The organism is Enterococcus sp. 5B3_DIV0040, from assembly GCF_002140755.1.
GTDB lineage: Bacteria > Bacillota > Bacilli > Lactobacillales > Enterococcaceae > Enterococcus_D > Enterococcus_D casseliflavus.
In genome coordinates this window covers 1,234,971-1,292,641 of the sequence record NZ_NGLC01000001.1, presented here as the reverse complement: position 1 = coordinate 1,292,641, position 57,671 = coordinate 1,234,971, and the positions used below count along the sequence as shown (strand labels likewise).

Sequence of the window (57,671 nt, the reverse complement as noted above, 5' to 3'; positions counted from 1 at the left end):
TTCGAGAAAGTTTAACAAGTCTTTTATAACTATTGACATAAGTTCCTTTTTCCCACGTTTAGCTCCTCTGGATATCTCATTTATAGAACTTTTAATAATGTCTTTTGTTTGAATATCCAGTTCCAAAACATCTAAAATATAAACCGCTTGATGTTCTCTTTGGCTCAATTTATTATTAAATATTTCAATCAGTCCTCACATCTTCAAATAACTACTTATATAATTGTACCATTTAATTGTGAAAATGTTTCAATATAATACTAAATCATTAAAAAATATTCTGGTTAAAAAGTTTGCAACATATTATTTTTGAAGCTCTAGTATATAAATTTTATAAGAACTTAACTACCTATTCTTACAAAAAAAATGACTTTTTCAGAAGTCATCTTATTTTTTCTTTGTCTATATCTTGTTTATCTCTGTTGTCTATTTCAACATCATGACCAACAGAATCAGTTAATGAATGCAACATATGATAATAAATTTGCACGTCCCGCATCTTGTAAAGTTTAAGTAAATTTTCCAATACGTTTTTGAGAACTTTCTTTAATAGTGGTTTCCAATTGGACTATAGAAAAGGAATACAAGAATAATTATTCTCGTATCTCTTAAGTTTCAGAGTAAATAAACCAAAATGTTCTATATATAAATTCTAATAATAAAAGAAATATAAATAGATTAACCCATCCATGATACATTATATAGTTTGTTACAAAAAACATAAGTATCATAATGTTAAATTTGTAAATATGAAAAATACTACTTAGTAATTACTAAGCAGTATTTATTTAATAGACTCTCTCTATTACTTATTATTAAATCTCTAAATCACCTAAACCTAGTAAATCCTCAGCAGGGATTGCTGATTCATCAGCTACTGCAGTGTTTTCTTTAACAGGTTTTTCATCTGGAACTACTACTGTTTCAGTAGCTTCAGCTCCCTCAACATCTTCTTTCTTAGCGAATTGGTTATTACCTTTCGCAGTTTCTAACACTTTATGAGCAAATTCAACATCGTTTTGAGTTAGATATTGTTCTTTCAATGAAGTAAAGTAAGCTCCTTTATCTTCCATATAAGATTGGTATTCATCATTTGTAAACTCTTGTAAGTTTGCATGTGATTTTTCCCAAGCCAAGTCTGCTTTCTCGATTAAATCTTTAGATTTTCCTAAGATTTCATCTACAAATGCTTGTGTAATACAAGATTTTTCAGTAGACATCGCACGAATTTCTAAATCTGCTGCTGAATTCATTTTTTCATTACGGACAGGGAAGTCTAATTCAAAGTCAATAAACGCTGTTTTAACTTCTTGACCAGTAGCATCAGTAAATGAATGAATCATTTCAGGTGCTAATTGACGATTACGACCTGCATCTTGTAGTGCTTTGGTGAATTTTTCAATACGTTTTTGAGATACTTTCATTAATAGTGGTTTCCAAATTGGTAAACCGCTTGTTCCTAATTTTACAGTAGAAACTTTTTCTACACCGAAATCTCCTGCAACTTCTTTTGTTTCAGATTCAAAACGCAACACTAACATGTATGTTTCATAGTTTGTTTCTTTACGTTGGTTATTGTAAGAAGCACGAACTCGGTCACCTTCATTTAAAGAATCAATGAATGCTTTTTTCTCAGCATTATCTTTAGGAATTGCTTTAAACTCTTCCACAGAACCATATTTTTCTTCAATTTTAGCGAAACGAGCAGTTGTTTGCAAACTTGCTAGAGTACATAATGCACAATATTGACCACGTTCAGCAATTTCTTTACCTTTTTCAAAGTCAACTTGAGATAGTGGGTTCATACAACGGATAGAGTATGGAGAATAAGTTCCACCTTTAGGTCCTTGTAATTTAATAAATCCACGTTTTTCAATGTAATGAATTGGTGCTGAGTAAATCAACATTTTGGGTTGACCGTTTTCATCTAACACATAAGGAATTGTTAAACGTTGTAAATCTCCCATTTCATAATCTAAATCTCCACGAACAAAAAATCCTCCACCAGTTCCACCTGAACCAGTTCCTTTAGCACGTTTGTTTCCTTTTGCAACTTCTCCCCAAGACCATGTTTTAGCCATGTTGTGTGTCCTCTAAAAAAATGAATTTTAAGTTCTTAAATAATCTAAATCTACATTTCTTTTGATTTCTATTAATTGATATTAAAACTACCAGCAACACTTTTAAATCGTTTGAAGTGGTGAAAAATTGACCGCTTTACTAATTTCATCTTCAATATTTAAACTTCTCAGATACACCTCAGTCGTTTTTATTGAAGCATGCCCTAGTAGTTTTTGAATTCTATAAATATCAGTCCCATTCCGAACCAATTTTTGGGCAAAATAATGCCGAAAACTGTGTGGACTTACTCGAATAGATTTTCTAATCTTGCATTGATTCCCAATTTTTATGATTGCTCGTTCAGCTAAAATATAATTGTATTGTTTGCCTTCTCTTGTCAAAAATACATAATTGTCTATATTCTCTATTTCATTATATTCAAAAAAGGAATTTGCTACTCGTTTGTATTTTATATATTCTTTGTAAATCAACGGTGAGCAATGAACAATCCTATCTTTCTTCCCTTTCCCATTTTCAACAAATAACTCTTTATTAGTGACGTGAACATCTTTTAAGTTCATTACCTCACTGATTCTTAATCCTGTATCTATAAGAATAAGTAAGAGCAAATAATCCCTTTGATTCGTGAATTTTGTTTGATAGCCAGTGTGTTGCTTATCCATTTTCTGAGGTTTAAAGAAAGTTAACTTCTTTGCTACTTTCAACATTTCTTTGATTTCCATATCATTAAATGTCTGAATAATTACCTTACGCTCTCTAACCCATTTAACACGCATACAGGGGTTTCTATCGTATCGGACATAATCTTCATCTACACAATACTTAAAATACGCTCTGATGCTTCTTAGATGGCTATTCACATATGTTTCAGCACATCCCTCTTCTAATTTCATCAACATGAATTGCCGAATGCTTTTTGGTGTCACGTCTTCAACAAAGTATATCTGCTCTTTTTTCAAAAATTCAAAGAACAGATTCAAAAACTTCTGATGCTTCTTTATCGTTTTTTGTGAGATTCCTCTGGCTTTTTCGTTGAATAACATTTCTTCTAATAGTTCCTCTAACCTGAAATTTTGCAAAACAAAAACTCCCTTATCAACTTTTTCTAAAAGTTAATAAAAGAGTTCAGAAATTATCGTCTCATTAAGTATGGTATCCGTATCGAAAATACCCTCATTTCATCTGGTATCCGAAGTCCGAAAAAATGGTTCAGACTACATACTAAATGAGTGAGAAACGCTGTTAAATCAACACAAATCCTTAACGAATCCCCAAAGCAATCCGTGCATAACGACTCATTTTATCGGTCGTCCATGCGGGATACCAGACTAGTTTTACTTCTGGATTTTTGACTTCTGGAATATCGCTTAATGCTTCGTGTATCGATTCAGTCAATACGTCGGCTAAGGGACAGCCCATTGTTGTTAAGGTCATTTTGATTACGGTATTGCCTGTTTCTGCATCAAATTCGACTTCATAAACTAAGCCTAGATTCACTATATCAATCCCCAACTCAGGGTCAATCACGGTTTCCAAGGCAGCCAAGACACGCTCTTTGATTGCTTCTGCTTCTACTTCAGTATATGCCACGGTTGAAGACCTCCTTTAATTCTTGTTTCAAATAATACCTTCTTTTGCAAGATTTGTAAATGGACGATCCTGGATTATGGACGGCTTTTCTTGTGTATTTTCAGTTCTGGGAAGACCCCTGTCGTTTTAAAGGTCCGTTGTTCATCATCTGTCGCAAAACGACCTGTGATCGATTGGGTCGGCACAAAGTTAATAAACGCATTGCCGTCTGCTTCTAAAACGGCTTGTTCTAAATCGTAGATCTCGTAGCGGGTCACGACCATCATGATCATATTGCCTGGTACGCCTGAATACCCTCCGACTGAGGGGAACAAAGTCATGCCACGAAACACATGCTTAGAAATATTTTTCCCAACAGCTTCCGCATTGGTCGTAATAATCATCGCCGTTACCTTTTGATGACTTGTGTGCAGCATGTCCACCACGTAGCTCATTGCGAAAATCGAAATGATCGTGTACAAGGCACTTTCCCAAGAAAAGACGAAACCTGAGACCATGACAATGATGCCGTTTAAAATAAACATATATTTACCGACCGTTTTTCCAGTCGTTTTTGATAATATCAACGAAAGGATATCCATTCCGCCGGTGGTAAAACCCATTTTCAGTGAAAACGCAACGCCGACGCCTAACAGTACGCCACCGAGCAAAGCGTTAACCAAAATATTGTCAGTGATTGCTCCTTGTGGAAGGATTATCGTTAAGACAGAAACGACAACGACATTGATAAAGCTCAATAGTGTCGATGATTTCCCGAGTTTGATGAACCCGAGAACAAAGATAGGCAAGTTTAAGAGGAAAATAAACAGCCCTGTACTAAGGTGAACGCCAAAATGTTCCAAGGCAAGTGCCACGATCAATTGGGCGACCCCGTTCATCCCAGCAGAAAGAACGTTTGCGGGAATCAAAAAGAAATTTAAAGCAATGGCTGCGGTGATACCTGACAGCAAAATAACCCCTATTTTTTTCAATCGTTCTGATTGTTCGTGCTTCGTTAATAACTTACTCACAATGATCTAGCTCCTTCACTAAAAATCTCCTTCCAAAGAATAGCAGTTTGTGTGAAAAAATGAAACAATTATTTGCAAAAATTTACTTTTGATTCCCGAATCGTTCGCCTCCATGTTAAAATCATAGGTAAGAGATGAGAGGAGTGATTGATTTTGGCAAAAGAAGCAAGTTTTGATGTCGTATCTGAGATCAACACGGAAGAAGTGAAAAACGCCATTCAACAGGCGGAAAAAGAATTGAAAAACCGATTTGATTTTAAAGGCTCCACGGTAGAAATCAAGATGACTGAGGGCAAACTGACGATCGTTGGAGATGACGAATTTAAGTTGGAGCAAATCAAAGATGTGCTCTTTGCGAAGCTGATCAAACGGAATGTACCAACGAAAAATATTCAATTTGGCGAAACGGAGCATGCCTTGGGGGCAAAAGCTCGTCAAACGGCAGAATTGATCAATGGGATCGATAAAGAAAACGCCAAAAAAATAACGACAGCGATCAAAAACGCCAAGCTAAAAGTTAAAACTCAAATTCAAGACAATCAAATTCGGGTAACCGGCAAAAGTCGTGACGATCTGCAAGAAGTGATCCAATTGTTGCGTAAACTGCCCCTGACGATCGATTTACAGTTTACAAATTATCGCTAATCAAAAAAAACTAGAACAGAGTCTAACGTGATGGTTAGGCAAAATCGGCCTTACCCGCTGATTTTGCACAACCTCTCCTGAAAGCTCTGCTTCTAGTTTTTTTCTTGCCAAAAATGAGTCAATGCCTTTGATAACTCTTGCGGCCGACGAATGTTTAAGGCATGCTGCCAGTGCAGTGGGAAAAGTTCTTGGTAACGCGGTGTCCGAAAACGTTGATCCAGCAATAACACCACGCCGCGATCGCTGACATCCCGGATCACTCGACCGGCTGCTTGCAGGACTTTATTCATCCCGGGCAGCTGATAGGCATACGCAAAGCCAGCTGCCTTTTTCTCATCGTAATATTCCCGAATCAATTCTTGCTCGTGATTGATTTGCGGCAGTCCGACTCCTACCACTGCCGCACCGATCAAGCGATCGCCTTTCAAGTCGATCCCTTCAGAAAAAATTCCACCAAGGACACAAAATGCCACTAATGTTTTTGGCTGGCTCTCTTGTCCGTCTTGACTTGTTTCTAGCAAGGATGATCGTTGCCGCTCAAGAGATTGAAACTGTGCAAGAAACGCCTCGCGCTCTACTTCGTTCATGGCTGTCCCCTGAATCAAGACCTCCACCTCTGGCGCCTGTTGGGAAAATGCTGCCGCCACATCATCCAAGTAACGATAAGAAGGGAAAAAGACCATATAGTTTCCCGCTTTCGCTGCAGTCATTTGCTGGATTGCATCAACGATTGCAGGAATGCTGGCTTCACGTTGGCGATACGTTGTTTGGATATAGTCTGCAATAAAAATCCCCTGATTTTTCGGATCAAAAGGACTTGGCAGGCGATAGCGCAAAGCTTCATTGCCGCCTCCTAACACCTCTTGATAATAGGACAAAGGAGTAAAGCTCGCAGAAAACAACAGGCTGGCCTTGCCCTTATCTAACACAGATTCCAAAAACGGCGCTGGTTCGATGCAAAATTGCCGTAGTTTGATATCATAGCGGTCGATCTCCACCGTCGTTTCGTAGTGATCATCATAAAATTCACTGATCTTCAAATAATGATTAGCTTCAAAATACACTTGCAGCACTTCTTCTTGCAATTCATGCTCAGGATTTGCCGGCAACCATTCCTTCATCAATTCAGCTACTTTGTAGAGCTGATTGACCATCGTTTCATGGGGAGCTGCTTGATGGTGGTATTCCCACTCTTCCTCTTTTGCTATTTGAGCAATAGCCGCAAATTCTTTGTCAACTTTGTTTAGGGCGCGTTTTAATTTTTGCTGGTCATTGGATAGTTTCTTCTTTAATTCCTTAAATGGCTGCCGGGTAATGGTTGCCGAATACATTTCTTTGGAACGGTTGACTAAGTTATGGGCCTCATCCACTAGAAAGAAATATTCTTCATCCGGCTCCTCAAAAAATCTTCGCAAATAAACGGTGGGATCAAACAAATAATTATAATCACCAATAATGACATCGCAAAAGACACTGACATCCAGTGAAAGCTCGAAGGGACAGACCGTATGTTTCTTTCCGTAGGTCTCGATCACTTCTCGGGTTATTTGGTTCTCGTGATGCAACAGATCCCATAATGCTTCATTGATTCGATTGTAATAGCCTTGCGCATACGCACAGTGTTCTGGCGTACAGTTTCGTTCATCTAAAAAACAGATTTTGTCTTTGGCGGTAATCGTGACACTTTTGGTTTCACTACCGTTGTCTGCTAACTTGCTCAATGCATCTTCGGCCACTTGTCTGGTGATCGTCTTCGCCGTCAGATAAAAGACCCGATCAGCCCCTTCTTCCCCTAGCACTTTTAATGCGGGAAACAGCGTTGACATGGTTTTTCCAGTTCCAGTTGGCGCTTCCGCAAAAAGTCGCTTGCCATTTTTTAGTGTTTTATACGCCGCTGCTGCTAACTCTCGCTGCCCTTTGCGAAAGGTTTCAAAGGGAAAAGACAGCAGCTGCAAAGACGTATTGCGGACACGGCGCCAATTCTCTTGAAAAACTAACCATTTATGATATTCCTGAAGTAATTCTTCATAAAAAACAGCTAATTCTGAAAACTGAAATGTTCTTCTCGTACGGGTGGTCAGCTTTTCAGTGGTTTGATAATAAGTCAATTGTACGGCGATTCGATCGATGGGTCTCTTCGGATCATTACCTTCAGCAGTAGGTTCTGCTTCTGGTTTCTCTTGATTTTCACTGTCACTAAGCGCTGCTTGTTCATTTTCTTGTAGTAAAAACAAATAAGCATAAACCATTCCCTGGGCAAAAAACAAATCGATTTGATCTTCAGGGATATCTTCGAACGCTGGTTCTGAAGTTTTGATCTCATCGATCACCCAAGAATTAACAGTTGCATCAAAAAAGAGACCATCGGCACGTCCTTCGACAGTGATCGAATCTTTCTCAATTTGGCTTTCTCGTTTGAAAAAGACTTCTTTTTGATACGCATCCCCAGCCTCTTTTTGTAGTTGGCGATGGATACGGGCGCCTTCTTGCGCGGTATGATTACTGACTTTACGGCTATCAATATCGCCTCGGCGCAAAATAAATTCTACGATTTTTCTAACCGCAACTTTTCCTTTATACACGTGTTCACCTTCTCGTTTGCCATTATAGCGGATAGATTACTTTTGGAAAAGCGAACAGAAACAGCTTTTCATCCTCTGCGGAGAGTATCCTATCCAAACAGGTTTTATCACCATGAAAAAACCACTTGCAACAAAACACCTACTCATCAGATAATTGACTTCATTTTTTCTTCCAGAAAATGGGTTTGGCGAAGGATTTACAAAAAAGCCTACTCTACTCACCTAAGCAAGTAAAGCAGGGCTATTTTTTGAAAGATATTTATTGATCGACTTGAATATCATAACTGACACCATTTTGGTCAAAAGCTTGTTGATTGTCTAGATCTAAGGTGAACTCAAAGGTCCGTCCATCTGCTTTGATCGTCAAATGCTTCCCTTCAACCGTGTATGATGCATCTTGATAGGTGATCTCATAAATTTGATAAGGGTCGTTGGACAACTGTACCTCTGAATGGGAAAAATGACGCTGAAAATCACTTTCGATTTGTCCTTCATACAAGGCAACATCACTAAAGCTGGCTGAACTATCTTCTAAATCTGCCATCGGCAAATACTGCTTAACGATCGTCAACTCATTCTCATGAAAATCATAAACCCCTTGGCTTTGCGGAAAGATGACACTCTCATCTTGGATCAGCATCAAATCAAGGTCGCCATTTTCAACCGTTTTTGAGGCGGAAGTAACAGTTTCAGAAACTTCTTTCGAATCGTTGATGGTTAGCTCCTCTTGGCCACAGCTCACTAAAGCGAGCGCGGCGAAGCATAGAGTGAAAAAAAATTGCAGGGATTTTTTCATAAAAACACCTTCTTACAAAGAGTTGAGGTATACCAATCAAAACTAACGCAAGATACAGATCACACACTTTCCTCGAAGTTGGTCACGAAGAATGTTCATGCTTTCGTCAAAAACTAGACCCGTTTCAAACGAATCAACGCTTTCTTATTTTAATTAGTATAACAGCAGTTTTTTGCTAATGCAGTTTCTTAGAAAAATTTTCGAATTCCCACAATAATTCTAAGCTTTTCTCTCATCAAACTATTGGTTATCCTTATCACCTGCCTGCCAAAGGTTGATCACAGCATCTTCACGAAGTAAAGCCTATCCGTGCCAAGCACAGGTGTATCCGTAAGCACAGCAAACGGTTCGAAGCCGACTGCTTGGTAGAATTGCGGCGCTTGGTAGTCTTGGGTGGTAACCGTCACGGAACGACACCCCGCTTTTTTACCGTGATCAAAAAGTGCTTTTATCAATTGTTTCCCGATCCCCTGATTCTGATGGCTTGGATCAACTGCTAACAATTGAATATGGATCGTATTGCCTGTCCGTTTTCCAATCACCCCACCAAGTTGATCCTGATTGTCAAAAAAAGCAAATGAAAGCTGCTCTTGATCGGAAAAGGCACTCACTGCCTCTGTTTTTTTCGTTGAATGATTTAGCCATTGACAGACTGCCTGACGATTGTCTTCTGCGTTTATCGTTTTTATCATTAATTTTTCACTCCTAAAAACCTTTCTTTGTTTCCTCTTATACTTTAAGCTATACTTATAGTCAGACACAAGTATTTGTGATCCTAGGAGGTTTTAGCATGAAAATCATTGGTTTAGTGACAGGACCCGTTCAAGAAAATTGTTACCTAATTTGGAAAGAAGATGTTTTGTTGATTATTGATCCTGGAGCAGAAGCAGCGAGATTGATCGCTGAGATCGAAAAAACAGGCGCAAAACCAGCAGCGATTTTATTGACCCACACTCATTATGACCATATCGGCGCAGTTGACCATTTGCGGGATTATTATCAGATCCCCGTTTACGTGAGTCCGCTTGAGCAAGGATGGCTAAGTGATCCTATGAAAAACCTTTCTGGCCGTCATCCTGAATTAGGAACCATCACCGCACGTCCAGCTGAATTCGAGCTAGAGTTGAAAGAGCACGAGATAGCTGGCATGTCCTTTAAGGTTGTTGCAACCCCGGGTCATTCCATTGGCAGCGTCAGTTTTATTTTTGACAATTTTGTCGTTTCCGGAGACGCCTTATTTAAAGGTAGCATTGGTCGGACAGACCTGCCAACCGGAAATTTGGAACAATTGTTGACCAGCATCCAAACGCAACTCTTTGTTTTACCGAATCAAATGGCGGTCTATCCTGGCCACGGAGAACCAACAACGATCGAAATTGAGAAACGGACCAATCCGTTTTTTAACGCATAAACGTATGACGAATCAAAAGGAGGAATAACTAGTTATGGCAAAGACGGAATTGTATGTCGTGCGTCACGGAAAAACAATGTTTAACACATTGCAGCGGGTGCAAGGCTGGTGTGACACACCATTGACTCGAACCGGTGAACAAGGCATCCACTATTTAGGCCTTGGGTTACGCGATGTGGATTTTGTAGAAGCAGTATCCAGTGACAGCGGTCGAGCGATTGAAACCATGCGTCTGATACTGGGTGAACATGTCAGAGGACCGGAGATCCCTTATCACATCGACAAACGGATTCGTGAATGGTGCTTTGGCTCCCTTGAAGGGGCCTATGATGCAGAAATGTGGGGCGTTCTGCCGCGGATTCTTGATTTTCCTGATTATGATGAGATGATTGCTAATCATGTCACGTTTGAGGCGATCGCCAATGCGATCTACCACGCCGATACAGCCAATTGGGCGGAAACCTTTGATGTTTTGACCGAACGTGTCAAAACAGGGTTTGAAGATATCGCCTATCGCGTTGAGAAAAAAGGCGGCGGCAATGCGTTAGTTGTGTCTCACGGCTTAACGATCGCTTTTCTTTTGCATCTGATCAATGATGAGAACAATGTTCGTATGGATATTGAAAATGGTTCGGTCACTCGACTGATCTACGAAGACGGCAGCTTTACCATCGCCGAAGTTGGTAACACAGAATACATCAAAAAAGGCTTAGCGCTCTCTCAAGAGCTTTTGTCCTAAGAGAAACCTCTGACGGCTAATCAATTTCTTCAAGAAAGGAGCAGTTTTTGTTTTAAAAACTGCCCTCTTTTTTTAGGAAAAAGATTGGTATTCGAATCAGGAAACGGTATACTAAGAGTTGTATTTTGTCATAGAAAGGACTGGACCAATGTTTTTTACAAATTTTATAAAAGCGATTTTATTTGGGATCATTGAAGGGATCACGGAATGGCTGCCAATTAGCAGCACTGGTCACTTGATTCTTGCCGACGAATTTATCGGTTTGAATGTTACCCCCGAATTTATGACGATGTTCAATGTTGTCATTCAATTGGGCGCGATACTAGCAGTCGTCTACTTATATTTCCATAAACTGAACCCTTTTTCCCCACAAAAAAATGAAATAGAGAAAAAAGATACGTGGACGTTATGGTTTAAAGTTATTGTTGCGGTCTTGCCATCGGTTATTATCGGATTGCCGTTAGATGATTGGTTAGATGCGCACTTCTACAACTTTTTCTCCGTTTCGATCGTCTTGATCGTTTATGGGATCGGCTTTATCGTAGTTGAAAAACGAAACAAGAATAAAGCACCGAAATGTACCGATTTGAACAAATTCACCTACAAAGCGGCCTTGATTGTCGGCATGTTCCAGGTATTGGCATTGATCCCAGGAACTTCTCGTTCTGGTGCTACTATCTTAGGTGCTATCATGATCGGCGCTTCTCGTTATGTTGCTGCTGAATTTTCATTTTTCTTAGGTATTCCCACCATGTTTGGTGCCAGTGCCTTGAAAATCTTCAAGTTTTTGAAAGATGGCAATGCCTTTGATTTCCAAGGAACCGTCATCTTATTAACAGGAACCATCGTCTCATTCATCGTTTCGATCATCGCGATCCGTTTCTTGATGAACTACATCAAGCGTAACGATTTTACCGTATTTGGATGGTATCGTATCGTTTTAGGAATCATTTTGATCGGCTATTGGCTGATCCAATTATAAGCAAAAAGAGCAACTCTTGTGGCACTTACCTGCCCAAGAGTTGCTCTTTTTTTGTTTGAAAGGTCTCTAGTTCCTCACGTGTTTTTGATTACCATACCGTCAATAATATCCACCGCACTTTCGGTGTCGTTGATAATTGATTCAAAACGATCATAAACATCTTTCCATTTAATGATTTCAAGAACGTCCGTTTCGTCTGTGAATAACGCTTTTTTCATTTTTGAATACAAACGGTCTGCTTCTGATTCAATCGTATTCACATCATTAATCATTTGACGCAATGTTTTTGAATTTTTGAACTTAGGAAATTCTTTTAAGGCCGTTTCAACGCCTTGTGTCGCTTGAACGATCATTCCAGCAAATAAGTTGGTTTCAGGGCGGATCTTCGTAATGACCAAATTCTCAAATAAATAAGTCAGTCCCATAATGCCATCCAAAATATCATCTAGACGCTCTGAAATGACTAGGATGTCCTCGCGATCGATAGGGGTGATAAATGAATCATATAACTCATTGGTTAGCTCAGCGATCACTTTATCCCCTTCTTTTTCCAAAGCATGAATCTCAGCTGCTGCTTCGGTCAATGCTCGTTCAGAATAATCGTTGATCAAAAGCGAAAAACGTTTGGCAGCTAAATGGCCGTTCGTCGCCAACTGCTCCATTGCTGCAAAATAATCGAATCCTTTTTTTCGTGCCATTACTTTCTCTCCTCACAAAATTAGCAATAAAAATTTGACCATTAGAAACGCAATCAATCCACAGCCAGGAAAGGTTAAAATCCAAGCATAGATCATTTCTTTTACAATGCGCCAATCAACGCTAGAAAAACGCCGAGACGCTCCAACGCCCATGATAGCGGTCGTTTTCGTGTGCGTTGTTGAAACTGGGATACCAAATACGGAAGACAAGAACAAACAGATTGCTGCAGTAACATCTGCAGAAAAGCCTTGGTATTTTTCCAGTTTTACCATATCCATCCCCACTGATTTAATGATCTTCATCCCACCGACCGATGTACCGATCCCCATGGTCAAGGAACAAAGAACCATCACCCACAGTGGGATGGCAAAGCCATTGCCGGTCTTTTCAGCAAGATTGTTGTAAAAAAGGCCTAACATGAACACACCCATGAATTTTTGTCCATCTTGGGCACCATGCAAGAAGGCATTGGCACCAGCCGCGATGGCTTGACCAACCGTAAAAATTTTGTTGGCTTTTCGCCGTTGGGTATCGCGAAAGAGCCATACGATCAGTTTCGTGATCAAAAATCCACCAATAAACCCCATTAACGTAGACACAACGAGACCGATTAAGACTTTCATCCATTCTTCACCGTTGACTGCATGTAAACCACCCAGAGCCATGGCAGCCCCTGTCAATCCCGCAATCAATGCGTGAGATTCACTGGTTGGGATCCCAAAATACCAAGCTGCGACCGTCCAAACAACAATTGAAAACAAGGCAGCGGCTAATGCGATCTGTGAGACCCGAAAACTCCCGCCTGAGTCAAAAGTCACAATATTACTGATGGTTTCTGCAACTTGCGCATTAAAATACGTCATCACCAGCACACCTAAGAAATTCATGACGACTGCCATGCCAATGGCGATATTCGGGCGTAAGACTCTCGTGGAGACAGCGGTTGCAATAGCATTCGGCGCATCCGTCCACCCGTTGACGAAAATCACCCCTAATGACAAGACAATCGTTAGAAATAAAGCGATATTCACATAGATTCCCCCATTTAAAAATTCCGAAGTAATCATAGCATAGAAAGCTCTTTCTGTGTAAACTTTTTATAACTATTCAGTAAAAAATGTGCAAAGAAGCATTTTTTAAAACCATAAAGCAAAAAATAGCACGGTCAAAAAACAAATTTTTGTGTTAAGTAAAATTTCTTTACAACTTTTATTGCAATCACTCTTGGCATTAGGTATAATGACTAGTGTTGATTTATACGTTTTCTAAACGTAATTGAACTTTTTTTTCGGAGGTGAAATACATGCCAAACATTGAATCTGCAATCAAACGTGTTCGCACAAGCGAAGCGGCTAATGCTAAGAATTCATCTCAAGTAAGCACAATGCGTACAGCAATCAAAAAATTTGATCAAGCTGTTGAAGCTGGTGCTGATAACGTAGATGCGTTATATAAAGATGCTGTTAAAGCAATCGATATGGCTGAGACTAAAGGATTGATCCACAAGAACAAAGCTAGTCGCGACAAATCTCGTTTAAGTAAAAAAATTGCAAAATAAGCAAATTAAGAAAGGCGCAGCAATCATCGATTGCTGCGCCTTTCTTTTTGACTTACTGTTTGCCATGTTTTAAAACAAATAGCTGGAACAAATACTCTTTGTCCATCTGGCCACTTTTTACTAAGTAATCATTTTCGATCAATTCGTTATAGAGTTCCGCTAATTGCTTTTCTCCAAAGCCTCGCGCTTGCTGCATCGCTAACTTCACTCGGTACGGATGAATCCCCAACGTTTCTGCGATATTGGCTTGCTGGTAGCCAATTTTCATCAAAATCGCTGCCTGTAACAGTAGACGGACTTGGCTGATCAAAATAGCATTGATCTTGATCGTCTCTTCCCCTTGCAATAATAGATCGTCATACAAGCGCAACGCATCCGATACGTTCCCCTTTAAGACATCACTGGTTAATTCAAAGACATTATGTTCCAACGTCTTAGGGATCAACTGCAAGACGATCTCTTTCGTGATTTTATTGCCGTTTCCTGCATACAATCGTAGTTTCTGTAACTCCTGCATCGCTTTTGATAGTTGCAGATCCGTTAACCGTAAAAACAAATCAAACGCCTCTCGGCTCATCTCGATGCCATCATTGGCCAACGACTGTTGGAGATACTGACGCACGTCGGCTTCTTTCATAGGTGCGACATCAATCACAACTGCGGCTTTCTTCAGCTGCTTAGTAATTTTTTTCCGTTCATCTAATTTATCGACATCTGCAAAAATCACCATTACCGATGATTCCAATGGGTCTTTGATGTAATTCAAAAAATCATCTAGGTCATGCTCAGGTGCATTGCTCTTTTTTTCAGCCGTTAAGAAAAATGGCCGCTCAACGAAAAGTAATCGCTGATCGCCAAAAAAAGGCAACGATTGAGCTTCTTGGATCACCATATCAAGGGGATCTTTCTCCATGTCAAAGGAAGCAAAATTCAGATCATCTTTCCCAACGGAAAAACGCTCCAAAAAGGCCGTGCGAACTTGCTCTTGTAAAAACATTTCACTGCCGATGACTAGATAAATCGATTGCAACTCCTTGGTTCGAATTGCTTGCAACGCTTTTTGTAATTCCATCGTCCCCCCCGCTTTCATTCTTATCCTACCATTAGTCTATCGGATAGTCTAGCAGCGTTTTTATCAAAAATGTTTGTTGTTTTTCAGACCAAATAAATTGGATCATGCCCTGCTGATCCGTTCGCAAAACGGTCTGATTTGCCAATGTTTGAAGCACCTCTTCGTGAGGATGCCCGTACCGATTGTTCCGTCCACTTGAAACGATCCCGAATTGGGGATCTATTGCCGCAACAAACTCAGGTGCCGTCGAGGTTCGACTGCCATGATGCCCTAGTTTCAATACATCAACTTTAAGATTCGGATAATCATGAATCAACTTTTTTTCACCTGCTTGTTCGAGATCGCCAGTAAACAAAAATGTTTTATCCCCTACCTTGGTTTTAATCACCAGCGAATCTTCGTTTTGTCCTGCACCTGATTCTGGTGCCAATACTTGCAACTGAAGGGAATCCCCCACCACTTGGTCAATCGTCGTCCAAACAACGTTTGTCTGCTTAGGCAGTTCGTTTAATAGCTTGGCGATGCGGTGATCTTGTTCACTTCCTGGTACGAGATATAACGTTTCAACGGGGATCACCTTCATCAAGGCTAGTGCGTCCCCCATATGGTCCGTGTCCCCATGAGTTAGAAACAAACCAGTAATCTTCCTGACTCCCTCCCCTTTCAAAAAAGGAATCAGTGTAGATTCCGCGGCAGCTTGTCGTTTGCGCTCTTGCCAGTTTTCTTTCGGAAAAGACAGAGAACCTCCAGTATCGATCACATAAACTTCGCGATTTTTTTCTGCCTGTAAAACGATACTATCGCCTTGACCAACGTCGACATAACTAATGGTGGGTAAAACGCGATTCTTCTGAAAGACGATTGGTACAACAAGCGAAAAACAGATCACCAGCAGCCACCGTTTCTTTTGGTAACAGAGCAAGCTGAGCAAACAACAACTAGCAGCCAATCCTGCAGGAACGGCACCCACCGTTATCGACACGCCTCCTACAGCGCCCACGACAACTTCCATAAGCAGCAAAAGCCCTTCAAAAAGGGCAATCAGCCCACTGATGGTTGGGAAAAGTGTCCCAGCAATGAAAATTACGAAACAGGCTGGCAGCAAAACCAATTGAAAAAATGGTAAAAAGACAAACGTCAAAAAGCCCCCAAATAATGGGAATTCATAAAAGAGCGAGACAATGACAGGCGCAGCCAGCACCGTGAGGAACTGACTACGCCAAAACCACGTCAGTTTGATCGGTCGCTGCATTACTATCAGGAAGGTCATCAAAAGACTTAGTTGCCCCGATGTTTGAAGCAATACTTTGGGATCAATGAATAAAAGAGCCGTTAAGACGATCCCATAATGATCACTTGCCGATAGCCGTTGTTGATAAAGAGTTGTTACTTCAGTAACCGATAATGCCAAGACAGCACGCCAGACACTAATGCCGCCGCCACAAAGACCAATTACGGCTAAGAAAAAGACCCCCATTGGCAACAGCATTTCTTTTTGCGTAAACCCCAATCGGCAGAAGCATCCGCGAAACCATTTGAAAAATAAGACGACATGCATTCCTGAGATCGTAAAGAAATGCAATAAGCCACTAGCATGATACATTTGACGTACTTCTTGAAAGCCATGGTCTTTAAAACCAAAGAGCAACGCATTGATATAGGCAGCTGAGCGTTCAGGAAAGATTCGTTGAACAGAAGAAATAACATCTGCTCGAACTTTTGCAAGTGAAAAGCCTGCATCTGCTTCTTCCATCCCTACCATTTGCTCGATATGGACTGTGCCAATAATTGATCGACTAGCCAGATAGGCAGAATAGTCAAATCCATGGCGGTTTCGTGGTTTTTCAGGAAGAGAAAAAAATCCTTTCACCAGCAGCTTTCTCCCCCAATCGGATCGATCCTGCCATTGCTGTTTTTCAGTCTCTGAAGAAATTGTGTAACGGCCAATCACTTTACCTGCAGAGGATTTTGCTTCAAATGTAAGTAGATCGCCATTGATTTTGATCGTGTCTGGCAGCACATTGACTACCCCTTGATACTCACCTTCTTGTATGTTCCCAGTCCGAGAAAGAGAAACGCGGACACTTAACAGCAACAGTCCGACAAAACAAATCATGCACAAAAATGCTTGTCGTTTTAAGACAAGCATCCCGAAATAATAAAGTGCAATGAGTCCCAGTAAGATGGACTGCCGATAGTAAGCAGTCACCGAACAAGCAAAAATAATACTAAGAAATAAAAATGAATCAGTTCTTTTTTGTTGGTTGTGCATCATTCAGCACACCAAACGAAAGTTTTTCAAAATACACCGGATCGAGTTCAACTTGGTGGACGGAAGCACCTACTTGTTGAATCAGTTCCATTGCATACTGATTGTTGCGATAGTCATTCAAATAATGGATCTTTTTGACCCCTGCTTGCAAAATTGCTTTCGTACAGGGAAGACAGGGAAAATGCGTCACATAGATTTCCGCATTGTCTGTTGACACCCCTAATTTTGCACATTGCAATAAGGCATTCATTTCTGCATGAATCGTCCGAATACAATGGTCATCGACAACATAACAGCCATCGTCAATGCAGTGTACATCGCCACTGACGGACCCGTTGTAGCCTCCAGCGATGATTCGGCGATCTTTGACTAATGTAGCGCCGACTTCAAGTCGGGAACACGTACTGCGTAAAGACAGTAATACAGCTTGTGCCATAAAATACTGGTCCCATGGGATTCTCGTATTGCTCATTCGTTTGCTCCTTTGTCATTGATTAGTTCTATTCTAATCGAATTTCTTGAATTTTCAACCGTCATTTCTTAGTATTTCTTACATTTATTTGGTTCAGTCCGCCACTGTAATCATCTCTTTCAAGGACTCAAAGGTCTTCTCTCCGATGCCTGTGATCTTTTTTAGGTCATCAATCTGTTTAAAAAAGCCATATTCTTCTCGGTAAGCGATGATTGCTTCTGCTTTTTTGGCACCCACACCTGGCAGTTCTTGCAGTTGCTGTGCATTGGCTTGATTCAGATTGATTTGTGTCACTGCTGTTTGGCTGCCACCTACTCCTGAAGCATTCATCTCCATAAACGCTTGATCCTCTTTATGAGGGACGATCACCATCTGTTGATCTTGTAGCACTTGTGCTAAGTTTATGGCTGTTTCTAACGCCTCTTCTGTCAGACCACCTGCTTGTTCGATCAATTCATACATCCGCGCACCTGATTTCAAGCGATAAATTCCCGGTTGGTGCACTTCCCCTTTGACATCGATAACGATCTCATACTCTTCATCGTGAAGACTATCTTCTTGAAGGGCTCCACCTTCCCCCATTTCAGACGATTGACCTGCTGCATCTGCCATTGAATGCCAGTTTGTTTCTTTTTTTTGCGAGAACGGTACAAACCAGATGATCAGCAACACCATCAAAACAGCACCACCAACTGCAAATCGCCAATAGTCTTTGAACAGCTTCCATCGATCCATTTTCACCACCTCATAGATGAAATACGCAAAAGATAGTAAACGACAGAAAAAAAGTCAACACTTTCCACGTATCGACTTTTTCACTAGCTAAGTAGTAATCGTATATAGGCAGGAAACTTTTTTTCGCCCCCCCTCATCTTCTATTTTCTCACTGACTATTCTAAAACCTTTCATCTGACTGATTTCATAGCCACATGTTCGTGGCAACTCCACCGTTAAGCGAACGGTACGATCAGTCTTTTCCCAGCTTAAAGCTACTAATCCAAACGTACTTTGTAAGGAGCCTTTGACATGGGCTATAGGTACATCGAAGGCTGGTTGTATCAGTATCCCAGCGCTTGTCATCTGAATGCCTAATAAATGACGGACAAACCAATACCCATAAGAAGCAAACATGGCATGATTCAACGAACCCTCGTAAGTGGCTGAATGTTGCGGCGTTGGAAAATGTTCCATCAAAGTGCCGTTTCCGCTTGCCAGCATTGCTGCATAACTAGGCGCAGATTTCCTCGTTAACCAATCAAAAATAATATCATTATAGCCAGCTTCAGCCAGCAACTGATAACTCCATGCCATCCCGAAGATGCCGAAAGAGAAAATACCCTCTTGCTGCTTGATCCGTTGTACTAGTTTTGGCAATATTCGTTTTTTCTCACTGAGTCCTGTCTTCATTGCAAAGATCATGCTAGACAAGGTGCCCGCACCGTATTGCTCATTTTCTTTAGAAAACTTCTGTTTGATTTGCAGTGTCGTGTACTGGATCGCTGCTGTCACTCGCTGACAATAGTCCTCTTTACCAATGATCCTCAAGTCGATCAATTCTTGGTAACGCTGTAGTAAAAGCAGATACATGCAGGCAGAGCAAAAGGACTGATCTGGCGAAGTAATAACCCCGTTTTGCTGAGTTTCATCAATTGCTCCCCAATCGCCGAGACAGCACTGGGCGATATAATCAAAATCAAAAGCGAGTAAATAGTTGAGATGCCTTTCCAACTGTGGACGCAGCTTGGCAACCACTGCTTGTTTTCCATAGGTCTTCACCAAGGCCAAAGCAAGCTCTGAAACTACCAATTGCCACCCTAACGCACCACCACCATTTGATGGACCATTTGTCATGATTCCTACAAATGGCGCAGTTGCAGTCATTGCACCATCCGATCGTTGGTCGTTGGCAAAATCCCACAACACTTTTTCCAACAACGGCTCAATCGCCAGATCTGCCATCTGCGTTGGTAGTAACGCAACGATGTCCCCACCATAACCAAAGCGCTCACGAGTGCAGTCCTCAAAATAAGAGTGGATGTTGTTCAACCGCGTGGCTTGTCCAACCGCCCATAACTGATCCAAGAAAGGATCGGAGGTTTCAAGTGTCACCAACGATTTCACATCCGTATGCAAGCGATAGGCTTTGATTGCTCCTACAATCGCTTGAAGGTTGTCAGCAGGTTTCGTCTCGATCAACGCATAGCGAAAGGAATGATACGTGTAACGGTTTTCAAAAACGAACGTCTTCGCTGCCGTTTTCTCAATGATGTCTCGTTGAACGATAGGATCATCTGGCTGCTTCCCTTCATAGGGATCGTAGACGCCATAAGTTCCACTGATCGTAGACGTATAATCAGGGCTGCCTTGCTCGTCTAATGTTTCTGCATAGCTGATTCTGATCCGACCAATGAAATCTTCCTCAAGAGTACAAGTAAATTGACCGCTGATGATTTGACCGAAGTCAATGAGCAGTCCCGCTGCAGTTTCGGTCATTTTTTGGGGAACGATCGATTGTGTGCGCTTGATTTTTGGAATAAAGCTTGGCTTAAAACGTCCCGCGGGTCCAGCAATTTGTACCGTTTTTCCTTCTGGACGAGGATCAGGTACATCGGTAACGATTTCTCCTATATAAAGATTGTTTTGCAAATAAGGCCCAAAACTACTTTGCCACTGATTGTCTGAGTAAATGTAGCGATTCTCTCCTCCATCATTTAACTGAAGCTCCCCCCAGAAACAGGGTTTGCCGATCGCTAGTTGTTTGCGGATGTTATACCGACCTAAAATCTCAATCGGAGCAGGGTTGTACCAGCCATTCGCAAGTTCAACTTCGATCCGATTGTCTCCCTCCTGTAAAAAATCAGTTAACTCATAAGTATCATAGTAGACGACTCGATCATAGTTCGTTACATCACTGTTTAAATAAACATCTGATACCGTTTTTCCATTAACAGACAAGCGATAAAAACCAAGCCCGCAGCAATCAATCACTGCATAGGAAGGACACTTTTCCAGTGTGAAAGAGCGAGACAAGCAGCTATTTTTCTCTTCTGAAAAGTAAAAACGTTCTTTTTTAATAGGATCATCTAAGCGAGTGATCCACTTGCCCATAGTTTCTTTAGGTTTCTCACGCTTTGCTATCGTGAAAAACACACTACTGTAACTGGTGACATCGTTTCCTGCTCCGGCGGTCAATTTGACTTGATATTTTTTTCGCTGCAGATGCTGTGGCAAGTGGACCGCCATTTTATTCTCAGAAGCGGCTATGTTGGAAACGTCATACACTGCTTGCTGCTGTTCATTGAAAATTTGCAATCGGTAGCCTTGGTGATTGGTCATCGACCATTCAATAAGGATCGGATCATTTAAATCCACTGTTAATGGCTTTGTCATTCCGTTGATGGTTATCGTTTCTTTCATAAGCTGCTCCTTTCGTGGGTTATTGTGCTTCTTCAACACAGATCTGCTTATCAGCAACTTTGATAAATGGCAACCAAATCATCGTTGCGATCACGATCAAGACGATTTGTAACAATGCGCCCATGATACTACCAGTGACAAAATAGCCGCTAATGATCGGCGGAGTCGTCCACGGAATTTGCGCAAGCCCAGTTGGGATCGGGACTAGCCCGAAATAAAAAGCAAAGTAAGCGACGATCGTTGTGACGGCATTTGCAAAAACAAAAGGAATGATAAAACTGAAATTCAACATCAACGGTATCCCGAACAACGCTGGTTCACCGATATTGAAAATATAAGGAACACTAGCAATTTTTCCAACCTCTTTGTACTGTTTACTTTTTGCTACGATCAAAATAGCAATGATCGCACCAACGACGCCAATCGAAGCAAAATGATTCCGAAAACTCATACTGATAATATTCGTTGGAATCTCTCCCGCCACTGATGCCACACGATTTTGGTCTTCAAGGACTTGATGGATTGGGTCCATCACTGCTTGAATGATCGAGGTTCCATGAAGGCCAAAAAACCATAGGAATTGCTCGAAAATTTTCACAACGACCATTCCAACTAGGGAGCCACCTAACATAGTTAATGGAATACCAAGGGTCCCATTGATCAACGTCATGGCATCACTGTTAAATAAGGCTTCGATGATGAGTCGGATGACCCAAATCGTCGTGATGACAAGAAAAGATGGAATCACCGATTCGAATGGACCAGAAACAGCTGGTGGTACCGCTGCTGGCATTTTGATTTTGATTCCTTTACCCTCAATTTTTTTATAAAGAACTGTACTAAAAATACCGACAATAATCGCTAAAAACATCGATTGCGCGCTAACGCGGGTGATATCTAAAAAAGTCCCTGCTTCCATTGCATCCAACGGTGTTAATAGTAAAAAGGAAACAAAAGCAGTTAAGACACATTGCAAAACGTTTGTTTCAAGTTTTTCTGCCAGTGATTTTGCGAGGGAAATGACAACTAGCAAACCACCGATTGCGAGTGTGGCATTGTTGACATAGAGCAATTTCTCTTGCCAGACACTAGCATCTTCTGTTCGCAACACCATAGTAATAAAATCGGTCACTTGTTGGATCGGAAAAAAAGCAATAATTAAAAAGATCGACGCAATAAAGGTGAATGGCATGTAAGCTAACATTGCATCCCTAACTGAAGTAATATAAATATTCCCATTAACTTTACTTGCAAATGGACCAAGGGTACTTTGGATCTTATCCCCTAATGATGGTTTGTCGTGGTTCATGGTGATTCCCCATTTCTTTCGAATTTGCTGGTACTATTGACTATTATTATCATCCGGATTATGATAATTGATAACGCTATCATACAAGTATTATATACTATCTCTACCTGTCTTCAATGACGATACTCTACTATTTCATTGACTATTTTTTACCTAAGGAGAAAGCGATGGATAAACAGAACATTCTGCAGCAGTTACAACAATTGACGACTACCGAAGAAATAGCCCTTAAAAAGACGCAATCTCTTCCATACAATTATGAGGATTTTAAGAAAGTCTACACTGAAAAAAATGAGCCAATCTACCAATATACATTCGAAAAACACCTTTCTCGTCTCATACGAAAACGGCCGCAAGATAGCGGATTTCTTAAGACAAGCCAGCTCTTGATTTTAAAACATGCACGCTTTTCTTCTACGCCACTACATCAGCATGATTTTATCGAAATGAATTATGTTTTTTCTGGAACAGTCACAATTATGATCAATGAGAGAAAAGTGATCCTAAAGGCAGGTGACTTTTGCTTACTAGATACAGGGGTGATCCACCAAATTATCGAAACAAATCAAGACGACATTGTTATTAACTTTTTGATCAGCAAAGAGTACTTTTCCACGCAGATGCTCAGTCGGTTAGCATCCAATAGCATGATCGCCGATTTTGCCATCAATGCGTTATCTGAAAGCCAAAAGCACAATCAATACCTAGTGTTTGAAACGAGTAACAACGACTATTTGATTGATGCGATTTTCGGGGTCTTGGCCCAGTTCTTCAACCCCTCCTTCGGTTCTCATGAGGTCATCCATTCCTATATAATCATTATTTTTTCCGAACTCGTTCGTAACTTCCAGGAAAAGCAACGGATCGAGTCGCAAAACAGCGACCAATTGTACCTCGGAGAAGTGTTGGACTATCTGGAGAAACATTTCGCTACTTGCACACTAGCTTCGGTTGCGGAGACATTTGGATACAACCCGAGCTATTTGAGTCGCCGTATCAGTCAGCAGCTTGGTCGATCCTTTGTGACGATCCTTCAAGAATTAAAACTCAATCAAGCCAGTTTATTGTTGAGAAACTCTTCCCTACCTGTGGAACAAATCGCACACCAAGTCGGCTATAAAAATGTCTCATTCTTCTATAAGCTGTTTCAAAAGAAGTATCAGTGCTCTCCTCATGCCTACCGTCAAAACTAAACAATACTGCTGCACACCATTTTATCGACAAAAAAACACTGCTCACTTGATGCTGCTAACGCAGCAATCTCAAATGAGCAGTGTTTTTTAACTAATCAGTTTCAAGCAATTCAGGAATTTACGACGCCGATCCTCGGTGATACAACGTTGTATAATATGGCTGTTCGCTGGTATCGATCGCAATACCGATCCCGAGAAATTGATACTCATCGTTTAGAATCGTTGCCCGATGTCCCTCTGAATTCATTAAACCTTGATGGGCGTAAATACTGCTGGCTTGGCCAAATGCCAAATTCTCCCCTGCAGCAGTGAAGCTGATCCCGTCTTCTTGCATCCGATCAAATGGAGTCGATCCATCTAACCCAATATGGTCAAAATATCGATGTTCTGCCATGTCTTGGCTATGCTTCACGGCAGTCTCACTGGTTGCTTCACTGAATCCAAGGGGCGACAAACCAAATTTCACTCGGGTGGCATTCGTTAATTCAAATAACTGTGTTCGTAAGCCGCTTAAAATGGCGGCTTGATTTTGGCGAAAATCATTCGCATGGCGTGTTTCTAGCGAGCGATTGATGATTTGAATCGCAGTCACTGTATCTTCGGCATGAACATCATAGAAAAAAGTAATCAATTGATCGTCTTGTAAGAACAGATCATAGTCGGCATCGGAATCGATGCGATACCGTCTTGATCCTCGTTGTAGACTTTCTTGGCGCGTACCCATCTGATTACGAACGCTTGCTTTTGAAGACCCGATACCTAGCGTGTCATCGATAAGAATCGGGTCTTGATTCGTATAGATCCCTTGCGCAATATCATGTTCATCGTACATCACCATCATGAAGTTACGAAAATCATCGTGATAGGAAGTCCAGTTCAGTCCATACCTATTCGCTGATTCATTGATCGCTTCTCCAAAGGTTTCTTCGATCACTTGTCGTGATTCATTATATAAATATGTCTGGGCAGGTGTTTCTACCGATGGCCTGGCTGAAGTGTCTTGTGAAGGAGAAAATTGGGACGAGAGAGATTGAGTGATCTCGTTGAGTCGAGCATCCCAAAATGCCAAGCGCCCGTCTTGCCATGTAATCATCTGGCTTACAAAATAAAGAAGCCCGATGAGAAAAATGCTTTTGATTAAGAATTTTATTTTTTTCATATGACACCTCCGTCAATGAATCATTATGTGTTAGCTGTAGCGCGATCGTTTATCCACTCATTCATCCCTAGATTGGATCGCTGATAACCCGTCCTGCCTTTTCTAAAGACTATCATTCCTGTGGAAAATTGACCAGCTGCAGCATGAAACTTCTTAGATGGTCTATGTCTTTTTAAGCTCCTGTTAAGAAACTTTTTTACTCACGAAAACTTTGCAGCGCCATCGAACGCTCCATCAAAGGATTGGCAATTTTAGCTAAGGTATGACGATCGTATTCTTCTGGTCGCTTGATAGTGAGGTAAAGAATAAACTGTGGATCATCCGTTGGATAGATCGAGACCGCCGAATAAATATAATCAAACTCTCCTGTCATGTAACCTTGACCATTCTCATTGGCGATCTGAGCAGTCCCTGTTTTGACAGAAATCTCATGGTTCGTCAGTTGGTATACATCATAAGCGGTGCCATAGCGTTCATCCGTCACTACATCGGTCATGTATTCCAATACAGCATCAGCCGCTGTTTGTGCAATAGGCTGAGAAACGACTTCTGGAAAAACTTGGATCTCTTCTCCCACTTGCCGAATCAATTGCGGACGAATCATCTCGCCACCATTGGCAAATGCGCTAAATAACTGCATCATCTGCATCTGATTGACCCCAATCGCATGGCCATAAGAACTCATGGCATAATCCACCCGATTTCTTGAAGGTAAGATACCAGGCACCTCACCGGGAAGCTCACTTCCTGTAACTTTCCCTAGTCCAAAATCAGTTAAATACTGCGCCCATGCATCAAAACCGATCCGTTGCTGAAGTCGAACCATCCCAGTGTTGCTTGACCAAGCTAACGCTTGCCGCATCGTCAACTCACCATTTGCTCCTGAGTCGTGGTCGTTGATGACTCGATCTTCAATCTGCATACTCACAGGATTGTAGCGTTCCGTCGGATCAAAAACACCTTCATCAATCGCTGCCGCAACGGTTGCCAGCTTCAAGGTCGAACCTGGTTCATACATCTCTTCCGTAAAAAGATTACGCCAAATAAAGTGCTCATCCGCAATTCCTTCTTGGGTCTCTGGATGAAAACTAGGTCTTTGAGCCATCGTTAAAATCTCTCCAGTTTTCGCATCCATTAATAAAGCCGTCAGATTCTCTGGTCGTGTTTGTTCCATAACCTCATCCATCACTGATTCAGTGAATAACTGCAGATGAGCATCTAATGTCGTCCAAACATCGTTCCCATCTACGCCTTCTTCTACCATTTGATTGGTTGCAGGAACAGGATTCCCTGAAGCATTGACTTGAAAAGACTCTCGCCCATTTTGATTCTTCAAAAAGTCGTTCAGTACATATTCTAATCCAGAAACTCCGACTCGAATTTCATCATCATCTGACGTTGTCCCTATCAAATGTGAAGAAAAGATGCCATTCGGATAGCTGCGACTTGAACGAGCATCGAAATAGATACCATTGATTCCAGCTGCATCAAACGCCGCTTCGATTTGATTTCGAGTGGTCACACTTAGACCACTGCCAACATTGCCAAATTCCACTTGAAAGACAGGCGGGTCTATTTGATTCGCACCGTCTGTCAAGATAGACAAAACTTGCTCGTTAGAAATAGGTAAATACTCCGAAAGAATCGTTGCGGTCTCCTCAAAGCGCTCTCTGTCAAGATACATGGGTCGTCCATTATCAATGTAATCTTCAGAAAGAACCGCTCGAACAGTATAGGAAAGAATATCCTGTGCGATCACTGTCCCCTGCCGATCAAAAATTGCCCCTCGACTTGTTTCGATGGATCGTGAACTATAATACAAATTTTCTATTCTTTCAGACAAAGAGACGCCAGCAATCACGCCGACTTGAACAATGTAAATCAAACGTGCAGAAAACCCCATAAAAAGCGCAAGACTGATTATGTATAACCAATGACCGACTAGCTTACGATTTTTCTTCGCTTTTTTCTTTTTGACTATATGATAGTCATACATCGCCAAAGCGCCCCTTTCGATCGAATATACCTCTATAGTATTGGGTATTTGTGATGATCTTGTGAGGGAAAGAACAATTATTTTTCAAAGAGTCATTTTCCTATTAATTCAGCGATTATGCTGTGATATACTTTAAAAAATATAAATTATTTTTAAGGATGTGAATAAAATTGCAAAAAATATTGATTGTCGATGATGACACTCATATGCGTGCCCTAGTGAAAACTTATGCGGAGATCGAAGGGTATCTATGTTTTGAAGCATCAGATGGAAAAGAAACTTTGGAAAAATTAACCAATCATTCATTCGATTTGATTCTCCTAGATGTCATGATGCCGGGAAAAGATGGCTTTCAGACGCTTTCGGAAATCAGAGGTAGCTGTAACACGCCAGTAATCATGATTACCGCTCGAAAGGAAGAGTATGACAAACTCTTTGGCTTCAATCTTGGTGCTGATGATTACATCGCCAAGCCATTTAGCCCTAAAGAGCTGATGGCTCGCATCAAAGCTGTGTTGAAACGAAGTAGTCAATTTCAGTTCGAAAAGATCGTTTATGGCGATCTCGAAGTCAATGTTTTTTCTCATACTGTAACGATCAAAGGGAATCCTCTGCCGCTTACGCCAAAAGAATTCGATCTGCTGGTCTATTTGACAAAAAATAATCATATTGCTTTGAGCCGAGAATCAATTTTAGAAGGTGTCTGGGGCTTCGATTATTTCGGTGATACCAGAACAGTGGATACACACATCAAGTCCTTGCGAGAGCGTCTAGGGGATTACCGAGAGTTGATCCAAACGGTTTGGGGCGTTGGGTATAAATTTGATTATGAAGACTAGTCGGTTAGGTTTTACTTACATCAAAAGTAAATTACTCGTGCGGCTTTGGTCCGCCAATATGCTGCTGGTCATCATTGGCATTGCTTTTTTATGGACTGTTCAAATTTTGCTCTTTGAACCAAATTATATCAATGTAACGAAAGAATCACTTTTAGAAACAGTTCAGGAAACAGCAGCCGCTGTTGAAGAAATGGCAGTAGATCCAGATGATTTACCAGAAGATCCATTGCTTTTCCTCAGTAAAACGATCGTTGGGACTCTTTTTTTAGTCGACGAGTATGGCGAAATTCTGGCGGCATTTAACAATGGACAACAATTAAACATAGATGGGTTGAGCAACGAATACAGCTGGTTGTTATCTCATGCACCCACTGTCCTTAACGGTGAGAGCCTTAGTGCTGTAGAAGACTTTGAAAAGTCTTCTGCCATTCTTATTGGCGTTCCTACGACTCTTTTCCAACGCCCAGCTGCCCTTTTGCTCTCCAATACGATCACTCAAATCGAAGCGCTTCAAAGCATGAATCGACAGCAACTCTTTCTATTCACCATCATATTAACAATTTTTGCATCAACGATCTCCTTTTTTTTAGCACAGCATTTTATTCGCCCGATCAAAACCATCAAAGAAGCCATCATCCGCTTAACCAACGGAGAGCTTTATTCCGTACCCAAACTAAACCGTGGCGATGAATTAGGTACACTTTCTGAATCTGTTGCGGACTTAAGCACAGAACTTCAGCGAGTAGACGTGTTGCGAAAAGAAGTGATTGCCAATGTTTCTCATGAACTACGATCCCCCCTCGCGTTGATCACGGGTTATGGGGAGATGGTACGTGATGTTTCTGGAAGTGACGAACGCCTTCGAAAAGAACATATGGAACTAATTATCAGCGAAGCCCACCGTATGAGTGCCATGGTTGATGACATCATGGATTTCTCTATCATGCAAGCAGGCTATACACAGCTTAAAAATGAAATCTGGAATACATACGAGGTGGTTTCCTCCGTCGTTGCCTACGCAAGAGGGATCGCCAATCAATATGACATCACTGTCGATTTTGAAGCAGATAGTAAGAATGGAATTGCTCTTTTTGATCGCATCAAAATGGAACAGGTTTTGCGTAATTTAATAAACAATGGCATCAACCATACACCTAAAAACGAGCGTCTTTTGATCAAATTAACGAATACATCTACAAGAACAAAAGTTGCTGTCATCAATCCCGGAAAAGATATCCCTCCAGAACAACTCGAACTCATTTGGGAAAGATACCAACGCGTCCAACATCAAGCAGGACATAAAGAAGGAACCGGCATCGGCTTAGCGATCGTGAAAACCATTTTGACTTCTCACGCCTTCGATTATGGCGCTGAGTCGAAAAATGGCGTGACTTCTTTTTGGTTTGTTGTGCCGAGACTAGAAGACCAATGAGAACCACGTTTATACCGTTCATCATAAGTAATGAATGTCTTACTTTCTTTGCGCAAAAAAAGCCTTGATTTCTCAAGACTTAATGATTTCTTGTATTTCAGCCATGGATTGGACGGTATGGTCGGCGGATACATCTTTTAAGATACCTTCTATATCATAAAATATCGTCTTGACACCTGCTCCTTGTCCTGCAAAAACATCCATCGTACGATCGCCGATCATGACGGTCTGATCTTTGTCTAAATGATATTTTTCGACAAGATAAATCAATGAAGTTGGATCAGGTTTACGGGGAAAGTTGTTTTCCGGTCCTACGATCTCAACGATCAGGTCTGCCATCTGTTCTTTTTCTAACAGCTCTTTTGTTGAAACGACATCGCGGTGGGTCAAAATGTAGTTCTTGCCACCAGCAGCAACCACGGCTTCTAATGTTTCTTTGGTTCCTACAAAGGAAAGCGGCAAACGATCATCCAGCGCTTCATTTGCTTTGAATGCTTTAGTGAACTCTTGAAAATCTAAGTTGTATTTTTCAGCAACTTTTTTGGAAGATGAATCTTTCAATATATAATAAATCTCCGCTGGATCTGGATCGAAGCCATACTCCTTCAATGTCTTAATAAAAGCTTTTAACATGATTGGGTAGCTGTCGTAAAGTGTTCCGTCAAAATCCCATATGTAAGATTGGTACATGATATCCCTCGTTTTCTCCCTTTTTCAAATGAATGAAAGTTCCATTCATTTTCTGTAACTCTAAAAAGTTTACCACACTTTGTTTGGTTTGTCTTATTTATCAAGGGATTTCCTCCACAAGAAAAAACACCATTGACCATACAATCCTTCCGCTTGCACAAACCTACATGCAAGCGAATGTATTGCAGAACAATGAACGTTCCTCCTTACGAAAAAATTACCAGCTACCAGAAACACCGCCACCGCTGCTGCTTCCTCCGCTAAAACCGCCAAAATCATTCGAAGAACTTTGTGTATCGGCAATGACTTGTTCTTGATGGGACACGTGATTATTCATCATCACAAAGAACAACGCCATATTCATCCCATGCGGGTCATACTCTTGGCGAGCATTATTTAAAACTGCTGCTCGATCAGAAGCATCAAATGAGGATAATTTGTTTGCTAAATCTGGGTGATTTTGATAAACCTGTTTCAAGTCAACTTGGAACAAGGCATCTGTTTTCACTTCCGCTATAACATTAGAAACTTCTTTCGGAATGGCTTGTACCATCTCAGGATAGGTCGCTTTTTCCGTCACAAGTTGCGCTAAATAACGCCCCTGCTCATTGCGTCTTCTGATCTCTTCTTTGGCTTGCTTAGCTATTTCTGCTCGATACGCATCTGCTAAAGGCAAATTCTCAGGTAACACCGCATCAGATAAATCATAGTCTGCCATCCGTTCAGACACTTCCCTGCCTAATTGGGCTTCATAGGTTTTTAAGGTGTCATGTTGTGTAAGGATCACCTGACCGAAATGTTTGACCGTGGTTTTTTTCTTCATCAGCAAGTTTGAAAAATAAGATCCAATTGCTGGATTCGTCAAGGCATGTTGGATAACTCGTTTATCCGCAGTCGACAATCCGGTGATCGAGCTCAATTTCGCTGGCACGTAAGTACTCGTCACATACTGCGTAAATGCTTGTTGACAATCTTTTGCTGTCTGATACTGATGGTAACGCTGATAGTTCTTTCTATTGCTAGCCCATTTCAAGAAATCTTTCTGTTGGAAGTGACTATCTTCTAACAGATGTTTCGGCAACGGCAGGTGCTCTTCAAATCGCCGTTTGGTTTTAAGATGGCGAAAACTGATGAACCCGACAAGGCTTGCAGCTGCTGCCGCTACGACACCACTGACGATTTTTCCAATAGTGAACCACATTTGCTTAGTGGCTTCTGCTTCTTGTGCCTGTTTTTCTGCTAACATTTGATTGCCATCTTGATAAATCGTCCCTAATCCAATCGTTTCATCCGCTTCTTTCATTCGCTGATAGACTTCATTAGAAGCTGCCAATATCGCTGTATCATAATCTTCATCTCGTAATGCGTCTTTGGCATCTTCATCCACTAAATCATCTTCCGATAGCTCACTGAAGACATAGGATAGTCCATCGCCATAACCCAGACGAAATTCACGATCATCAATGGCAAAGAGAAACAATAGTCCATTATTGTCCTCTGGATTTCCTAAACCATATTCATTGAACAGTTCCAAATTACGCTCTTCAATCGATTGCCCATCTAAGGAAGGGATCGTGATCACAGCATATTCTGGCGCGCCAGTCAATGATTGGAACCCCTCTTTATTCAAGGCATCGATCTGTTCGATCGTCTCTTGTGAAAGGACCCCGGCATCATCGCGAACAAATGTCTGTCCGAATGCAATTGATGGTTGAAGGACAAAAAATCCCATCAAACCAACAAAAACCAACATCCCAAGTTGGAAGATTTTCTTCATTTTACCACCCCTTTTTATCGTGTTATCTTTCATTGTATTCGATTCCAAACAAAAAAACATCCGCCTTAGGAATGAAAAAAATAGTAACAGGACCAAAAAACCTTTAAAAGACAGCATTCTGATTAGTCTTTTAAAGGTCACTTTATCATATTTTCTTACAAAATGAACACGAGCTAGTTTTTAAATGAATGGATCGGTGCGGGAATACGGCCGCCACGCAAAATGAAATCAGTAGACTTCGCAGGATTGGTTTTCATCACTGGCGCCGTCCCTAATAAACCACCAAACTCGATGCGATCGCCGATTTCTTTGCCTTTCGCTGGAATGATTCGGACAGCTGTCGTCTTGTGGTTGATGACACCGATCGCTGCTTCATCCGCGATCATTGCGGCGATCGTCTCAGCCGAAGTATCTCCCGGAATCGCAATCATATCTAAGCCGACAGAGCAGATCGCCGTCATGGCTTCAAGTTTTTCTAAATTCAATAAACCAGCTTCTACTGCTTTGATCATTCCTGCATCTTCAGAAACGGGGATAAAAGCACCCGACAGACCACCAACATGGTTGCAGGCCATTACGCCGCCTTTTTTGACTGCATCATTTAACAATGCCAAAGCAGCTGTTGTTCCGTGGGTACCGACAGATTCTAAGCCCATTTCTTCTAAAATCAATGCCACACTATCACCAACAGCAGGAGTTGGCGCCAGCGAAAGATCGACGATCCCGAATGGAACGCCCAAGCGCTCTGAAGCCACGCGCCCGACCAATTGCCCCATCCGCGTGATCTTGAAAGCTGTTTTTTTGACTGTTTCCGCCACGACATCAAAGGACTCGCCTTTGACTTTTTCCAAGGCACGTTTGACGACACCAGGTCCGCTGACACCGACGTTGATTTCCACATCAGCTTCACCGACCCCATGAAAAGCCCCCGCCATAAAGGGATTGTCTTCCACTGCATTCGCAAAGACGACGAGCTTCGCACAGCCCATATCTGACGCCTCAGCCGTCTTCTTGACTGTTTCTCCCATCAGACGTACTGCATCCATGTTAATCCCAGCTTTCGTTGATCCAATATTGACCGACGAACAGACAAAATTGGTTTGAGCCAAGGCTTCTGGAATCGATTCGATCAATGCAAGGTCGCCGCCTTGATAGCCTTTTTCTACTAGTGCGCTATAGCCGCCGATGAAATTTACTCCGACTTCTTGCGCCGCTCGATCCAAGGTCTTCGCAACTTTGATACAGTCTGCGGGTGTCGGCTGGCAAGCTGCCACTACGATCGCTACAGGGGTAACCGAAATCCGCTTGTTAATAATCGGAATGCCATATTCACTTTCGATCTCTTCGCCGACTTTGACAAGATCTTTCGCTTTTGTTGTAATTTTTTGAAAAATTTTCTCACAGGTACGATCAATATCGGCGTCGATACAATCCAATAATGAAATCCCCATCGTGATCGTACGAATATCTAAGTTTTCTTCTTCCACCATGCGAATGGTTTCAAGTATTTGATTTGTCTCCATAGTGCCTCCTATAATTTATGCATGGTATCAAAAATCTCTTGATTTTGAATGCTGATTTTCACACCTAATGCCTGACCTATTTGGTGAAGCTCCTCACGAACACCGTCAAAATCCTGATTGGCATCCATGTTTAAAAGCATCATCATCGTGAAGTAATCTTCCATGATCGTTTGGGACACATCTAAAATATTGATTTCTAATTCTGCTAATTTCTGGCTGACACCGGCGATGATCCCAACCTTGTCTTTTCCAATAACGGTTAATACGGCTTTCATATTCTCCCGCCTTTCATTAAATTTTTCTTATTATAGCACAACAAAACCACATTTTCGATGTAACATCAAACGAAAATGTGGTTTATTCTTTAAATGTTCGTTATTACGCCCGTTCAATCAAGTTTGCTTGGCTATCAAACTCATAAATGATCGGCTGTGCGTTAGGAATATCGATCGTATCCATGTCATCTTTGGGCACGTCCTCCAAGTATTTGACTAACGCCCGCAAACTGTTCCCATGACCAGTAATGAGAATATTCTTATGATCTTTAAGTAACGGAACCACCTGATCTTGCCAAAATGGAACCACTCGGGCCACGACCATTCCCAGATTTTCTCCCTTAGGAATCAAGCGAGGATCCAAAGAATCGTAGCGTCGATCGAAATCATTTTCCTCCACATATAAAGGCGGTTCATCATATCCTCGACGCCATTTTTGCACCTGTTCTTTTCCATATTGTGCCACCATCACATCTTTATTGACCCCAACCAGTTGCCCATAATGACGCTCGTTTAAGCGCCATGTTTTGTGTACAGGGACCCAAAGCTGATTGCTAGCTTCCAAAACGGCATCACACGTGATGATCGTTCGTTGAAGCACAGATGCAAAGGCAAAATCAAAAGTAATCCCCATTGCTTTGATCTGTTCCCCTGCTACCCATGCTTGTTGCCGGCCTTTCTCGGTCAGCGAAACATCCAGCCATCCTGTCCAATAATTTTCGAAATTTGCTTCACTTTCTCCGTGTCGAATCAATACGACCTTCATCCTACCGCCTCCTCTTCACTTTTATTATCGCAAGAAATCAAAAAAATGTCTTATGTTTCGTTTTTTTTGGCTTCTTCTGAGACCATTTTCCATTTGTTCATTCAGTGTGGTCACATTTCTTTATTATCGGTTATTTTCAAAGTGAAAGATCGAATATATATGTTTAGAAAAAAGACGCTGTGCCTTCTTCACATTGCTCTTGGTTGGATTGCAAAAAAATTGAATAAATGGTTTTACGCTCTACAACATTTTTTGACTTTTTTTCTCTGACTTATTGACTTCAACTGATGTTATGCTATGATAGTTTCTATCACTTATATGTATTTTTATACATTTATTAGTTATTATTTGCATTTTTAATAGATGCGCAGAAAAAGTTAAAGGGGCGTTTACATGAAAAGGTTTAGTAAGGGTACTGTTTTATTAGGGATCATCACAGCATTGCTGCCGTTTTTCTTTGTCGGACAAGCACATGCAGAAGAAACTGATCCAATCTATGAAAAAGTCAAAGAAAATGGTGTATTGGTCGTGGGTTTATCTGCCGATTATGCACCATATGAATTCCGTGCCAATGTTGATGGAAAAAATGAAATCGTGGGGATCGATATCTCGATTGCCCAAAAAATTGCAGATGACTTAGGGGTCGAGCTGAAAATTGAGGAGCTTGGGTTCGACGCGCTGTTAGGGGCTCTAAAAACGGGTAAAATCGATGTCGTCATCTCTGGGATGGCTGCTACGGACGAGCGCCGCAAAGAAGTCAATTTCACTGACACCTATATGGAAGTCCAACAAACTGTTCTGGTTCGAGCGGAAGACGCGGATCGTTTCCAATCGACGGCTGATTTTGATGGTGTGGCTGTCGGTGCACAACGACAAACCACCCAAGAAGAGCTGGCAAATACAGAATTGACTGGCGCGACTGTCACCTCTTTGCAAAGGGTGCCTGATTTGATCACCAATCTAAAATCACGCAAGATCGATGCGATCGTGATGGAAGGTCCCGTTGCCGAAGCATATGTGACGGCGAATGATACATTGGCATTAGCCGAAAATGTCACGTTTGAAAACGGTGTGAAGGAGACCGCCATCGCCATCTCGAAAGAAGCGCCAGTTTTACTGGAAAAACTCAATTCCTCCATTGAAACCATCATTAGTAATGATCTTTTAAGCCAATACAAAGAAGATGCCTATCGATTGATGTTTACCGAAGATGGCACGATCGATGAAGAGCAAAGCTTTTGGGAAAAATATCTGCCTTTTTATATCACCGGAACTGGCTATACCATCTTCCTAGCCTTGGTTGGGGTATTATTCGGCTCTATCGGTGGCAGTTTGTTAGCCTTTATGAAGCTTTCTAAATCAAAAGCACTGAAAGTCATTGCCGCTGTCTATATTGAATATGTTCGAGGAACACCTTTGTTAGTACAAATATTTATTGTATACTTTGGAACAGGCGTGTTAGGCTTAGAGCTTTCGAAATTAGCTGCCGGCTGTATTGCCTTAGCACTAAACAGTGCCGCCTATGTGGCAGAAATCATTCGTGCCGGGATCAATGCCGTCAACAAAGGACAGCTGGAAGCCGCTCGTTCATTAGGAATGAATCAGATCCAAGCGATGCGCTTCATCATTTTCCCGCAAGCCATCAAAAACATCTTGCCTGCTCTAGGAAATGAATTTGTCACGGTCATTAAAGAGTCTTCGGTCGTATCGGTGATCGGTGTGTCTGAACTGATTTTCCAAACAGGCGTCGTTCAAGGGGCCAGCTTCAAACCGTTTTTACCATACGTTATCGTATCATTGATCTACTTTGTATTGACCTTCGCCCTCTCACGTCTCTTGGGTGTTGCTGAAAGGAGAATGAAAACTAGTGATTAAAGTTGAAAAATTAGTGAAAACATTTGGCGAGAATACCGTCTTAAAAGAAATCGATCTTGAAGTGACACCTGGTGAAGTCGTTGTGATCATCGGACCATCAGGAAGTGGAAAAAGTACTTTCTTACGCTGCTTGAACCTTCTTGAACAGCCGACCGGCGGGAAAATCACCTTCGAAGGCAATGATTTATTGGCAAAAGGGGTGAAAATCGATCAGATTCGTCAAAAAATGGGAATGGTTTTTCAAAGCTTCAATCTATTCCCTCATAAAACGGTGTTAGAAAATCTGACTATCAGCCCGATCAAAGTCAAACAGCAAGAGCAAGCCGCTGCCGAAGAGACAGCGAAAGGATTGCTGGAGCAAGTTGGCTTAGCTGAAAAAGCGGATAGTTACCCCTCTAGCCTTTCTGGCGGGCAGCAGCAACGGGTCGCTATTGCTAGAGCGTTGGCAATGGATCCTGATGTAATGCTCTTTGACGAACCAACATCGGCTTTGGACCCAGAAATGGTCGGAGAAGTGTTGACGGTCATGCAAGCTTTAGCAGAAAAAGGCATGACGATGGTGGTCGTTACCCACGAAATGGGCTTCGCTAAAGAAGTTGCCGATCGTGTCATCTTTATGGCTGACGGTATCATTCAAGAACAAGGAACACCCGAACAAATCTTTGAGCATCCGCAAAATGCGCGGACACAGGATTTTTTAAGCAAAGTTTTATAGAAATTGGAGATGACAAAATGAACCGTCCGTTGATTGCAGAACGTTTTTTACAACCAGAAGAAAATCTTTTAATGGAGATCGCCACTCTTGCGAAGAAAACCCCAAATTTGATTGATTTGTCGATTGGTGATCCTGATTTGATTACAGATGCGACGATCATTGAAGCAGCTTTTGCTGACGTCAAAGCGGGTCATACAAAATACACCGCTTCAGACGGTAGTGCTGATTTTATCCAAACTGTCGTTGATTTTTATCAAAAGCAATACCAGCTTACTTTTTCTCCTAGCCAAGTACGAGGAACTGTCGGTGCATTGCATGGCATGTACTTAGCTTTGGCTGCCATCATTGATCCTGGTGATGAAGTGATTATTCATGAACCATACTTTTCACCTTATAAACAACAAGTCGAACTAGTCGGTGGTGTGCCGGTCTTTATCCCGACCTTTGAAAAAGATGGCTTTCAAATCGATGTCGAGGTCTTAAAATCCGCCATCACTGAAAAAACTCGGGCGATCATCATCAATTCACCAAACAATCCTACTGGTGCTGTTTTTTCTCCAGAAACTTTTGAAAAAATCGCAGCAGTTGCCATTGAACATGACTTGCTGATCCTCTCGGATGAAGTCTATGAAGCCTTTTGCTTTGATGATACCTTTGTACCGATGGCAGCCTTCGCACCTGAGAACACCATCACATTCAGCAGTTTCTCAAAAGCCTTTGCCATGACTGGCTGGCGGATCGGCTACATGATCGCACCTGAATCGATCAATCTTACGGCAAAACTGATCAATGAGGCGATCGCCTATTCGGCACCAACCCCTTCACAACGGGCAGGTATTTACGCATTGAATCACTATGATACGCTCGTGCCGCAAGTGGTTGCTGTCTTTAAGGAACGACTGACTTACATTGAACAACGGGTTGCTGAGATTCCATTCCTTTCCTTATCCCCTGTCAAAGGAAGCATGTATGCCTTCATCAACATTGAACAAACGGGGTTGGACTCTGTCAGCTTTGTCGAGAAATTATTAAAGGAAACCAGTGTGCTGATGATCCCTGGGAAAGCCTTTGGAGAAACGACCGGCGATGGCTATGTTCGCTTAGCTGCCACCCAATCGTTGGACTTGTTAAAAGAAGCTTTCGACCGGATTGCCGCGTGCTCATTTGAATAAAGAAAATCCCACACACTAGTAGTGAGTGGGATTTTTATTGTTGATGGACACGACCAACATTTAGCAGCTGTTTCGCTAAATCACAAGTTTCATGTAGAAAAAGGGACAGAAGAATCCGATTTGATTCTTCCATCCCATGACGATCTACTCGTTTTTACTTTTTTGCTTCTTCAAGCAGTTTTGCCATCGCTTCTTTTTGATAAGCTTCTGTCAATTCAGCGATTTTTGCTTTTTGGGCTGCCTCGTCCATAGTTGGATCAGCCATTAATGCAGCTTGCATTTTTTCTTGGACATACGCTTGTCCTTGTGTTTTCATGGTGTCCGCTTGTTCTTTCGCTAAAGAAGCCAGTTTTTTTGCTTGATCCACACTCAAGACTTCCCATGAATCTGGTAATGAGAACGTATTGGTACGGCTGACATATTGGCCATCGTTATCAGCGATTCCGAACAAGAAGCGTGATAGGTCACTTTTATAAACCCAGCGCGTCGTTTTTGTTTCTAATTGAGCTGACTCAGCCCCTGTTTCCACGACATTGGTCACTTTATCAGTACCGGTTTGTTTTGGTTCCTCTTGATCAGTATCCGTTTTATACAGGTAGATTTTTTCCGTACCATCTCCTAATGGCTGATACAATAGTAAATCAAAATTCTCATTATCGGCACTAGAAACCAGTGCTGTTGTTTTAGCAGTCGTTTCTTTTTCCATTCCAAAATGGTAAGTCAAATTGGCCATCAATGCGACGACACTTGCTACGAAGACTAGACCTAAGACCAATGATAAACCTGTTTGCCGCTTGTTTTTGGCAAAAACATTCAGTACCGCAAACCCTAACACGCTAAGAACGATCAAAAGCAAGATCATTTGTCCGCACCTCCTTCAAGAACCGTCAATCGTGGTTCTTTTTTCTTTAAGGAGAAGGCGATCAAGAAACCTAAGAAACTAAAGACCGCTGCCACATAAAAGGCGGCATGGTAGCCGGATAAAGTCGCTTCGATTGCTTGGTCTTTGTAGGCCAAAGGCGTTTTATCCAGCAAAGAATCACTTGGCAAGTTGCCTTTGGTGACGTTTGTCAAGACACTGATCAAGATAGCCGTACCAATTGAGCTGGCTACTTGACGGAAGGTATTGTTTACTGCGGTACCGTGACTGATCAGATTACCAGGCAAGGCATTCATTCCTGAAGTCGTTACTGGCATCATCACCATTGAGATCCCGAACATCCGAATCCCATAAAGAATGATGATATGCAAAATCGGTGTATCTTTTGTTAAGAAAGCAAATGGTAAGGTTGCGGCGGTCAAGATAAACATCCCGGTGATAGCTAAACGTTTTGCACCATACTTATCAAAGATCGCACCAGTGATTGGCATCATGATCCCCATGATCAACGCACCTGGTAATAACATCAATCCTGAATGGAACGCTGATTCACCACGAATGTTTTGGATATACAATGGGAGTACCATTTCAGCACCGATCATCGCCATATTCGTGACCCCTGAAAGGATCGACGCCAAGGTAAAGGTCGTTGATTTGAACACGCGCAACTCTAAGAACGGATGCTCAATGTGCAATTGACGCCATGCAAAGAAAGCAATGAAAAAGACACCGGCTGCAAGAAAACCGATTACTTCAATACTGCCCCACCCTTTGTCACCGACGCTTGAAAAGCCATAGAGCAATGTACCAAAACCAAGCGTTGATAAAATCGCTGAGAACAGATCGATTTTCGGATGCGACAATTCAATCACACTCTTCATTAGAAAGAGCGCTAAGACTAAGACTAAAACGACGATCGGAATGACCATTCCGAACAAATAACGCCAGTCATAATGATCAATGATCCAACCAGATAACGTTGGGCCTAAGGCTGGTGCCAACCCAATAACGATTCCAGACATGCCCATAGCTGAACCGCGTTTTTCTGGTGGGAAGATCGACAACATGATATTTTGCAAAAGCGGCATGGAGATCCCTACACCAGCAGCTTGCACTAAGCGGCCAATCAATAATGTAGAAAAGTTCGGTGCTGCAAAACAAGCGATCGTTCCAGCCAGGAAGATGCTCATTGCCGTTAAGTAAAGATTTCTTGAGCTGAACTTGTTGATCAGCCATGCGGTGATCGGGATCATGATCCCATTGACCAGCAAGAAACCGGTGGTTAGCCATTGGACATCAGATGCAGAGATGTCAAAGGCATCCATCAAGGTTGGAAAAGCCGTTGTTAACAATGTTTGGTTCAAAACAGTACAAAACGTACCGATCAGCAAAACCATAACCAGTAAGGAACGATTGTAAGGTTTGCCGTAGATATCTAAAGGACGACTCGTTGACATATTTCACACTCTTTTCAGTATATTTTTCATAAAACCTTCTTTACTTTAAATCTTTCCCTAACATTTGTCAACCTACTTGACATAAAAGTAAAACAAGTTACAATGTTAACAAATACCTTTACAAGAATGGAGTCCGTATGTCTCATCTTTTTCGAAAACTCGTTGATAATGAAAACTTGTTGGTCGGCATCAGCGAACTTAGCCAAATGTGTGATATCTCCCCTCGCCAATTGCGTTATTGGGAACAAAAAGGATTTATTCAATCGGTCCCACAAGAAGAAAATGCCCCACGAAAATACCGACTGCCCACGGTCGTCAAAGTGGAAATGATCAAAACGTTTTTAGATGAAGGCTTTACGTTAGCCAAGGCTGTTGAAAAAGCAGACAAAAAAATCAAGACCGCCCATCATATTCGCAAAGTGTTTTCTGGGGTTTTACAGAATTTAGAAGTCATCAATGAACGGTTTACGATCATCAGTCTGGGACCAGTAGACGAAGACGGAAAAATCCTCCATATCATTCACGATGAAGAAACAGACCGATTGCAATACGAAGTGCTGTCTGCTAATCAAACGATCGATTTTGAGAAGTTCAAGCAATGCACGTCAAAACAAGCGGAATAAATGATTCCCTATCCTCACCTCCTAATGAAGCAAGCACCCTTGATGACGGTGCTTGCTTCTTTTTTGGTGTTCGCTTTCCTTTTAAAGAAGGTGTCGTTTCATTTACAAGGAAAAAGCCTCATGATATAGTCGAAGGGAGAAACGAACCTTTACAAGAATGGGAAGTGTCAAATACATGGAAAAAGAAGTTTTTATCCAACAAATCAAGGACGGAGTGATCGTTTCTTGTCAAGCATTGCCTGGAGAACCCCTATATACCGAAAACGGCGGTGTCATGCCCCTATTGGCAAAAGCAGCTCAAGAAGCTGGTGCTGTTGGCATCCGTGCCAATTCCGTTCGCGATATTCGCGAGATCCAAGCAGCTGTTGATTTGCCGATCATCGGAATCATCAAAAAAGACTATCCACCGGAAGAACCATTTATCACAGCAACCATCAAAGAGGTACACGAATTAGCAGCTTTACATATTGCGGTGATCGCCTTGGACTGCACCTTGCGCAAACGTCATGATGGCTTGACCATTAATGCCTTTATTAAGCAAATCAAAACTCTTTATCCCCATCAACTACTCATGGCAGATATCGCCACCTATGATGAAGGCATCAATGCCTTTGAAGCGGGCGTCGATTTTGTTGGTACAACTTTGTCCGGCTACACGGCGAACAGTCCTACCAATGACGAACCGGACTATCAGTTGATCCAGCAATTGGTTACGGCGAAGGTTCCGGTAATAGCCGAAGGCAAGATCCACACCCCGGAACAAGCAAAAAAAATTCAGGATATGGGTGTGACCGGTATCGTGGTTGGTGGTGCCATCACCCGACCAAAAGAGATCGCCAGTCGATTCGTGCAAGAGCTTCGCAACTGAGTCGTTCATTTCCTAAAATAAGTCTTTCTATGCGCCTTGTGACAGAAGGCGCATTCTTTGTTGTCTTTTTGAGAAACGTTTATACTTAAAAGAGAACGAATGACAACAGAGAAAGCGAGTGAAGAAAATGACAAAAATCAATGCTGGTACAGCAATGATCAAGATTTTTGAAGCGTGGGGCATCGACCATATCTATGGAATCCCCGGTGGATCTTTCAACTCAACGATGGATGCTTTGTACCATGAACGGCAATCGGTCAAATATGTTCAAGTACGTCATGAAGAAGCGGGTGCGCTGGCAGCGGCGGCTGATGCCAAACTAACGGGAAAAGTCGGTGCGGTTTTCGGTTCTGCTGGTCCAGGTGCCACCCACTTGATCAATGGCTTATATGATGCCCAAATGGATAATGTGCCTGTCGTTGCCTTAATAGGACAAGTGGCTTCAAGTTCGATGAACTACAATGATTTTCAAGAAATGAATGAAAATCCGATGTTCGCAGATGTCAGTATTTACAATCGCACGGTCATGTCCCCTGAAAGTTTGCCCCACGTGGTGGATGAAGCCATTAAAGCCGCCTATAAATTTAAAGGCGTTGCTGTAGTAACGATCCCGGTCGATTACGGGTTTGCAGAAATCGACGAACAGGAGATTGCAACCGCCAAAAATCATAAGACGGGTGTTCTCCAGCCGGATGAAGACGATTTACGAGCTGCCCTTTCTTATTTTGAACAAGCAAAAAAACCTGTCCTTTATATCGGACAAGGTCTCTTTGGTCATTTTGATGCCATCGATGCTTTTTCTAAGCATTTCTCAATGCCTGTAGCGGCTTCTGTGTTAGCCAAAGGCATCGTGCCTGATCTTTATGAAAACTTTCTTGGATTTGCCGGACGGGTTGCGACAAAACCAGCCAATGAAGCTTTGGCAGAAGCTGATCTCATCGTTTTTGTCGGCAGTGACTTCCCTTTTGGACGCCGCTTTTTCAATCCTGATGCCAACTTTGTCCAAGTTGATATCGACGCCTCGAAATTTGGTCGTCGTCATCAGACGGATGTCTCCGTTTTAGGAGATGGTGCGACCGCTCTTAGAAAATGGACAGAGATGGCAGCCCCTCGTCCTGCAGATGCCTGGATAAAAGCCAATCAAGAAAACGCTCGGAATTGGCATGCATGGCGCCATAGTTTTGACCATGATGCGCAAGAGCCCTTGCGTCCTGAACCTGTCTATCGAGAAATCAACCGTATCGCAGCTCCTGATGCCCTGTTTGTCACAGATGTTGGTAATGTTACGATCCAAAGTATCCGACATTTAGAAATGACGGGTGAACAGCGTTTCACAACGTCTGGCTGGTTTGCGACAATGGGCAATGGTGTACCTGGTGGGATCGCCGCTCAATTGAGCTATCCGAATCGCCAAGTATTTACCTTTAGTGGGGATGGCGGTTTTGCGATGCAAATGCAAGACATCATTACTCAAGTGAAATATGATTTGCCAATCATCAACGTGGTCTTTTCCAATGACTCATTCGGCTTCATCGAAGCGGAGCAAGAAGATACCGAGCAAACCAAGTTCGGTGTGCAACTAGCCGGTGCTGATTTTGGTAAAGTTGGGGAAGCATTAGGTGCGAAAGGCTTCACGGTAACGAAGGCAGAAGAATTAGCATCCGTCTTTACACAAGCTAAAGAAAGCCACGGCCCCGTCGTGATCGATGTCAAGATCGCTAACGAACGACCTCTTCCCGTCGAAGAATTGAAACTGGATCCTAAACGCTTCAGTGCTGAAGAAATCGCAGCGTTTAAAGCAAAATACCAAGTCCATGATCTGCCAGCTTTGAGTGAGTTGTACGTGAATTCTGAGGAATAAAAAAAAAGAGAGAAAGACAGCAACCCTGTCCTTCTCTCTTTTTTTAATCGCTCATTTCGTGTTAATAATCCATCGCCTTACTTATTATAAATTTTCGGGCCTTTACGCATGTTTTTCCGATCATTTTTTGGGGATTCCATCTTTTTTGAACGGCCGCCGCCTTGTTTTTTCTTGATTAGTTCTAACATTTTTTCTTTTTGATCCATCGATTCCACCTCTATTTCTTAGCAATACGATCTGTCGGTTGAAAAGAAGTGTTCCTGACTTCTTTTATGTTTGCGAACAACTACTTTATTTCGATTGGGTTAGAAAACAAACGCTGCCTATTTACGTGTCTAGAGTCAGCAGTTCCTTTTGACATTTTTACTACCCTGATTTAATCTACTTTGATTTTGATTGTTTGTCAATGGCTCTTGAAAAAATCATGTGCTTTTGTTGCCTTCTCCCAAATAATAAACCACCATTTATTATATTATTTGATCATTTTATCTAATTAAATCGAATATTTTTATTATTTATTGGTATAATTATAACAGAATCTCTGTTCCTTTCTTTTGCTTCCTTCGTTCTTCTTCCGATTGTCTCCTAACTTTCGTCGTTCTCACAAATCACGCTATTTGAAAGGAGGTGGATATGTGCTGCACACTTATGCACCTGAGCAAATTTATTTGTATGTTTTGATTGGCTGTGCTATTTTAGCCTTTTTGCTGCTTCTGTTTGGGGATATCTTCGATTTCGACGGACCAGTCGATCCGATGTTAATTATTCCATGGTTTGCCTTTACAAGTCTCTTCGGTTACTTAGGAGAAACTTTTCTGTCTGGCTATTCGCTCCTACTTTTCGTCATTAGCGGCTGCCTTGCTACAGGGCTCGTTTTTCTCTTGAATTTTTACGTGCTGATTCCCATGCGAAATGCGGAAGCGACACTGTCAAGTTCTGAGAAAGATTTTGAAGGTCGCATCGCAACGGTGCTGACGCCGATTCCTTGTGAAGGAATGGGCGAAATTCAACTCACAAGTGTCACTGGTTCAAGCAATCGACCAGCTACGGCTTTCCAACCAATCGATGAACCATTAGCAGCTGGATCGAAGGTTTTGATTATTGAAGTCAAAGAACGAGTTTGCTACGTCGTTCCTTACACAAAAAAATTTTTGGATAACTAAACTAAATCACTAAAGAGGTGTATCTATGGATATTCTATTATCACCAATCGTTTTCCCGATCGCCATCGTGGCATTCATTTTATTAATGCTTTTGATCGTCTTTGTCACGAAATATCAAACAGCCAAGCCCGATGAAGCATTGATCATCAGCGGAAGCTATCTAGGTAGCAAAAATGTACACGCCGATGAAAGCAACAACAAAATCAAAATCGTACGTGGTGGCGGAGCCTTTGTTTTGCCAGTGTTTCAACGATCGAATCGAATCAGTTTGCTCTCCAGCAAGCTGGATGTCTCAACGCCGGAAGTCTACACTGAACAAGGGGTTCCCGTGATGTGTGACGGAACTTCCATTATTAAGATCGGCTCATCCGTGGAAGAAATTGCAACGGCAGCGGAACAATTTCTAGGAAAAACCCGTGAAGAATTAGAAAATGAAGCGCGGGAAGTGCTAGAAGGCCATTTGCGTTCGATCCTTGGTTCAATGACTGTGGAAGAAATTTATCAAAATCGCGACAAATTCAGCCAAAGTGTGCAAGAAGTAGCCTCTGTCGATCTAGCGAAAATGGGCTTGATCATTGTCTCCTTTACGATCAAAGAAGTACGAGACAAAAACGGCTATTTGGATTCTCTTGGAAAGCCTAGAATCGCCCAAGTCAAACGGGATGCTGAAATTGCGGAAGCTGAAGCACTGAAAGAAACCCGCATCAAAAAAGCCCAATCGGAACAAGAATCGCAAACAGCGGAATCAAAACGCATGACCGAAATCGCTGAAGCATTGAAGGAAAAAGAATTGAAGCTGGCGCTTTATAAGAAAGAACAAGACATCGCCAAAGCCGATGCCGATCAAGCCTATCATCTACAAAGTGCCATCATGAAACAAAAAGTCCGAGAACAAGAGATTGAAGTCGAAGTCGTTGAACGACAAAAACAAATCGAATTGGAAGAAAAAGAAATCTTGCGTCGTGAGAAGCAATTTGATTCAGAGATCAAGAAAAAAGCCGATGCGGATCGTTATGCGCTTGAACAAGAAGCGCTAGCCAAAAAAGCATCTGCCTTAGCTACCACTGAAGCCGAGCAATTTCGAACAGAGTCCTTGGCAAAAGCCGAAGCCGATAAGATTCGTTTGATCGGTTTGGCAGAAGCCGAAACCACTTTGGCGAAAGGAACGGCAGAAGCCGAAACGAAAGAAAAAGTCGCTGAAGCCTTCAAGAAATACGATGAAGCAGCCATTCTGAGCATGATCGTCGAGATCCTGCCACAATTAGTCAAAGAAGCAGCCGCACCATTAGGCAATATCGATAAAATTTCAGTCGTTGATACAGGATCAGGTGAAGGTGGCGGTGCCAATCGTGTCACCAATTACGCCACCAATCTCTTATCGACCACACAAGAAACGTTGAAAGAAACCCTCGGTCTTGATGTGAAATCGTTGATTGAAAACTTCGCCGGTTCCACTACGAGCGAGCCGCCTCAAGAATAAGAAAACTGCTGTTCGTCTTCATCGCTTTACAAGCGACAAGGCGAACAGCAGTTTTTTTCTTACTCATTGCTATTATGCTTACTCAGTAACCTCTTTGACATATTTTGCAGGTACACCAGCCACGATCGTGCGCTCAGCGACATCTTTGGTCACCACCGACCCAGCAGCAATGATCGCATGGTCGCCGATGGTCACACCGGCAACGATCGTTGTATTTGAGCCTATCCAAACATTCTTCCCGATCGTGATGGATGCCGGATAAAGTGTGCCACGATCTTCAAGATGAAAGCCATGATTCAAGGTAGCTAAAACAACGTTATGCCCAATCAGGGCACCATCACCAATCGTAATCCCTCCTTGGTCTTGAAAATGACAACCCGCATTGATAAAGACATCTTTGCCAATGCTGATATTCTTGCCATAATCTGTATAAAAGGGTGGAAACAGCGAAAAAGTCGGCTCAACTGGTTTTCCTGTCAATTGGGCAAAAAGTTCTTGTAACTCATCAGACTCATGGTAGACTGTATTGATTTTCATCGTGATTTTTCTCGCCTTAGCACTCAGAGCTACCATTTGTTTGGAAGCTTGCGAACCGGCAAGTAAGGGTTCGCCACTTGCCATGAGTTTGTTTAATTGATCGATCGTCATGTGTTTTTCTCCTATTCATTTGTTATTCACGAGGATTTCTTAACGAAAAAATAACCTCTACGTCTTCCGCCCCAAGTACTTCTTTTAACCCCGTCGGATCTTCAATGACACCGATACGATTATAGCCACCATAAGAATTGGTAAAGGTCTGATAAAACAGCACCAACGTATGACTATTCCAGCTCATGATTTCTCCTTCGTGAATGATCTCCGGCCGTTCTGTAGTCATTTCTGGCAAATTCTCAGAAAAACGATAATATTTCTCGTTGTTGTTCAAATCACTCATTGTCACCGTAAAGGGCATTTGATTCATTAGGTGCTCAGACACCTCATTTTCATAAAACTTCGCTAGAAAATTCTGTTGACCAACCGTAATGACGACAGCTGTTGCTGCTGAAAACTGCTGGACATTCTCTTGGCTAGCTTCCGATGAAGTTTCGTTAGCGGATTGCATATTGGTTCTCTCTGTTTCGCTTGTCCCACAGGCACTTAATAAGAACAGCAAAATAGCGGATATCAATTTTATAAGCATCTCTTCGCTCCTTTCTGGTGATGATTCTATGTAGAAGCGGGCAACTGAATGCGTATTTTCAAAAAAACACGACTGCTCAGCAGAGGCAGAGTGACCGAACAGTCGTGAAGATCGTTGTGGCTATTTAGTTCAAATGTTCTTGGAAGAATTGGGTCATTTGATCAAAAGGAATTACGTCTGTTTGATCATATAGATCAACGTGCGAAGCATTAGGAATGACCGTCAACTCTTTGTTATCGCCTTGTAATTGCTCAAAGGCGTCTTGACTGAAGTAAAGAGAGTGGGCTTCTTCTCCATGGAGTAATAAAACGGCGCTTTGGATCTCATCGATATACGACAAGAGCGGCATATTTAAGAACGACAGCGATGATGTCATGTTCCAACCGTCATTGGAATTTAACGAACGTTCATGATAGCCGCGTTCCGTTTTGTAGTAATCAAAATAATCTTGCATAAAGACCGGTGCATCCTCCGGTAGTGTATCTGGCACTCCACCTGCTCTTTCGTAGCTACCGTTAGCAAAATCAACGGTCCGCTGGGCGTTCAGCTGTTGGCGCAATTCATGACGTCCTTCAGCCCCCATCTCATCAAAATACCCCTGAGCATTGACTCTCGACATGTCATACATCGTGGCGGAAACCGTCGCTTTCACACGGGTATCAATGGCTGCGGCATTCAATGCCATCCCGCCCCAACCGCAAATTCCGATCAAGCTGATTCTTTCTTCATCTACATTTTCTTGGACTGACAAAAAATCGACTGCTGCCTGAAAGTCTTCTGTATTGATATCTGGTGATGCCACATAGCGTGGTTCCCCACCGCTTTCGCCTGTGTATGAAGGATCAAAAGCGATCGTAACAAAACCTCGTTCAGCCATCGTTTGGGCATATAGACCAGATGTCTGTTCTTTGACTGCCCCAAAGGGTCCGCTAACCGCGATTGCTGGAAGTGGTCCTTGCGCATCAATTGGTTCATAAAGATCAGCAACTAAAGTGATGCCGTAGCGATTTTCAAAAGTTACTTTTCGGTGATTCACCGTGTCACTTTCTGGGAAAACTTTGTCCCATTCATCTGTAAATGAAACATTTTCTGTCATCGTTTCTCCTCCTGAACTGGCTTGTGTTGCTTCGTTTGCCGCCTCGTTATTGCTGCTGCAAGCACCTAAAATAAGTGGTGCTAGCATCAATAGTGATACAAGTGTCTTTTTTTGCCAATTTTTCATTTCATTCGCCTTCTTTCATGGTCAATCATCCTGTACCTTAGGGCGACATATACAACTCCTTTTCTCTTTTGATCTTTTGTTGATTACCGGTAACTCATAGATCAAAAGAGTGATTCTCGGATTAAATCTATTGTACTTCGCGGTCTTTTCCATGTAAAATATCAATATCAAATACCTAACTATTCATTATACGAATAGCAAGAGGAGCATTTTAAATGGAATTAAAAAATCTGACCACCTTTTTAGCAGTTGCAGAAAAAGAGACAATTTCGGCTGCCGCAAAACATCTGCATCTTTCTCAACCTTCCTTGTCCCGACAATTGATGGAGCTAGAAAAAGAATTAGGCGTGACGTTGTTCACCCGAGGCAATCGCAAAATCACACTAACAGAAGACGGACTGTTGTTTCGTAAACGGGCGGAAGAAATCGTAGAATTATTAGAAAAGACCCGCTCAGAATTTTTGTCGCCTCGAGATACGATCGCCGGCAATGTATCGATCGGAGCTGGAGAAACTTATGTGATTCAGTTGCTAGGAGCAATCATCAAAGAAATCCAAGCTGAATACCCCAACATCAAATTTCACTTTTATAGCGGCAACGCCGATGAGGTCAAAGAACGATTGGATAAAGGATTGTTGGATTTTGGTGTCGTAATCAGTCCAGCAGACGTCAAAAAGTACCATTCCTTACGCTTACCTGCCAAAGATACCTGGGGCGTGTTGATGCGAAAAGACAGTCCTCTAGCTGTCAAAGAAGTCATTACCCCAAAAGATCTCTGGGACGTTCCCTTGATTACTTCGCGACAAAGTTTGGTCAGCAGTGAACTTTCTAAATGGTTGAAAAAAGACCTGAAAAAATTGACGGTCGTCGCCACATATAACCTTGTTTACAATGCATCAAAGCTGGTAGAAGAAGGTGTCGGTTACGGATTGACTCTAGATAAACTAGTCAACTTCGCCCCAGATAGCCAATTGTGTTTTAGAAAATTGAGCCCAGCACTGGAATCAAACCTTGACGTCATTTGGAAAAACACCCAAGTTTTTTCAAAAGCTTCTGGACTTTTCTTGGAGCGGATGAAGGAACGCTTTACAGTAGAATGATTTCAAATAAAAAAAGATTTATCTCAAAACAACTATGAGATAAATCTTTCTTTACGTTTTTTCTGATTCATTTTGGATGTGAACTCTTTAGACACCGCCATCCTCCAAGCTTAGCAAATTTCCTTCTGGATCGCGGAAATAAGCAACATGAAAAGCTTGGTCCCCTTCCCCCAAAACGGTTTTACTTACTTCAAACACTACACCAGCATTGTTCATTCTCGTATAATCTTCTTCAAAATCCGTAGTATGAAATGTTGCCGAAAGCGTATCAGATGAAATCCGATTCTCTGAAATCGGGTAGCCCTCCATTTGATCGATCACGGCATCCACTTGGAACATACCAAAAAAAGGCGCCTCCTCTTTCTTCGATGCAAAGCTTGTATAAGGACCTGACTCATCGCCATAAGTTGGTACCAAGCCGACTTTTTCCGTATAAAATTCATAACACTTCTGATAGTCTCCTTTGACTTGAACGCAAGCTGTGATTCGTTGAATGGTCAATTTGTCTTTTCTCCTTTTCGAATGTGTCTTTCATCTATTTAAAGTAATTAAAGCATATGTTAACCATAATAGCATATTTATCGAATAAAATTTATTGTATTGTGAATTCCATTCGACAATCTAATCAAAATTAGCGTTGGTTTTCCCAATAGTTACTTATATTAAAAATCAATCAGATGAAATGTAATAAACTTAAAGTCTTCTGATTGACTTTTACTTTTCTAAACCTAAAAATGGGTAAACTATAACAAAGATTCCTTTTTGATAGATGCAATAAAATCAGACTAGCCAAGTTAAATAAATCTTACTCTTACTTTATTTATTTTTTTTGAACACGATCAATTCGGTGATATCTTCAAAGAGTGATGGATTAGCGACATCAAAAATCACAGAAAAAAACTTCATTTTCGTGCCATTGGTCGGCGCCTTATGAATCCTTTCTTTTGTGTCATCACTGATTGGTAGAGACAATAACTGTGTTCGGACTTTCTCGCTAAAGTGAAAGGAGACTTTGAAGAAGCCCTCCCACATCGAAAGCCAAAAAATTGGTTTCACTTTATTCGTCCCACGAGTCGTTGTCCATTTGTATTCACCTTTGGACAACCACGCTTTTCCATCTTGGTAATAGCGCCAATCCATAAGAGAGATGCCCTCGTTTTCAAGCGTTTCGACAAAACGTTGATAAATGGCATATCCCTCACCCAGTGATTCCGCAATCAGTTGCTCTGTTGGTTTCACGTTTTTGTCTCGAAACAATTGCTCTTTGCCTTCCATCCTTTCGCTCAACTCCTTGCGCTTTTTTTAGGTTTTTGCTACGTTACAATTTAATTTTGTTGATATCATCAGTGATGACCCAATCATCCATATTTTTTTCACGATTGTACTGAAATGGCGTTATTTCTTCTAATTCAGCGATTTCATAGACCGCTAGATACTTTTTCCCTGCCCAACGATCGACTTGCTTTTTCGATAGATTCAACTCTTTTTCATAGCGTTCTACAAAATCTATGGATTCTTCTTTCGTCATCTTTTCAGATTCAGTCACATTGGCAATGATGCCCCGATGAGCGATGGTCAAATCGCCGCCGGTCTCCACAAAATAAACAAGATCGTTGATTTTGGCTCTTCCTCCTAAGGGTGATTTTCTGCCAGCTGCCCCCCGAATGATCATTGTTTTGTCGCCATGAATCAGTTTCTCAAGCTCTTTGGCTTCCTTATTTAAATAGACCAAATGTTCTGCCCGCCCAGCTTTTCCTTGATACCATTCTGCTGTTTTTGTCATAAGAAGTTCCTCTTTTCATATGAATTGTTTTTTAGCGTTGTCCATTCCATGCTGAATGGTTATTGGAACATTTTTTCAATCGTGTATAGGTGAGAGCTGCAACTGTTTCGATTGATGAATGAATAAAAACATTTGTGCAAAGGCATCTGGGATACCGCATTGGTCAAATGTTTCCGCATCTTCTTTCGTTTCGAACTTGGTGATGTCAGCCCAAGTTTCTCAATCTACTAATCATTCAAAAGAAAGGTATCCTCTTTGCTTGAAAATGTATTCACGGTTGAATTGTTCAACGACTGGAACAAATTCTGCTGTTGAAGCACCTTTTATTAATTTGTATAAGTTATGAAATGCAACCTGTCCCATCGTGTGTTCCTCCTTTCCGATTCCCTCAAGAAACAGAGCATTTAAACAACTAATAGTCGTCGATTCAACATTCGAATGACTTTTTAACATCCCGTTGTATTTTTCCCTATAATTTCTAAACAGTTGCAACAAAAAGTCCGTTCATCTGAAGAGCATCCGATACTAAAACGATCACTCAATCACTTCCCCTAAAAGCTTGTCGTGGGGAACGATCAAACATTTCTCGATTGCTTTCCAATAGCTTTCATACAGCCTTTTTTGGGCTTTGCCATAGTTTTCTTCGGTATCAAACTCCCAATAGTGGGCATATTTCACACATTTTATGACTCTTGTCAATGGATCAGGCAGGCGTCCTTCCTTGATGGTGCTCATTTCTTTAATGTAATGGGTTCGTTTCATTAATCGAAAGAACAAAGCCCCCTCCATGGCCTTCATTGCCTCTGTTGCTTCCTGCATGATTGCTTCAAAGGTATCGACTTCACTTGGTTTTACTTGATAAATACTGATTTCTGAAAACACTCCGACCGCTCCTTTCACTTGTGATTTTCTTCTCAATTATAGTATACCAAGTTTACGCCGTTGATAGTTTGGTCATTTTATTCATTTCTCATTTATCTTCCGTTTATTATTGATTTGGCCTCCTATATGCGGGATCAAATTGCTAGATTTTAAATTCTTAAAAGACTAGCAGCCAAGCTTTATCCGTAGTCACCTGCTTGCCATAGTCATTAAAAGGATCATAAAGCTTTCGCCTACAAAAAAAGCAATCAACTTTTGACAGTAGACTGCTTTTTCTTAACGCTCATTATTGCAAAAGGAATGGTTTTAGCTCTGTCTCGATAAAGTCGATTCGATCAAAGACAGTTGGCTTAAAATAAGCCGTAATAGCAATGACGCAATCTGATTCGGGATCAATATAAAGGACATTTCCGCTATTACCGATGGCGGCATAGGTGCTTTTCTCAGTATCCAAAATCCACCACAAATATCCATAACTCATGTTTTGAAATTTCTCTATGTTTGTCTCTAGCGGATTGACCATTTCAGTGAGCCATTGTGAGGAAATCACTTGTTTCCCTTGATGGATGCCTTGGTTCAAGCATAGCTCACCGATTTTGGCTAAATCTTTTGCTGAAAGGCATAGCCCGTAACCTGCCGCCCCAATATTTAAAGGATCGCAAAACCAAACTGGTTTTTTTGGTGCCTTGCTCATTGTAAAGTGCTTATGTTCTTGTGCCGTTTTCGCATAATAATTGGTTATTTCGGCTACACCAAGAGGGCGAAATAAATAATGGTTCGCATAATCAACGGTCGTCATTCCAGAAGCTTTCGCTAACAAACCAGTGAGGATCTGCAGACAAACGGTTTGATAATTGAATTCATTTGTCACTCCTTTTCTTCCTCCCAATAAATCAAGGGAGGCGCTGGTCCAGTCGTCACTCGAACAAACTTTTGTCCATGGATCACCTTTGCATTTATACGGGGCTCGCATCGTTAATAGGTGTTTGATGGTAATATCGTGAATCGTTTTTTCGCCCCGTTTTACAGAATAGTCTGGAAAATAATCGAGTACTTTGTCATTGACACTCCTGATGAGGCCTTGATCTATCGCTATTCCGACTAGTAGAGAAACGATACTTTTCGTAGCGGACATAAGGTGGCAAGTATCGTCTGGCTTATACTCATGCCATTCATCCGAGTAAACTTCCTTTCCATTTTGGTAGGCAGAAATTTGGCAAATATTGGGCTGGTTTTTACTGATACATGCATGCAGTTCTTGTCTGTTCATTTGTGAAGCCTCCCTTCAAAGATAAGCATAGTACCATTAAAAATTGTTTTCAATGTTATTTTTAAAATTGTTTTTGAAAGGACTTTTAAAAGACTACTTCAGAGGAACAAACAAAAAAGGCCCTCAATGATAGAGGTACCTTAGATAAAACTTTCGAATATCGATTTTTGATTTCTATCCAGTTTTTTTGCGAGTATCGTTATCAGCAATTCTTCTAATGCTGAAATAGTGCCGATGACTCCCAAAATCAAGACAACAATTCTTTCATGGAATATTATGAGCAGCAATGGAAAAATACATAAAAGAAATCCGACTGCTTTGTTGAGCCATGTATGCAGACTGCTAAAAGACTGAAATTTTACATAGCCAATCAGATAACTGACGAAGCGGATGATAGCGATCACCAAGATCCAAACCATGATCGTTTGGGTTTCCAAAAGCTGCGGTAGAAAAGAAAGAAAGACAGCGAGAAAAAAGCTTACATCTGCGAAACTATCTAGTAAGGCACCGACCTCACTCGTGAGGTTCATCCTTCTTGCTAGTAGCCCATCGACAAGGTCACCTAAAAAACAATAGGAATAAAGCAGCCAAAACCAGCCAGACATTGGCTGAAGGAATAGTAAAAGTGGTGCTAGAATCAGTCGAGAAGTAGTAATGATATTGGGTAATTGCTTCATTTGTTCCCCCTGAAATACATTTTCTGAATACCTAAGATTGTTGCAAGTTTTTTAAAGAAGCTCAGAAACGTTAAAATGTTCTTTCTTCTAAGCATTTCGGCGATGCCCCCTATCAAAGTCTCACAGCTAGTCCCTAATGCTCCTATAAAAATCGTATCCGTTCTGTACTATCTGGTATCTGATTCCGAACTTTTATCCATCGTCCTGCTCGGTAAACCTCGTATTCTTCAAAGCGACAAGGCAGCCCTTTTGCATAGGCGATATCGTTACTGTCCATCACTTGAAAATGCAAATGAGGTGAAGTCGAATTGCCGGAATGCCCGACATTGCCAATCACCATCCCTTTGGTGATTTTTTGTCCTACGGAAACTTTGATGGATCCTTTTTGCAAATGTACGAATGCCATATATACGCCCTCAGAAGCTTTTATCACAATGTAGTTGCCAGCTATTTGTTGATACTCATCTTTTTGTTCATTAAAAAACAAGCCATTTTTTAAAGCAATCATAAAATCGACAACCCAATGAACGACTTTGCGTTCCCGATAGCCCTCTCTTACAACAATCACTTCACCATCACAGGGCGCATAGATTTCTTTGCCCCAACAATAACAGTTCTCAAGGGGAACTCCTAAGAAGAAATAGCGCAGAAAGCTTCGGTCGTGAAAAGCTTTTGTTTTCCCCTCAAAATCGACTTGTAAAAAATCAAACGCATAACGTAACCCCATTCGATCGGTGCCATGACTAGGAATCTTCTTGGCTGGTGTAGTCGGCGCAAGCCACTCACCTCTTAAGGGAAATTCAATGGTTATCGGCTGCTCTTTCATAGGACTTTCTCCTTTTTGGATCACATGATCTCTTTTATTTGGAAATGACTATCAGCCTCGCGGCAATCTATACCTGTGCTTTACTCCTTTTCACTATAGGTCACCTAAGCCTTTTTTTCAACTCTAAAAAAGTGGGCTAATAGGAGTAGCTAAAAAAAAACACCTCAATCATATAGTGATTCCAAAAAGTTAGATCAAAAATTCTAACTTCTAGAAGTCGCTTCATGGATGAGGTGTTCTCACATTCTATTTTACTGTAGGTCCTGTCGGTGACGACTCGTTCGACTAACTTTTTTTAACGGCTATTGTTTTCGCTCCACAAGTCGGTAGTAGACTCTTGCAGTGATGAAATACACCATTAAATAGATCATTGTAAACAGCAGAACAGAGATCATCGATACCGTAATCAATAAGTTGCGATCTGTCAGACCAAAAAGAAGCAACAACTTCCGAATCATCGGCAAAGCAAATGCGAGATGGATGATCGCTGCCGCCAATGGAAATGAGAAAATCATCAAGACTTGCTGCTGGATCACTTGTTTGACTTCCTTATGGCTTAACCCAACTTTTTGCAAGATCTCGAAGCGTTCTTTGTCCTCCATCCCTTCGGAAACTTGTTTATAATAAATGATCAATGCGGCAGCTAAAATAAAGACCACACCAAAAATCAAGCCTAAGAAGAAGAAGCCGCCGGTAAAGGTTTTGGTCTCACCTTCAAAAAGATCTTTTGACTGAACGCTCGCATGAGCATCTGCTGCCAGAAGTTCGCTGCGAATCTCTTTTGCGATCGCTTCGCGATCGCTTGCTTCTGCTGTTTGAAAATTAAAGACTGTTGTTGTCACTGGTTGCTGGTAAAGTTGAAAATCATTATTTTGATACCAAGAGCTTAGCTTTTCGGCAAGCCATTGATCATCCACCACGAGAACAAGATGCTGAACCGGGTTTTCTGTTTTCGTGAATGTTGGCAGTTCTTTCAATTCCCGCAAGCGAAATTGACGATCATCGATCGTCGTCTTTTCTGGTAATGCTTGTTGGGTCCAAGTTGCGGGAAAAACGAATAGTTCATCGTCAGCGGGTCCTGTTTTCCCGGTGATTTCATGGTATTCAGAACTGGTAAGAAAAATAAGATACACGGCTTTATCTAAACTACCGCTATTTTCTTCAAAAGTGGTTGAGGGAACAAAATTTGGTTCCTCAAAGGTAAAAAGCAACGGTCTTGTTGTAGTGACTTGCTGGCGCTCTTTGATCGTTAGCTTCTCTTCAAGTCCATCAATCACTGTGTTGATTTGCTGGGAATCAGCCGCTGACTCAATTTGAACATCGTAAGGAAAACGGGTTTCGATCACATTCTTTTGTCCAAAATAAAGACTGGCGGTCGTAGCAACTGTCACTAACACCATCGTTGATAAAATACAAATACTTGCTAAACCAGCCGCATTTTGCTTCATCCGATATAACATGGTAGAGACATTGATAAAATGGTTCGTTTGATAATAATAGGTCGTTCGTTTTCTTAAAAACTGCAACGCTTTGATACTGCCAGAAATAAACAACAGATAGGTGGCTAAAATCACGAGGATCACTGCGACAAAGAACAGGCCTAAGGCACTGATGGGAGACTTGATCGTCACAGAGATCGTATAGCCGGCTACTAAACAAAGGACACCTAATAGTGCTAAAATGCCTTTCGCACGAGGCTCTTTTTCATTACGCTTGCTTCCCTGTAGCAGTTGAAGTGGGTTGGTTTTGCGTACTTGCAACAGGTCAATTAAAAATAGACAACCAAGCACGCACATAAAATAGAGGATCACAAATCCGATACTTTCAAATGAAAGTTTAAAAACAAAGAATTCGCCTACGGCTAAGATTTTCTTCAGGATCAAAAATCCTAATCGTGCAAACAATAAGCCGCTGATCAACCCGGCCGCAAGACTAATAAGAAAACTGTAAAAGAGTTCCCAAAAGACCACGAAGGCTATCTCGCGTTTTCCTAGTCCCAAAACATTGTAGAGACCAAATTCTTTTTTTCGCTGCTTGATCAAAAAGTTATTGGTGTAAAAGGAAAAGATCGCCGCAAAGATCATCAGGATGATATTTCCTAAATGAAACATGAAAATGGCGCTTTGACTACTAGGAAGTTCCTTCATCCCCGGATTGTTCACGATGATTTGCGTCATCATCAAAACAGCTACCAAGAAACTCATGGATACTAAAAAGGGTGTGTAGGCTTTGGCATTTTTACGTAAATTGGAGAAGGCGATTTTTTGAAAGAACATTCGTTACTCCTCCTTCGCAAAAACAGCAGTCATTGTTTCGGCGATTGCTTCTAGAAAAGCGGTATCACTCCGTTC

The 57,671-nt window shown here is 41.6% G+C and carries 56 protein-coding genes (2 of these 56 cut by a window edge); 17 read left to right on the top strand and 39 right to left on the bottom strand.

The window, feature by feature from the left end; genetic code table 11:
• The 5 genes from A5883_RS06190 to A5883_RS06170 all read right to left on the bottom strand — a co-directional run.
• Positions 1 to 168, bottom strand: partial view of a hypothetical protein gene (locus A5883_RS06190; protein ID WP_086338159.1) — the beginning only. The gene continues 624 nt to the left of window position 1, outside the view; the window shows 168 of its 792 coding nt (coding positions 1-168); the start codon lies at positions 166 to 168; the stop codon falls past the left edge of the window.
• Between the two features lie 647 nt (positions 169 to 815).
• The gene (locus A5883_RS06185; protein ID WP_086338158.1) at positions 816 to 2,081 is read right to left on the bottom strand and encodes a hypothetical protein; all 1,266 of its coding nucleotides are present in this window, start codon (positions 2,079 to 2,081) and stop codon (positions 816 to 818) included.
• Positions 2,082 to 2,183: 102 nt separating this feature from the next.
• On the bottom strand, positions 2,184 to 3,161 hold the full coding sequence (locus A5883_RS06180; protein ID WP_086338157.1) for a tyrosine-type recombinase/integrase: 978 nt from the start codon (positions 3,159 to 3,161) through the stop codon (positions 2,184 to 2,186).
• 181 nt (positions 3,162 to 3,342) lie between these two features.
• On the bottom strand, positions 3,343 to 3,672 hold the full coding sequence (locus tag A5883_RS06175) for a metal-sulfur cluster assembly factor (protein ID WP_005231940.1): 330 nt from the start codon (positions 3,670 to 3,672) through the stop codon (positions 3,343 to 3,345).
• Positions 3,673 to 3,746: 74 nt separating this feature from the next.
• The gene (locus tag A5883_RS06170; RefSeq protein ID WP_005236241.1) at positions 3,747 to 4,682 is read right to left on the bottom strand and encodes a YitT family protein; all 936 of its coding nucleotides are present in this window, start codon (positions 4,680 to 4,682) and stop codon (positions 3,747 to 3,749) included.
• Positions 4,683 to 4,835: 153 nt separating this feature from the next.
• Between A5883_RS06170 and A5883_RS06165 the strand changes: the two genes are divergently transcribed.
• Positions 4,836 to 5,327 (top strand): YajQ family cyclic di-GMP-binding protein, encoded by a 492-nt coding sequence (locus tag A5883_RS06165; RefSeq protein WP_005230187.1) that lies wholly within the window; start codon positions 4,836 to 4,838, stop codon positions 5,325 to 5,327.
• A 92-nt stretch (positions 5,328 to 5,419) separates the two neighbouring features.
• Here A5883_RS06165 and A5883_RS06160 read toward each other — a convergent pair whose 3' ends face one another.
• The 3 genes from A5883_RS06160 to A5883_RS06150 all read right to left on the bottom strand — a co-directional run bounded on the left by A5883_RS06160 (position 5,420) and on the right by A5883_RS06150 (position 9,397).
• Positions 5,420 to 7,909, bottom strand: coding sequence for an ATP-dependent DNA helicase (locus A5883_RS06160; protein ID WP_016620833.1), 2,490 nt, complete (start codon positions 7,907 to 7,909; stop codon positions 5,420 to 5,422).
• A 259-nt stretch (positions 7,910 to 8,168) separates the two neighbouring features.
• Positions 8,169 to 8,705: a hypothetical protein gene (locus A5883_RS06155; protein ID WP_005236248.1), complete on the bottom strand. Its 537-nt coding sequence runs from the start codon at positions 8,703 to 8,705 to the stop codon at positions 8,169 to 8,171.
• Positions 8,706 to 8,983: 278 nt separating this feature from the next.
• The gene (locus A5883_RS06150) at positions 8,984 to 9,397 is read right to left on the bottom strand and encodes a GNAT family N-acetyltransferase (RefSeq protein WP_008381348.1); all 414 of its coding nucleotides are present in this window, start codon (positions 9,395 to 9,397) and stop codon (positions 8,984 to 8,986) included.
• A gap of 98 nt (positions 9,398 to 9,495) precedes the next feature.
• On the opposite strand from A5883_RS06150, the gene A5883_RS06145 reads away from it, so the two are divergent.
• The 3 genes from A5883_RS06145 (at position 9,496) to A5883_RS06135 (ending at position 11,837) form a co-directional block, all read left to right on the top strand.
• A complete protein-coding gene (locus A5883_RS06145) occupies positions 9,496 to 10,116 on the top strand; it encodes an MBL fold metallo-hydrolase (protein WP_086317359.1) in 621 nt (206 codons plus the stop codon).
• A gap of 34 nt (positions 10,117 to 10,150) precedes the next feature.
• On the top strand, positions 10,151 to 10,855 hold the full coding sequence (locus A5883_RS06140; protein ID WP_005236258.1) for a histidine phosphatase family protein: 705 nt from the start codon (positions 10,151 to 10,153) through the stop codon (positions 10,853 to 10,855).
• A 148-nt stretch (positions 10,856 to 11,003) separates the two neighbouring features.
• The gene (locus A5883_RS06135) at positions 11,004 to 11,837 is read left to right on the top strand and encodes an undecaprenyl-diphosphate phosphatase (RefSeq protein ID WP_005236259.1); all 834 of its coding nucleotides are present in this window, start codon (positions 11,004 to 11,006) and stop codon (positions 11,835 to 11,837) included.
• Positions 11,838 to 11,911: 74 nt separating this feature from the next.
• On the opposite strand, the gene A5883_RS06130 is transcribed toward A5883_RS06135, so the two are convergent.
• Together A5883_RS06130 and A5883_RS06125 are read right to left on the bottom strand one after the other, a co-directional pair.
• Positions 11,912 to 12,535, bottom strand: a complete 624-nt coding sequence (locus A5883_RS06130; protein WP_008381351.1) for a DUF47 domain-containing protein — start codon at positions 12,533 to 12,535, stop codon at positions 11,912 to 11,914.
• A gap of 12 nt (positions 12,536 to 12,547) precedes the next feature.
• Positions 12,548 to 13,603 carry an inorganic phosphate transporter gene (locus A5883_RS06125; protein WP_005236263.1) on the bottom strand — a complete coding sequence of 352 codons (1,056 nt, stop codon included), beginning with the start codon at positions 13,601 to 13,603 and terminating at the stop codon, positions 12,548 to 12,550.
• Positions 13,604 to 13,839: 236 nt separating this feature from the next.
• Between A5883_RS06125 and rpsT the strand changes: the two genes are divergently transcribed.
• Entirely contained in the window at positions 13,840 to 14,094 is a 255-nt protein-coding gene (gene rpsT, locus A5883_RS06115) for a 30S ribosomal protein S20 (RefSeq protein ID WP_005230162.1), read from the top strand.
• A gap of 52 nt (positions 14,095 to 14,146) precedes the next feature.
• Here the strand turns inward: rpsT and holA are convergent, their stop codons facing one another.
• The 6 genes from holA to A5883_RS06085 form a co-directional block, all read right to left on the bottom strand.
• Entirely contained in the window at positions 14,147 to 15,166 is a 1,020-nt protein-coding gene (holA, locus tag A5883_RS06110; protein WP_303393667.1) for a DNA polymerase III subunit delta, read from the bottom strand.
• A 31-nt stretch (positions 15,167 to 15,197) separates the two neighbouring features.
• Positions 15,198 to 17,441, bottom strand: coding sequence for a DNA internalization-related competence protein ComEC/Rec2 (locus tag A5883_RS06105; RefSeq protein WP_086338155.1), 2,244 nt, complete (start codon positions 17,439 to 17,441; stop codon positions 15,198 to 15,200).
• Positions 17,413 to 17,910 (bottom strand): ComE operon protein 2, encoded by a 498-nt coding sequence (locus A5883_RS06100; protein ID WP_005236270.1) that lies wholly within the window; start codon positions 17,908 to 17,910, stop codon positions 17,413 to 17,415. Before A5883_RS06100 ends, A5883_RS06105 begins: the two co-directional genes overlap by 29 nt.
• A gap of 93 nt (positions 17,911 to 18,003) precedes the next feature.
• Positions 18,004 to 18,645 carry a helix-hairpin-helix domain-containing protein gene (locus A5883_RS06095; protein WP_008381358.1) on the bottom strand — a complete coding sequence of 214 codons (642 nt, stop codon included), beginning with the start codon at positions 18,643 to 18,645 and terminating at the stop codon, positions 18,004 to 18,006.
• Between the two features lie 87 nt (positions 18,646 to 18,732).
• Positions 18,733 to 21,327 carry a family 78 glycoside hydrolase catalytic domain gene (locus A5883_RS06090; RefSeq protein ID WP_176323955.1) on the bottom strand — a complete coding sequence of 865 codons (2,595 nt, stop codon included), beginning with the start codon at positions 21,325 to 21,327 and terminating at the stop codon, positions 18,733 to 18,735.
• A 19-nt stretch (positions 21,328 to 21,346) separates the two neighbouring features.
• On the bottom strand, positions 21,347 to 22,636 hold the full coding sequence (locus A5883_RS06085) for a PTS sugar transporter subunit IIC (RefSeq protein ID WP_016613379.1): 1,290 nt from the start codon (positions 22,634 to 22,636) through the stop codon (positions 21,347 to 21,349).
• 167 nt (positions 22,637 to 22,803) lie between these two features.
• Here A5883_RS06085 and A5883_RS06080 point away from each other — a divergent pair, with 167 nt between their 5' ends.
• Positions 22,804 to 23,829 (top strand): AraC family transcriptional regulator, encoded by a 1,026-nt coding sequence (locus A5883_RS06080; RefSeq protein WP_176323954.1) that lies wholly within the window; start codon positions 22,804 to 22,806, stop codon positions 23,827 to 23,829.
• A gap of 118 nt (positions 23,830 to 23,947) precedes the next feature.
• Here the strand turns inward: A5883_RS06080 and A5883_RS06075 are convergent, their stop codons facing one another.
• Both A5883_RS06075 and A5883_RS06070 read right to left on the bottom strand, forming a co-directional pair.
• A complete protein-coding gene (locus A5883_RS06075) occupies positions 23,948 to 24,988 on the bottom strand; it encodes a CAP-associated domain-containing protein (protein ID WP_086338153.1) in 1,041 nt (346 codons plus the stop codon).
• 196 nt (positions 24,989 to 25,184) lie between these two features.
• Entirely contained in the window at positions 25,185 to 26,984 is a 1,800-nt protein-coding gene (locus A5883_RS06070) for a penicillin-binding transpeptidase domain-containing protein (protein ID WP_016620841.1), read from the bottom strand.
• Between the two features lie 170 nt (positions 26,985 to 27,154).
• Between A5883_RS06070 and A5883_RS06065 the strand changes: the two genes are divergently transcribed.
• On the top strand, positions 27,155 to 27,823 hold the full coding sequence (locus A5883_RS06065) for a response regulator transcription factor (protein WP_005236299.1): 669 nt from the start codon (positions 27,155 to 27,157) through the stop codon (positions 27,821 to 27,823).
• Complete coding sequence (locus tag A5883_RS06060) at positions 27,813 to 29,255, top strand: HAMP domain-containing sensor histidine kinase (protein WP_016620842.1); 1,443 nt, start codon at positions 27,813 to 27,815, stop codon at positions 29,253 to 29,255. The genes A5883_RS06065 and A5883_RS06060 overlap by 11 nt, the downstream gene beginning before the upstream one ends.
• Positions 29,256 to 29,327: 72 nt before the next feature.
• Here A5883_RS06060 and A5883_RS06050 read toward each other — a convergent pair whose 3' ends face one another.
• The 5 genes from A5883_RS06050 to A5883_RS06030 form a co-directional block, all read right to left on the bottom strand.
• Positions 29,328 to 29,945, bottom strand: coding sequence for an HAD-IA family hydrolase (locus A5883_RS06050; RefSeq protein ID WP_005236303.1), 618 nt, complete (start codon positions 29,943 to 29,945; stop codon positions 29,328 to 29,330).
• A gap of 217 nt (positions 29,946 to 30,162) precedes the next feature.
• Positions 30,163 to 31,755 (bottom strand): TPM domain-containing protein, encoded by a 1,593-nt coding sequence (locus A5883_RS06045; protein WP_086338151.1) that lies wholly within the window; start codon positions 31,753 to 31,755, stop codon positions 30,163 to 30,165.
• A gap of 140 nt (positions 31,756 to 31,895) precedes the next feature.
• Positions 31,896 to 33,245 (bottom strand): PFL family protein, encoded by a 1,350-nt coding sequence (locus A5883_RS06040; RefSeq protein WP_008381372.1) that lies wholly within the window; start codon positions 33,243 to 33,245, stop codon positions 31,896 to 31,898.
• 8 nt (positions 33,246 to 33,253) lie between these two features.
• A complete protein-coding gene (locus A5883_RS06035) occupies positions 33,254 to 33,520 on the bottom strand; it encodes an ACT domain-containing protein (RefSeq protein ID WP_005236306.1) in 267 nt (88 codons plus the stop codon).
• Between the two features lie 103 nt (positions 33,521 to 33,623).
• Positions 33,624 to 34,286, bottom strand: coding sequence for a 2,3-bisphosphoglycerate-dependent phosphoglycerate mutase (locus tag A5883_RS06030; RefSeq protein ID WP_008381373.1), 663 nt, complete (start codon positions 34,284 to 34,286; stop codon positions 33,624 to 33,626).
• Positions 34,287 to 34,679: 393 nt separating this feature from the next.
• On the opposite strand from A5883_RS06030, the gene A5883_RS06025 reads away from it, so the two are divergent.
• The 3 genes from A5883_RS06025 to A5883_RS06015 are packed head-to-tail and all read left to right on the top strand — an operon-like array spanning position 34,680 to position 38,048.
• Positions 34,680 to 36,161: an ABC transporter substrate-binding protein/permease gene (locus A5883_RS06025; RefSeq protein WP_016613370.1), complete on the top strand. Its 1,482-nt coding sequence runs from the start codon at positions 34,680 to 34,682 to the stop codon at positions 36,159 to 36,161.
• Positions 36,154 to 36,876 (top strand): amino acid ABC transporter ATP-binding protein, encoded by a 723-nt coding sequence (locus A5883_RS06020; protein ID WP_005230134.1) that lies wholly within the window; start codon positions 36,154 to 36,156, stop codon positions 36,874 to 36,876. Before A5883_RS06025 ends, A5883_RS06020 begins: the two co-directional genes overlap by 8 nt.
• Positions 36,877 to 36,893: 17 nt before the next feature.
• Positions 36,894 to 38,048, top strand: a complete 1,155-nt coding sequence (locus A5883_RS06015; protein ID WP_016613369.1) for a pyridoxal phosphate-dependent aminotransferase — start codon at positions 36,894 to 36,896, stop codon at positions 38,046 to 38,048.
• 154 nt (positions 38,049 to 38,202) lie between these two features.
• Here A5883_RS06015 and A5883_RS06010 read toward each other — a convergent pair whose 3' ends face one another.
• Positions 38,203 to 38,910: a DUF4811 domain-containing protein gene (locus A5883_RS06010; RefSeq protein WP_016613368.1), complete on the bottom strand. Its 708-nt coding sequence runs from the start codon at positions 38,908 to 38,910 to the stop codon at positions 38,203 to 38,205.
• Positions 38,907 to 40,385: an MDR family MFS transporter gene (locus A5883_RS06005; protein WP_034872230.1), complete on the bottom strand. Its 1,479-nt coding sequence runs from the start codon at positions 40,383 to 40,385 to the stop codon at positions 38,907 to 38,909. The genes A5883_RS06010 and A5883_RS06005 overlap by 4 nt, the downstream gene beginning before the upstream one ends.
• 137 nt (positions 40,386 to 40,522) lie before the next feature.
• On the opposite strand from A5883_RS06005, the gene A5883_RS06000 reads away from it, so the two are divergent.
• The 3 genes from A5883_RS06000 (at position 40,523) to spxB (ending at position 43,737) form a co-directional block, all read left to right on the top strand.
• Complete coding sequence (locus tag A5883_RS06000; protein ID WP_008381378.1) at positions 40,523 to 41,008, top strand: MerR family transcriptional regulator; 486 nt, start codon at positions 40,523 to 40,525, stop codon at positions 41,006 to 41,008.
• A 175-nt stretch (positions 41,009 to 41,183) separates the two neighbouring features.
• Entirely contained in the window at positions 41,184 to 41,876 is a 693-nt protein-coding gene (locus tag A5883_RS05990; protein ID WP_086338150.1) for an N-acetylmannosamine-6-phosphate 2-epimerase, read from the top strand.
• A 127-nt stretch (positions 41,877 to 42,003) separates the two neighbouring features.
• On the top strand, positions 42,004 to 43,737 hold the full coding sequence (gene spxB / locus A5883_RS05985; RefSeq protein WP_086338149.1) for a pyruvate oxidase: 1,734 nt from the start codon (positions 42,004 to 42,006) through the stop codon (positions 43,735 to 43,737).
• 77 nt (positions 43,738 to 43,814) lie between these two features.
• On the opposite strand, the gene A5883_RS19420 is transcribed toward spxB, so the two are convergent.
• Complete coding sequence (locus A5883_RS19420; RefSeq protein ID WP_005236316.1) at positions 43,815 to 43,943, bottom strand: hypothetical protein; 129 nt, start codon at positions 43,941 to 43,943, stop codon at positions 43,815 to 43,817.
• 411 nt (positions 43,944 to 44,354) lie between these two features.
• Here A5883_RS19420 and A5883_RS05980 point away from each other — a divergent pair, with 411 nt between their 5' ends.
• Together A5883_RS05980 and A5883_RS05975 are read left to right on the top strand one after the other, a co-directional pair.
• Positions 44,355 to 44,900: an NfeD family protein gene (locus A5883_RS05980; protein ID WP_016613363.1), complete on the top strand. Its 546-nt coding sequence runs from the start codon at positions 44,355 to 44,357 to the stop codon at positions 44,898 to 44,900.
• Positions 44,901 to 44,925: 25 nt separating this feature from the next.
• The gene (locus A5883_RS05975; RefSeq protein ID WP_008381386.1) at positions 44,926 to 46,380 is read left to right on the top strand and encodes a flotillin family protein; all 1,455 of its coding nucleotides are present in this window, start codon (positions 44,926 to 44,928) and stop codon (positions 46,378 to 46,380) included.
• A 78-nt stretch (positions 46,381 to 46,458) separates the two neighbouring features.
• Here the strand turns inward: A5883_RS05975 and A5883_RS05970 are convergent, their stop codons facing one another.
• The 3 genes from A5883_RS05970 to A5883_RS05960 form a co-directional block, all read right to left on the bottom strand.
• Complete coding sequence (locus A5883_RS05970; RefSeq protein ID WP_016613362.1) at positions 46,459 to 47,028, bottom strand: sugar O-acetyltransferase; 570 nt, start codon at positions 47,026 to 47,028, stop codon at positions 46,459 to 46,461.
• A 22-nt stretch (positions 47,029 to 47,050) separates the two neighbouring features.
• Positions 47,051 to 47,560: a cyclophilin-like fold protein gene (locus tag A5883_RS05965; protein ID WP_016613361.1), complete on the bottom strand. Its 510-nt coding sequence runs from the start codon at positions 47,558 to 47,560 to the stop codon at positions 47,051 to 47,053.
• A gap of 124 nt (positions 47,561 to 47,684) precedes the next feature.
• Positions 47,685 to 48,656, bottom strand: a complete 972-nt coding sequence (locus A5883_RS05960; RefSeq protein WP_217809244.1) for an alpha/beta hydrolase — start codon at positions 48,654 to 48,656, stop codon at positions 47,685 to 47,687.
• 341 nt (positions 48,657 to 48,997) lie between these two features.
• Between A5883_RS05960 and A5883_RS05955 the strand changes: the two genes are divergently transcribed.
• Positions 48,998 to 49,882, top strand: coding sequence for a LysR family transcriptional regulator (locus A5883_RS05955; RefSeq protein WP_086338147.1), 885 nt, complete (start codon positions 48,998 to 49,000; stop codon positions 49,880 to 49,882).
• A gap of 87 nt (positions 49,883 to 49,969) precedes the next feature.
• Here A5883_RS05955 and A5883_RS05950 read toward each other — a convergent pair whose 3' ends face one another.
• The 10 genes from A5883_RS05950 to A5883_RS05905 form a co-directional block, all read right to left on the bottom strand.
• Complete coding sequence (locus A5883_RS05950) at positions 49,970 to 50,383, bottom strand: VOC family protein (protein WP_086338146.1); 414 nt, start codon at positions 50,381 to 50,383, stop codon at positions 49,970 to 49,972.
• Positions 50,384 to 50,698: 315 nt separating this feature from the next.
• Positions 50,699 to 51,157: a DUF3788 family protein gene (locus A5883_RS05945; RefSeq protein ID WP_086338145.1), complete on the bottom strand. Its 459-nt coding sequence runs from the start codon at positions 51,155 to 51,157 to the stop codon at positions 50,699 to 50,701.
• 43 nt (positions 51,158 to 51,200) lie between these two features.
• Positions 51,201 to 51,665 (bottom strand): hypothetical protein, encoded by a 465-nt coding sequence (locus tag A5883_RS05940; RefSeq protein ID WP_086338144.1) that lies wholly within the window; start codon positions 51,663 to 51,665, stop codon positions 51,201 to 51,203.
• 231 nt (positions 51,666 to 51,896) lie between these two features.
• The gene (locus tag A5883_RS19415; protein ID WP_008381400.1) at positions 51,897 to 52,028 is read right to left on the bottom strand and encodes a hypothetical protein; all 132 of its coding nucleotides are present in this window, start codon (positions 52,026 to 52,028) and stop codon (positions 51,897 to 51,899) included.
• 171 nt (positions 52,029 to 52,199) lie between these two features.
• Positions 52,200 to 52,565 (bottom strand): hypothetical protein, encoded by a 366-nt coding sequence (locus tag A5883_RS05930; RefSeq protein WP_005236340.1) that lies wholly within the window; start codon positions 52,563 to 52,565, stop codon positions 52,200 to 52,202.
• Positions 52,566 to 52,833: 268 nt separating this feature from the next.
• A complete protein-coding gene (locus A5883_RS05925; protein WP_005236342.1) occupies positions 52,834 to 53,817 on the bottom strand; it encodes a serine hydrolase domain-containing protein in 984 nt (327 codons plus the stop codon).
• A 140-nt stretch (positions 53,818 to 53,957) separates the two neighbouring features.
• Positions 53,958 to 54,494, bottom strand: a complete 537-nt coding sequence (locus A5883_RS05920) for a CDP-alcohol phosphatidyltransferase family protein (protein ID WP_086338143.1) — start codon at positions 54,492 to 54,494, stop codon at positions 53,958 to 53,960.
• 142 nt (positions 54,495 to 54,636) lie between these two features.
• Complete coding sequence (locus A5883_RS05915; RefSeq protein ID WP_086338142.1) at positions 54,637 to 55,320, bottom strand: M23 family metallopeptidase; 684 nt, start codon at positions 55,318 to 55,320, stop codon at positions 54,637 to 54,639.
• Between the two features lie 302 nt (positions 55,321 to 55,622).
• The gene (locus A5883_RS05910; RefSeq protein WP_086338141.1) at positions 55,623 to 57,596 is read right to left on the bottom strand and encodes an ABC transporter permease; all 1,974 of its coding nucleotides are present in this window, start codon (positions 57,594 to 57,596) and stop codon (positions 55,623 to 55,625) included.
• 3 nt (positions 57,597 to 57,599) lie between these two features.
• On the bottom strand, positions 57,600 to 57,671 hold the 3' end of the coding sequence (locus A5883_RS05905; protein ID WP_005236354.1) for an ABC transporter ATP-binding protein. 687 nt of this gene lie beyond the right edge of the window; the window shows 72 of its 759 coding nt (coding positions 688-759); its start codon lies beyond the right edge, outside the window; its stop codon occupies positions 57,600 to 57,602.

Bases quoted from the DNA above. Each gene is read 5' to 3' on its own strand.
- A5883_RS06185 (WP_086338158.1), bottom strand. From the start codon at position 2,081: ATGGCTAAAACATGGTCTTGGGGAGAAGTTGCAAAAGGAAACAAACGT.
- A5883_RS06155 (WP_005236248.1), bottom strand. From the start codon at position 8,705: ATGAAAAAATCCCTGCAATTTTTTTTCACTCTATGCTTCGCCGCGCTC.
- A5883_RS06150 (WP_008381348.1), bottom strand. From the start codon at position 9,397: ATGATAAAAACGATAAACGCAGAAGACAATCGTCAGGCAGTCTGTCAA.
- A5883_RS06145 (WP_086317359.1), top strand. From the start codon at position 9,496: ATGAAAATCATTGGTTTAGTGACAGGACCCGTTCAAGAAAATTGTTAC.
- A5883_RS06140 (WP_005236258.1), top strand. From the start codon at position 10,151: ATGGCAAAGACGGAATTGTATGTCGTGCGTCACGGAAAAACAATGTTT.
- A5883_RS06135 (WP_005236259.1), top strand. From the start codon at position 11,004: ATGTTTTTTACAAATTTTATAAAAGCGATTTTATTTGGGATCATTGAA.
- A5883_RS06130 (WP_008381351.1), bottom strand. From the start codon at position 12,535: ATGGCACGAAAAAAAGGATTCGATTATTTTGCAGCAATGGAGCAGTTG.
- A5883_RS06125 (WP_005236263.1), bottom strand. From the start codon at position 13,603: ATGATTACTTCGGAATTTTTAAATGGGGGAATCTATGTGAATATCGCT.
- rpsT (WP_005230162.1), top strand. From the start codon at position 13,840: ATGCCAAACATTGAATCTGCAATCAAACGTGTTCGCACAAGCGAAGCG.
- holA (WP_303393667.1), bottom strand. From the start codon at position 15,166: ATGGAATTACAAAAAGCGTTGCAAGCAATTCGAACCAAGGAGTTGCAA.
- A5883_RS06105 (WP_086338155.1), bottom strand. From the start codon at position 17,441: ATGATGCACAACCAACAAAAAAGAACTGATTCATTTTTATTTCTTAGT.
- A5883_RS06100 (WP_005236270.1), bottom strand. From the start codon at position 17,910: ATGAGCAATACGAGAATCCCATGGGACCAGTATTTTATGGCACAAGCT.
- A5883_RS06095 (WP_008381358.1), bottom strand. From the start codon at position 18,645: ATGGATCGATGGAAGCTGTTCAAAGACTATTGGCGATTTGCAGTTGGT.
- A5883_RS06090 (WP_176323955.1), bottom strand. From the start codon at position 21,327: ATGAAAGAAACGATAACCATCAACGGAATGACAAAGCCATTAACAGTG.
- A5883_RS06085 (WP_016613379.1), bottom strand. From the start codon at position 22,636: ATGAACCACGACAAACCATCATTAGGGGATAAGATCCAAAGTACCCTT.
- A5883_RS06080 (WP_176323954.1), top strand. From the start codon at position 22,804: ATGGATAAACAGAACATTCTGCAGCAGTTACAACAATTGACGACTACC.
- A5883_RS06075 (WP_086338153.1), bottom strand. From the start codon at position 24,988: ATGAAAAAAATAAAATTCTTAATCAAAAGCATTTTTCTCATCGGGCTT.
- A5883_RS06070 (WP_016620841.1), bottom strand. From the start codon at position 26,984: ATGTATGACTATCATATAGTCAAAAAGAAAAAAGCGAAGAAAAATCGT.
- A5883_RS06060 (WP_016620842.1), top strand. From the start codon at position 27,813: ATGAAGACTAGTCGGTTAGGTTTTACTTACATCAAAAGTAAATTACTC.
- A5883_RS06050 (WP_005236303.1), bottom strand. From the start codon at position 29,945: ATGTACCAATCTTACATATGGGATTTTGACGGAACACTTTACGACAGC.
- A5883_RS06045 (WP_086338151.1), bottom strand. From the start codon at position 31,755: ATGAAAGATAACACGATAAAAAGGGGTGGTAAAATGAAGAAAATCTTC.
- A5883_RS06040 (WP_008381372.1), bottom strand. From the start codon at position 33,245: ATGGAGACAAATCAAATACTTGAAACCATTCGCATGGTGGAAGAAGAA.
- A5883_RS06035 (WP_005236306.1), bottom strand. From the start codon at position 33,520: ATGAAAGCCGTATTAACCGTTATTGGAAAAGACAAGGTTGGGATCATC.
- A5883_RS06030 (WP_008381373.1), bottom strand. From the start codon at position 34,286: ATGAAGGTCGTATTGATTCGACACGGAGAAAGTGAAGCAAATTTCGAA.
- A5883_RS06025 (WP_016613370.1), top strand. From the start codon at position 34,680: ATGAAAAGGTTTAGTAAGGGTACTGTTTTATTAGGGATCATCACAGCA.
- A5883_RS06015 (WP_016613369.1), top strand. From the start codon at position 36,894: ATGAACCGTCCGTTGATTGCAGAACGTTTTTTACAACCAGAAGAAAAT.
- A5883_RS06010 (WP_016613368.1), bottom strand. From the start codon at position 38,910: ATGATCTTGCTTTTGATCGTTCTTAGCGTGTTAGGGTTTGCGGTACTG.
- A5883_RS06005 (WP_034872230.1), bottom strand. From the start codon at position 40,385: ATGTCAACGAGTCGTCCTTTAGATATCTACGGCAAACCTTACAATCGT.
- A5883_RS06000 (WP_008381378.1), top strand. From the start codon at position 40,523: ATGTCTCATCTTTTTCGAAAACTCGTTGATAATGAAAACTTGTTGGTC.
- A5883_RS05990 (WP_086338150.1), top strand. From the start codon at position 41,184: ATGGAAAAAGAAGTTTTTATCCAACAAATCAAGGACGGAGTGATCGTT.
- spxB (WP_086338149.1), top strand. From the start codon at position 42,004: ATGACAAAAATCAATGCTGGTACAGCAATGATCAAGATTTTTGAAGCG.
- A5883_RS19420 (WP_005236316.1), bottom strand. From the start codon at position 43,943: ATGGATCAAAAAGAAAAAATGTTAGAACTAATCAAGAAAAAACAAGGC.
- A5883_RS05975 (WP_008381386.1), top strand. From the start codon at position 44,926: ATGGATATTCTATTATCACCAATCGTTTTCCCGATCGCCATCGTGGCA.
- A5883_RS05970 (WP_016613362.1), bottom strand. From the start codon at position 47,028: ATGACGATCGATCAATTAAACAAACTCATGGCAAGTGGCGAACCCTTA.
- A5883_RS05965 (WP_016613361.1), bottom strand. From the start codon at position 47,560: ATGCTTATAAAATTGATATCCGCTATTTTGCTGTTCTTATTAAGTGCC.
- A5883_RS05960 (WP_217809244.1), bottom strand. From the start codon at position 48,656: ATGACAGAAAATGTTTCATTTACAGATGAATGGGACAAAGTTTTCCCA.
- A5883_RS05955 (WP_086338147.1), top strand. From the start codon at position 48,998: ATGGAATTAAAAAATCTGACCACCTTTTTAGCAGTTGCAGAAAAAGAG.
- A5883_RS05945 (WP_086338145.1), bottom strand. From the start codon at position 51,157: ATGGAAGGCAAAGAGCAATTGTTTCGAGACAAAAACGTGAAACCAACA.
- A5883_RS05940 (WP_086338144.1), bottom strand. From the start codon at position 51,665: ATGACAAAAACAGCAGAATGGTATCAAGGAAAAGCTGGGCGGGCAGAA.
- A5883_RS19415 (WP_008381400.1), bottom strand. From the start codon at position 52,028: ATGGGACAGGTTGCATTTCATAACTTATACAAATTAATAAAAGGTGCT.
- A5883_RS05925 (WP_005236342.1), bottom strand. From the start codon at position 53,817: ATGAACAGACAAGAACTGCATGCATGTATCAGTAAAAACCAGCCCAAT.
- A5883_RS05920 (WP_086338143.1), bottom strand. From the start codon at position 54,494: ATGAAGCAATTACCCAATATCATTACTACTTCTCGACTGATTCTAGCA.
- A5883_RS05915 (WP_086338142.1), bottom strand. From the start codon at position 55,320: ATGAAAGAGCAGCCGATAACCATTGAATTTCCCTTAAGAGGTGAGTGG.
- A5883_RS05910 (WP_086338141.1), bottom strand. From the start codon at position 57,596: ATGTTCTTTCAAAAAATCGCCTTCTCCAATTTACGTAAAAATGCCAAA.